General features: G+C 56.1%; 41 protein-coding genes, 1 tRNA gene, 1 pseudogene and 2 riboswitches. Of the genes and pseudogenes, 17 read left to right on the forward strand and 26 right to left on the reverse strand.

The genetic code is table 11. The features are described from left to right. Nucleotides 1-154: pseudogene (locus AQ1_RS15310) on the forward strand (adenine phosphoribosyltransferase); the annotation flags it as partial. 32 nt (nucleotides 155-186) lie between these two features. Here AQ1_RS15310 and AQ1_RS09100 read toward each other — a convergent pair. The 6 genes from AQ1_RS09100 to AQ1_RS09125 form a co-directional block, all read right to left on the reverse strand. Further along, nucleotides 187-939 (reverse strand): EAL domain-containing protein, encoded by a 753-nt coding sequence (locus AQ1_RS09100; protein ID WP_042086494.1) that lies wholly within the window; start codon nucleotides 937-939, stop codon nucleotides 187-189. A 147-nt stretch (nucleotides 940-1,086) separates the two neighbouring features. Then, nucleotides 1,087-2,661, reverse strand: coding sequence for an aminomethyl-transferring glycine dehydrogenase subunit GcvPB (gene gcvPB, locus AQ1_RS09105; protein ID WP_042086496.1), 1,575 nt, complete (start codon nucleotides 2,659-2,661; stop codon nucleotides 1,087-1,089). Nucleotides 2,662-2,663: 2 nt separating this feature from the next. Then, nucleotides 2,664-4,046 (reverse strand): aminomethyl-transferring glycine dehydrogenase subunit GcvPA, encoded by a 1,383-nt coding sequence (gene gcvPA / locus AQ1_RS09110; RefSeq protein ID WP_042086498.1) that lies wholly within the window; start codon nucleotides 4,044-4,046, stop codon nucleotides 2,664-2,666. 58 nt (nucleotides 4,047-4,104) lie between these two features. Beyond that, on the reverse strand, nucleotides 4,105-4,482 hold the full coding sequence (gene gcvH, locus AQ1_RS09115) for a glycine cleavage system protein GcvH (RefSeq protein ID WP_081837226.1): 378 nt from the start codon (nucleotides 4,480-4,482) through the stop codon (nucleotides 4,105-4,107). Between the two features lie 56 nt (nucleotides 4,483-4,538). Continuing rightward, nucleotides 4,539-5,711 (reverse strand): glycine cleavage system aminomethyltransferase GcvT, encoded by a 1,173-nt coding sequence (gcvT, locus tag AQ1_RS09120; protein ID WP_081837230.1) that lies wholly within the window; start codon nucleotides 5,709-5,711, stop codon nucleotides 4,539-4,541. A gap of 61 nt (nucleotides 5,712-5,772) precedes the next feature. Next, nucleotides 5,773-5,892: riboswitch (glycine riboswitch) on the reverse strand. Continuing rightward, a riboswitch (glycine riboswitch) is annotated at nucleotides 5,893-5,998 on the reverse strand. It abuts the riboswitch before it with no gap. Nucleotides 5,999-6,086: 88 nt separating this feature from the next. Beyond that, nucleotides 6,087-6,620 carry a hypothetical protein gene (locus AQ1_RS09125; RefSeq protein ID WP_150006976.1) on the reverse strand — a complete coding sequence of 178 codons (534 nt, stop codon included), beginning with the start codon at nucleotides 6,618-6,620 and terminating at the stop codon, nucleotides 6,087-6,089. Between the two features lie 363 nt (nucleotides 6,621-6,983). On the opposite strand from AQ1_RS09125, the gene ispH reads away from it, so the two are divergent. From ispH to AQ1_RS09145, 4 genes are all read left to right on the forward strand, one after another. Continuing rightward, nucleotides 6,984-7,934, forward strand: coding sequence for a 4-hydroxy-3-methylbut-2-enyl diphosphate reductase (gene ispH / locus AQ1_RS09130; RefSeq protein WP_042086503.1), 951 nt, complete (start codon nucleotides 6,984-6,986; stop codon nucleotides 7,932-7,934). 78 nt (nucleotides 7,935-8,012) lie between these two features. After that, nucleotides 8,013-8,480: a ribonuclease HI gene (rnhA, locus tag AQ1_RS09135; RefSeq protein ID WP_042086505.1), complete on the forward strand. Its 468-nt coding sequence runs from the start codon at nucleotides 8,013-8,015 to the stop codon at nucleotides 8,478-8,480. Further along, the gene (locus AQ1_RS09140; RefSeq protein WP_042086507.1) at nucleotides 8,473-8,934 is read left to right on the forward strand and encodes a PaaI family thioesterase; all 462 of its coding nucleotides are present in this window, start codon (nucleotides 8,473-8,475) and stop codon (nucleotides 8,932-8,934) included. Before rnhA ends, AQ1_RS09140 begins: the two co-directional genes overlap by 8 nt. Then, nucleotides 8,934-9,416: a PaaI family thioesterase gene (locus tag AQ1_RS09145; RefSeq protein WP_042086509.1), complete on the forward strand. Its 483-nt coding sequence runs from the start codon at nucleotides 8,934-8,936 to the stop codon at nucleotides 9,414-9,416. The genes AQ1_RS09140 and AQ1_RS09145 overlap by 1 nt, the downstream gene beginning before the upstream one ends. Before the next feature lie 12 nt (nucleotides 9,417-9,428). Here the strand turns inward: AQ1_RS09145 and AQ1_RS09150 are convergent, their stop codons facing one another. Both AQ1_RS09150 and upp read right to left on the reverse strand, forming a co-directional pair. Beyond that, on the reverse strand, nucleotides 9,429-10,808 hold the full coding sequence (locus AQ1_RS09150) for a sodium-dependent transporter (RefSeq protein ID WP_042086511.1): 1,380 nt from the start codon (nucleotides 10,806-10,808) through the stop codon (nucleotides 9,429-9,431). A gap of 90 nt (nucleotides 10,809-10,898) precedes the next feature. Continuing rightward, on the reverse strand, nucleotides 10,899-11,543 hold the full coding sequence (upp, locus tag AQ1_RS09155) for a uracil phosphoribosyltransferase (RefSeq protein ID WP_042086513.1): 645 nt from the start codon (nucleotides 11,541-11,543) through the stop codon (nucleotides 10,899-10,901). A 180-nt stretch (nucleotides 11,544-11,723) separates the two neighbouring features. Between upp and AQ1_RS09160 the strand changes: the two genes are divergently transcribed. After that, the gene (locus AQ1_RS09160) at nucleotides 11,724-12,002 is read left to right on the forward strand and encodes a DUF6356 family protein (protein WP_042086515.1); all 279 of its coding nucleotides are present in this window, start codon (nucleotides 11,724-11,726) and stop codon (nucleotides 12,000-12,002) included. On the opposite strand, the gene AQ1_RS09165 is transcribed toward AQ1_RS09160, so the two are convergent. The 3 genes from AQ1_RS09165 to AQ1_RS09175 all read right to left on the reverse strand — a co-directional run bounded on the left by AQ1_RS09165 (nucleotide 11,999) and on the right by AQ1_RS09175 (nucleotide 15,671). Continuing rightward, complete coding sequence (locus AQ1_RS09165; RefSeq protein ID WP_042086517.1) at nucleotides 11,999-13,165, reverse strand: zinc-binding metallopeptidase family protein; 1,167 nt, start codon at nucleotides 13,163-13,165, stop codon at nucleotides 11,999-12,001. The genes AQ1_RS09160 and AQ1_RS09165 overlap by 4 nt on opposite strands. Nucleotides 13,166-13,261: 96 nt before the next feature. Further along, on the reverse strand, nucleotides 13,262-14,209 hold the full coding sequence (locus AQ1_RS09170) for an alpha-E domain-containing protein (protein WP_150006977.1): 948 nt from the start codon (nucleotides 14,207-14,209) through the stop codon (nucleotides 13,262-13,264). Beyond that, nucleotides 14,202-15,671, reverse strand: a complete 1,470-nt coding sequence (locus tag AQ1_RS09175) for a circularly permuted type 2 ATP-grasp protein (RefSeq protein WP_042086521.1) — start codon at nucleotides 15,669-15,671, stop codon at nucleotides 14,202-14,204. The genes AQ1_RS09170 and AQ1_RS09175 overlap by 8 nt, the downstream gene beginning before the upstream one ends. Before the next feature lie 165 nt (nucleotides 15,672-15,836). Between AQ1_RS09175 and AQ1_RS09180 the strand changes: the two genes are divergently transcribed. Continuing rightward, entirely contained in the window at nucleotides 15,837-17,090 is a 1,254-nt protein-coding gene (locus tag AQ1_RS09180) for a cation:proton antiporter (protein WP_042086523.1), read from the forward strand. A gap of 39 nt (nucleotides 17,091-17,129) precedes the next feature. Here the strand turns inward: AQ1_RS09180 and AQ1_RS09185 are convergent. Further along, nucleotides 17,130-17,204: transfer RNA gene (locus tag AQ1_RS09185), tRNA-Val, on the reverse strand. Between the two features lie 144 nt (nucleotides 17,205-17,348). Between AQ1_RS09185 and AQ1_RS09190 the strand changes: the two genes are divergently transcribed. Beyond that, on the forward strand, nucleotides 17,349-17,549 hold the full coding sequence (locus AQ1_RS09190; RefSeq protein WP_150006981.1) for a hypothetical protein: 201 nt from the start codon (nucleotides 17,349-17,351) through the stop codon (nucleotides 17,547-17,549). Between the two features lie 299 nt (nucleotides 17,550-17,848). On the opposite strand, the gene AQ1_RS09195 is transcribed toward AQ1_RS09190, so the two are convergent. The 11 genes from AQ1_RS09195 to mnmC2 form a co-directional block, all read right to left on the reverse strand. After that, a complete protein-coding gene (locus tag AQ1_RS09195; protein ID WP_161760528.1) occupies nucleotides 17,849-18,832 on the reverse strand; it encodes an alpha/beta fold hydrolase in 984 nt (327 codons plus the stop codon). Between the two features lie 148 nt (nucleotides 18,833-18,980). Then, nucleotides 18,981-19,994 (reverse strand): ferrochelatase, encoded by a 1,014-nt coding sequence (hemH, locus tag AQ1_RS09200; protein WP_390624386.1) that lies wholly within the window; start codon nucleotides 19,992-19,994, stop codon nucleotides 18,981-18,983. A 97-nt stretch (nucleotides 19,995-20,091) separates the two neighbouring features. Continuing rightward, nucleotides 20,092-20,703 carry a 2OG-Fe(II) oxygenase gene (locus AQ1_RS09205; protein WP_081837228.1) on the reverse strand — a complete coding sequence of 204 codons (612 nt, stop codon included), beginning with the start codon at nucleotides 20,701-20,703 and terminating at the stop codon, nucleotides 20,092-20,094. A gap of 448 nt (nucleotides 20,704-21,151) precedes the next feature. Further along, the gene (locus AQ1_RS09215) at nucleotides 21,152-21,697 is read right to left on the reverse strand and encodes a transcriptional regulator (RefSeq protein ID WP_042086531.1); all 546 of its coding nucleotides are present in this window, start codon (nucleotides 21,695-21,697) and stop codon (nucleotides 21,152-21,154) included. A 30-nt stretch (nucleotides 21,698-21,727) separates the two neighbouring features. After that, the gene (locus tag AQ1_RS09220; RefSeq protein ID WP_313980349.1) at nucleotides 21,728-21,955 is read right to left on the reverse strand and encodes a DUF4258 domain-containing protein; all 228 of its coding nucleotides are present in this window, start codon (nucleotides 21,953-21,955) and stop codon (nucleotides 21,728-21,730) included. A gap of 277 nt (nucleotides 21,956-22,232) precedes the next feature. Continuing rightward, entirely contained in the window at nucleotides 22,233-23,024 is a 792-nt protein-coding gene (locus AQ1_RS09225; protein ID WP_052371158.1) for an alpha/beta hydrolase, read from the reverse strand. 102 nt (nucleotides 23,025-23,126) lie between these two features. After that, the gene (locus AQ1_RS09230; RefSeq protein WP_042086535.1) at nucleotides 23,127-24,200 is read right to left on the reverse strand and encodes a succinylglutamate desuccinylase/aspartoacylase family protein; all 1,074 of its coding nucleotides are present in this window, start codon (nucleotides 24,198-24,200) and stop codon (nucleotides 23,127-23,129) included. Nucleotides 24,201-24,239: 39 nt separating this feature from the next. Beyond that, nucleotides 24,240-25,145, reverse strand: a complete 906-nt coding sequence (gene rimK, locus AQ1_RS09235) for a 30S ribosomal protein S6--L-glutamate ligase (RefSeq protein ID WP_042086538.1) — start codon at nucleotides 25,143-25,145, stop codon at nucleotides 24,240-24,242. 194 nt (nucleotides 25,146-25,339) lie between these two features. Then, on the reverse strand, nucleotides 25,340-29,917 hold the full coding sequence (locus tag AQ1_RS09240; protein ID WP_042086539.1) for a translocation/assembly module TamB domain-containing protein: 4,578 nt from the start codon (nucleotides 29,915-29,917) through the stop codon (nucleotides 25,340-25,342). Beyond that, nucleotides 29,914-31,779: an autotransporter assembly complex protein TamA gene (locus AQ1_RS09245; protein WP_052371159.1), complete on the reverse strand. Its 1,866-nt coding sequence runs from the start codon at nucleotides 31,777-31,779 to the stop codon at nucleotides 29,914-29,916. Before AQ1_RS09245 ends, AQ1_RS09240 begins: the two co-directional genes overlap by 4 nt. Continuing rightward, nucleotides 31,776-33,704, reverse strand: coding sequence for a tRNA (5-methylaminomethyl-2-thiouridine)(34)-methyltransferase MnmC2 (gene mnmC2 / locus AQ1_RS09250; protein WP_161760530.1), 1,929 nt, complete (start codon nucleotides 33,702-33,704; stop codon nucleotides 31,776-31,778). The genes AQ1_RS09245 and mnmC2 overlap by 4 nt, the downstream gene beginning before the upstream one ends. Nucleotides 33,705-33,947: 243 nt before the next feature. Between mnmC2 and AQ1_RS14565 the strand changes: the two genes are divergently transcribed. Next, a complete protein-coding gene (locus AQ1_RS14565) occupies nucleotides 33,948-34,418 on the forward strand; it encodes a PAS domain-containing protein (protein WP_052371160.1) in 471 nt (156 codons plus the stop codon). Here the strand turns inward: AQ1_RS14565 and AQ1_RS14570 are convergent. Further along, nucleotides 34,415-36,019 carry a PAS domain-containing hybrid sensor histidine kinase/response regulator gene (locus AQ1_RS14570; RefSeq protein ID WP_052371161.1) on the reverse strand — a complete coding sequence of 535 codons (1,605 nt, stop codon included), beginning with the start codon at nucleotides 36,017-36,019 and terminating at the stop codon, nucleotides 34,415-34,417. The genes AQ1_RS14565 and AQ1_RS14570 overlap by 4 nt on opposite strands. 324 nt (nucleotides 36,020-36,343) lie before the next feature. On the opposite strand from AQ1_RS14570, the gene AQ1_RS09265 reads away from it, so the two are divergent. From AQ1_RS09265 to AQ1_RS09275, 3 genes are all read left to right on the forward strand, one after another. Further along, the gene (locus AQ1_RS09265) at nucleotides 36,344-37,570 is read left to right on the forward strand and encodes a polyhydroxyalkanoate depolymerase (protein ID WP_042086542.1); all 1,227 of its coding nucleotides are present in this window, start codon (nucleotides 36,344-36,346) and stop codon (nucleotides 37,568-37,570) included. Nucleotides 37,571-37,697: 127 nt separating this feature from the next. Next, nucleotides 37,698-38,549, forward strand: a complete 852-nt coding sequence (locus tag AQ1_RS09270; RefSeq protein ID WP_313980283.1) for a M23 family metallopeptidase — start codon at nucleotides 37,698-37,700, stop codon at nucleotides 38,547-38,549. Then, nucleotides 38,546-39,229: a TorF family putative porin gene (locus tag AQ1_RS09275; protein ID WP_042086544.1), complete on the forward strand. Its 684-nt coding sequence runs from the start codon at nucleotides 38,546-38,548 to the stop codon at nucleotides 39,227-39,229. Before AQ1_RS09270 ends, AQ1_RS09275 begins: the two co-directional genes overlap by 4 nt. A 13-nt stretch (nucleotides 39,230-39,242) precedes the next feature. Here AQ1_RS09275 and AQ1_RS09280 read toward each other — a convergent pair whose 3' ends face one another. Then, nucleotides 39,243-40,073 carry a 3'(2'),5'-bisphosphate nucleotidase CysQ gene (locus AQ1_RS09280; protein ID WP_042086546.1) on the reverse strand — a complete coding sequence of 277 codons (831 nt, stop codon included), beginning with the start codon at nucleotides 40,071-40,073 and terminating at the stop codon, nucleotides 39,243-39,245. Then, a complete protein-coding gene (locus AQ1_RS09285) occupies nucleotides 40,070-41,440 on the reverse strand; it encodes a TldD/PmbA family protein (protein ID WP_042086567.1) in 1,371 nt (456 codons plus the stop codon). Before AQ1_RS09285 ends, AQ1_RS09280 begins: the two co-directional genes overlap by 4 nt. Nucleotides 41,441-41,941: 501 nt before the next feature. On the opposite strand from AQ1_RS09285, the gene AQ1_RS09290 reads away from it, so the two are divergent. The 5 genes from AQ1_RS09290 to AQ1_RS09310 all read left to right on the forward strand — a co-directional run bounded on the left by AQ1_RS09290 (nucleotide 41,942) and on the right by AQ1_RS09310 (nucleotide 47,109). After that, entirely contained in the window at nucleotides 41,942-43,540 is a 1,599-nt protein-coding gene (locus tag AQ1_RS09290; protein WP_042086568.1) for a peptide MFS transporter, read from the forward strand. Between the two features lie 34 nt (nucleotides 43,541-43,574). Then, nucleotides 43,575-45,047, forward strand: a complete 1,473-nt coding sequence (locus tag AQ1_RS09295) for an amidohydrolase (protein WP_052371162.1) — start codon at nucleotides 43,575-43,577, stop codon at nucleotides 45,045-45,047. Further along, nucleotides 45,044-46,333 carry an amidohydrolase family protein gene (locus tag AQ1_RS09300; protein ID WP_052371163.1) on the forward strand — a complete coding sequence of 430 codons (1,290 nt, stop codon included), beginning with the start codon at nucleotides 45,044-45,046 and terminating at the stop codon, nucleotides 46,331-46,333. Before AQ1_RS09295 ends, AQ1_RS09300 begins: the two co-directional genes overlap by 4 nt. A 93-nt stretch (nucleotides 46,334-46,426) precedes the next feature. Next, nucleotides 46,427-46,708, forward strand: coding sequence for a hypothetical protein (locus AQ1_RS15315; protein WP_161760532.1), 282 nt, complete (start codon nucleotides 46,427-46,429; stop codon nucleotides 46,706-46,708). Then, on the forward strand, nucleotides 46,705-47,109 hold the full coding sequence (locus AQ1_RS09310; protein WP_052371164.1) for a DUF2335 domain-containing protein: 405 nt from the start codon (nucleotides 46,705-46,707) through the stop codon (nucleotides 47,107-47,109). The genes AQ1_RS15315 and AQ1_RS09310 overlap by 4 nt, the downstream gene beginning before the upstream one ends. Nucleotides 47,110-47,121: the final 12 nt, after the last annotated feature.

Below are 47,121 nucleotides of genomic sequence, written 5' to 3' on the forward strand. Positions count from 1 at the left end.
CCCCGCCGAAGCGGCGGTGAAGCTTATCCGGCAGGCAGGCGGTACGGTTGTGGCGGCGTGTTTCGTTATCGATCTGCCTGATCTGGGCGGGGCGCAAAAAATCCGCGATATGGGGATCGAGGTGATCAGCCTGTGTCATTTCGATGGGGATTGAAGGCGGCGCCAGATCAATCCAGATCGCCCAGCTTAGCTTAGATTGACGGGAGACAGCGCCCCCGTGCGGGGTTTGGCAAAATAATAGCCTTGAAACAGGGTCACGCCCAGATCTTTCAATAACTGGAATTCCTGCTGGCTTTCAACACCTTCGGCGATCACCATGATATCAAGGCTGAGGGCGGTGCGAACAATGCCGGTGACAATGGCCTGACGGGCGATATTTTTATCGATATCGCGCACCAGATGCATATCGATCTTGATCAGATCGGGCTGGAAATCGGCCAAAAGGCTGAGCCCGGCAAAGCCCGCCCCAAAATCATCGATGGCGGTGATCAGCCCCCATTTTTTATATTCGGCAATGATGCTTTTAACATGCTCGATATCATCGATCTTTTCCCCCTCGGTCAGTTCGAACATGATATTTTTAAGGGGAAAGCCGGTTTTTTTGGCAGCCTGCAGAGTGGCGCGCAAACAGGCTTCGGGCTCATAAACCGCATTGGGCATGAAATTGATCGATAAAATAGGGCGTTGATCAACAGGGAAAAGCTTTGCAGCCATTTGAATGGCGCGAATCCGGCATTCCTGATCGAAGCGATAGCGATTTTCATGATTGACCTGCGCCAGAATGGCCCCGGCCCCTTCGCCATTGGTTCCCCGCACCAAAGCTTCATGGCCCCAGATCCTGCCCTTTTGGCTATCGATGATGGGCTGAAAAGCCATGGTGAAGGAAAATGGCAGGGTCTGCCCATCCCGGCAGGCCCCACATTGTGTTTGCCGTATCATCGATTTGTCCCATCCAGATTTTTTAAATCCTAGAGGGGGAAGCTTTAAGGACCCCTTAATGGATCAGGGGTCGGGGCCATAAAAAACACAAATATAATGTCTTTTATGCGCTTTTTACGACAGCTCGATCTTTTGTCTTCGCCCTGATCATTCCGCCGCTTGTGAGGGGGTGGGGGCCGTCCATTTCAACAAGGGCTGGCGGGCTGCAAGGGTTTCATCCAGCCGTCTTAAAGGCGCAAAATGGGGGGCTGCGGTAAAGCGTTCTGTCTTCCCTGTTTCGGCCGCTTCTTTGGCCGCTGCTGCCAATCCGCGCATTGAGGCGATGAATTCATCCAGAGTGGCTTTCGATTCGCTTTCGGTTGGCTCGATCAGCATGGCCCCATGCACCACCAGGGGAAAATACATGGTCATCGGATGATAGCCTTCATCGATCATGGCCTTGGCGAAATCAAGGGTGCTGATGCCGGTATCCTTCAGGAAGCGATCATCAAACAGCGCTTCATGCATACAGGGCCCGGTAAAGGATGCGGTTATATGGGTGCTTAATTCCGCCAGCAGATAATTGGCATTGAGCACGGCATCTTCGGCCAATTGGCGCAGGCCATCATGGCCGTGGCTGAGCATATAGGCCAAAGCCCGCACATACATGCCCATCTGCCCGTGAAAGGCCACGAGGCGGCCAAAGCTTTGATCATCCGCGCCCTGATGATGTTCATGTAAGGCAAGGCCATCGTCGGTTTCAACCACATAGGGCAAAGGCGCATAAGGGGCCAAAGCCTCAGAAAAAACCACCGGCCCCGAACCCGGCCCGCCGCCGCCATGGGGCGTGGAAAAGGTTTTGTGCAGATTGATGTGCATGGCATCGATGCCCAGATCACCGGGCCGCACCCGGCCCACGATGGCATTGAAATTCGCCCCATCGCAGTAGAAAAAGCCGCCGGCTTCATGCACGGCCTCGGCGATTTTGATGATATCGCGTTCAAACAGGCCACAGGTATTGGGGTTGGTCAGCATGATCCCGGCCACATCCGGCCCCAGCGCTTTTTTAAGGGCCTCCAGATCCACCCGGCCATCTGGCCCTGCGGGAATGGCTTTTACCTGATAGCCACAGAAAACCGCCGTGGCCGGATTGGTGCCATGGGCACTTTCGGGCACCAGAATGATCTTGCGGGCATCGCCCCGGGCTTCAAGGGCGGCGCGGATGGCCATGATGCCGCATAATTCCCCATGGGCACCGGCCTTGGGATTAAGGGCAACCGCCGGCATTCCGGTCAGGGTCATCAGCCAATGGCTCAGATCGCGCATCACCGCCAAAGCGCCCTGCACCGTGCTTTGGGGTTGCAGGGGGTGAATATCCGCCAATCCGGGCAGCCGCGCCACTTTTTCATTCAGCCTTGGATTATGCTTCATGGTGCACGAGCCAAGGGGGAAAAAGCCGCTGTCGATGCCGTAATTCTTCTGGCTCAGCCGGGTGAAATGCCGCACGGTTTGCGGCTCTGATAAGCCGGGCAGGCCAATCGACCCATTGCGTTCAAGGCCACCAAGGGCGGTTTGGAAATCGCCCGCATCCTCGATATCCACCCCACTATGGCGGGCATCGCCGATTTCAAAAATCAGCGGTTCTTCATGCCGCAGGCCGCGATGGCCGCTGAAGCTTTCAAAAGGGGCCGGGAGGGTGCCCTCGCCGCTATGGCTGGGGCGTCCTGTGCGGTTCATGGGCATGATCAACGCTCCTTGATGCCGGGGGTGGCCAGATAATCACGAAGCGCCCCGGCGAGCAGGGCGATATCGGCTTCGCTTACGGTTTCGGTGATGGCCAGAATGAGGATATTGGCAAGCTCCGGCCTTTGGGGATAAAGGCGCGAGGCGGGCACACCGGCAAGAATTTTTTGCCCCGCCAAAGCTTCGACCAGCGCATCGGCGCGGCCGGGCAGGCGCACGCAAAGCTCATTGAAATAGCTTTGGTTCAGAACCTCGACCCCATCAATCCCGGCGAGCGCCGCCCTCAATTGGGTGGCTTTTTTGTGATTGATCATGGCCAATTGCCGCAATCCCTTTTCGCCCAGCAAGGTCATATGAACGGTAAAGGCCAGGGCGCAGAGGCCGGAATTGGTGCAGATGTTGGATGTCGCCTTTTCCCGGCGGATATGCTGCTCGCGGGTAGAGAGTGTGAGCACGAAGCCGCGCTTGCCATCGGCATCCCGGGTTTGCCCGGCCAGCCGCCCGGGCATCTGGCGCACATATTTTTCCCGGGTGGCAAAAAGCCCCAGATACGGGCCCCCAAAATTCAGCCCGTTGCCGATCGATTGGCCTTCCGCTACCACGATATCGGCCCCCATTTCACCGGGGGATTTCACCGCCCCCAATGAAACCACTTCGGTGACGACAGCGACCAGAAGCGCGCCTTTGGCATGGGCGGCTTCGGCCAAAGGGCCCAGATCATGCAGATGGCCAAACAGATCGGGGGTTTGCACCACCACGCAGGCGGTCTCCTCATCGATGCTATCGATCAGATTTTGCAGATCGCGGGCCGGATCATCGGCCAAAGGCTGCAAGCGGATCACCTGTTCATCGCCATATTGGGTGATGGTTTCCACCACATCGCCATAATGGGCATGAAGCCCGCCCGCCAGAATGGCCTTTTTGCGGCCCCGGGTGATGCGCCGGGCCATCAGGATGGCTTCGCCACAGGCAGTGGAGCCATCATAAAGCGAGGCATTGGCCACATCGCAGCCCAAAAGATTGGCAATCTGGGTTTGAAATTCAAACAGATATTGCAAAGTACCCTGAGCGATTTCGGGCTGATAGGGGGTATAGGCGGTGAGAAATTCACCCCGCTGAATGATATAATCAACGCTTGCCGGAATATGATGACGATAGGCCCCACAGCCAACGAAAAAAGCATGCTCGGCAGCCGGAATATTGCGCCGGGCATAATCGCGAAACAGGCGGTCCACCTCTAATTCGCTTTTATGGCTCGGCAGATCAAGGGGGCTGCTGAGCCGGGCGGCCTTGGGAACATCGGCAAACAGATCATCGATCGAAGCCACGCCGATGGCCTTGAGCATCGCCTGGCGGTCTCGATCATTATGCGGAAGATAACGCATGGGGCGGGGGTCCTTTGATGCAGCGCGGATTAGGCTTGGGCCTTGGGATCGGTTGAGATCAGCCAAGCTCGGCGAGATAGGCCTCATAGGCTTCATCATCGAGCAGTTCATCAAGTTCGGTCAGGTCATTGAGGGTGATCTCGAAAAACCAGCCATCATCCATCGGCTGGCTGTTTGCCAGAGCAGGATCATCCACCAAAGCCTGATTGAGCGCGCTCACCTCACCTGAAACCGGGGCATAAAGCTCGCTGGCGGCTTTCACCGATTCGACCACGGCGGCTTCATCACCTTTCATCAAGGTGGCCCCCATTTCGGGCAATTCCACAAACACCACATCCCCCAATTGCGCCTGGGCATAATCGGTGATGCCAATCACCCCCTTGCCATCTTCGACGCGGATCCATTCATGGTCTTTGGAAAAACGGATCATGCTCATGATCAAAAATCCTTTGCAAAATGCGGGTTTTGGCCCGGCTGATGGAAAAAGAGCGTTCAGCCCTGTTTTGGTTTTGATGATTTTCGCACATAATTCTGGGTCACGAAGGGCAGGGCCTTGACATGGGCCTTGCGCAGCTTGCCCCGCACCATCAGCGCGATGTCTGTGCCCGGAGTGGCGGCCTTCGCATCGATCAGGCCCATGGCCACCGGCGCATTCACCGTCGGGCCAAAACCGCCCGATGTGATGATGCCAAGTTTTTGAGTGCCATCCGGGCTGTAAATCGCGGTTCCATCGCGGGCAATGGTGCGATCATCGGGGCTGATGCCCACCCGCTTTCGGGCGGGACCTTCGGCAATCTGGCCTAAAATACGCCCGGCCCCGGGGAAATCGGCGCGGTCGCGGCGGGCTTTGGGGATGGCCCATAAAAGATCGGCCTCGACCGGGGTGATCTCAGGGCTGAGATCCTGACCATAAAGGCATAAACCGGCCTCAAGGCGCAGGCTGTCGCGGGCTCCAAGGCCGATGGGGGCAACCCGCTCATCGGCCAGAAGACGACGGGCGAAGCTTTCGGCATGGGCTGCGGGGAGCGAGATTTCAAAGCCATCCTCGCCGGTATAGCCCGAACGGCTGATGATCAGATCAAGGCCATCAAGGCTGGTCCACAAGGCTTCCATGAACAAAAGATCACGACAGGCGGGGATGATCGCTGCCAGCACATCTGAGGCGTCTGGCCCCTGCAAAGCCAGCAGGGCGCGATCATCGCACAGCGAAAGCCGGGCCCGGCCTGCCAATCTGGAGCGGATATGGGCGAAATCCCCTAAACGGGGCCCGGCATTGACGACGATGAACAGGCCGTTTTCGCGATCAGCCCGGCGGGTGATCATCAGATCATCAAGGATGCCGCCCGTATCATCGAGCAGCAGGCTGTAGCGCATCTGGCCGGGTTTCAATGTGGCAATGGCCCCGGGCACCAGCTCTTCAAAAAGGCGGGCGATATCGTCTTCGGGATTGATGGGGTCGAGCATGGCCTGACCCATATGCGAAACATCGAACAATCCGGCTTTCTGGCGGCAGTGCAGATGTTCGCCCTTGATCCCCATGGGAAATTGCACCGGCATTTCATAGCCGGCAAAGGCAACCATCTGCCCGCCCATTTCGCGATGCAGGGCATTGAGGGGTGTTTCGAGGAGCTTGGGGGCTGTCGTTGTCCCGCAATCGGTCATCATCAGGCTCCGCTTTGGCACCTTGAAGGCGCATGAAGGCTTCAGCCGCTCGGTGCGGCATCACAAAGCCCCCTCTGTCACGGAACCTGAGAGATTTCGCCAGACGCTTTTGGCCCGATGGCCGCAGCGCCTGCCTTATCCCCGTCGGTGAGGTGGACCCTGCCCACCTGCTTTCCAGAGTCGTCTGCCGCTAACGGTCCTTTAGCCTGAGAGTTTCCGGGGCGGTTGCTCCTTCGGCGGCTTTTCATACGGTTTCAACCGCATCAAAAGCTCTCTCCCGCAAGCGGTCAGCGGCCTTTTAAAGCCGCCCGACATAATCAGTGCAGTCGCTTCTCCTCTACAGGCCGATCTCCATCCCTGTCAACGCGGCAAAAGCGATCAGCGCAGCAAATTATAGCGCACATCTTCGGGATCGAGCTGAAAGCCGATCAGGATTTCATAATTATAGCGCCGTGCCCGCTCGATATCGGGCAGTTCCTGACGCAATCGCTCGGTCACCACGACGCGCTGCTGATCGGCGCTTTCAAAGCTGAGGCGCGTTTCATAAATATCCTTGGCAACGATGATCGAATTATCGCGCACCACAGCCACAAACCATTGCAAGGAAATCTCGCCCGTTGCCGGCAAGGCCGGACCGCGCACGGCGGCCAGATCAAAATGCACATCGCTGATGACATCATCATCCTGGTCGCATTTGAGTTGAAGATTGGTGATGCTGGCTTCATAGGCGATATCGGCGGCGTTTTTCTCGTCTCCCATGAAGCGCACAAACGACCCCGTGCCCCCCACGACAGCCAAAGCCGGACAACGCTGGATCGTGACCTCCAACGGATTTTGATTGGCTCCGCAGGCTGCCAAAGCCATCAGCGCGCCGGTAAGGATGAAGCGCAAGAACAAAGACATATGAGACATGCGATCTCTTCAGGTTTGGGTGTGGATCGACAAGGGTTTAAAAGCTTTCCATCAATAGGGGCTTCCCAAGCTTGAGGCAATGCCCGCTCTTATGGACCGATCAAATCTTATGATTCCATCAAATTTTGTACTGATAAAAGCCTGTGCAGGAGCAGATGACATCACATTTCCCTGATAGAGGGTCATGACGCAGATTTTTTTGAACTGTAGGCGCGCATCGTCTCTTGCGTTATAGTGCTATGGCGTTCAAATGAAAGCCTATGTGTCATTCCAAATGGATTTTGATGCTGATCAAGTGTTGCTGGCCTTTATGTCGCATCTTTGTCAGAATCAGGATCGCCGAACGATGAGGACAATGATCTGATGAGCAAACCCACCTTGCAGATACTTCTGGCGGCCCCCCGCGGATTTTGTGCCGGGGTGGATCGGGCCATCAAGATCGTTGAACTGGCTTTGGAACGCTTTGGCGCGCCGGTTTATGTTCGCCATGAAATCGTTCATAATCGTCATGTGGTTGAGGATCTGGAAAGCAAAGGCGCTGTTTTCGTTGAGGAATTGAGCGAAGTTCCCGATGATGTGCCGGTGGTGTTTTCCGCTCATGGGGTGCCCAAAAGTATCCCGGCGGAAGCCGACCGTCGCAAGCTGCTTTATGTGGATGCCACATGCCCCCTTGTTTCCAAGGTCCATCGCGAGGTGGAGCATCATGATCGCACCGGCCATCATATTCTGATGATCGGTCATGCCGGGCATCCCGAGGTGATTGGCACCATGGGGCAGGTGGCTCCGGGATCGATTACCCTGATCGAATCGGAAGAAGATGCCGAAAATGTGGAGGTGCAGGACCCCGATAATCTGGCCTTCGTGACCCAAACCACTTTATCGGTGGATGATACGGCGGGGATCGTTGAGGCGCTGATCCGGCGTTTCCCCAATATCGTTGGGCCGCGCAAGGAAGATATCTGCTATGCCACCACAAATCGTCAGGAATCGGTGAAGGCCATGGCCGCGCGCTGTGATCGCCTGCTGGTGATCGGAGCCCCCAATTCATCCAATTCCCGCCGTTTGGTCGAGGTGGCACAGAAAGAAGGCGTGTCCTCGCGGCTGTTGCAAAAGGCGGACGATCTGGATTGGGATTGGCTTTCGGGGGCTGCGGTGATTGGCGTGACCGCCGGGGCTTCGGCCCCTGAAATTCTGGTCCAGGAACTGATTTCCGCCTTGTCGGATCGCTATGATGTGACCCTGGAAGAGGTGGAAACCGCGCGGGAGAATGTCACCTTCAAAATCCCTGCCATATTGCGTGAAAGTGCCGCTTGATCAGATCAGGGCGGATCATCGCTGTTCATTGCTCAGTTCATCAAGCGATAGCCTGACGGGCGTGATGGGAAAAAGTGCGTGACCACAAAACGCCGGGTTGAGATTTATACCGATGGGGCCTGTTCGGGTAATCCCGGCCCCGGCGGCTGGGGGGTTTTGATGCGCTGGAACGGCCATCAGAAAACCCTGATCGGCGGGGCCCCTGATACCACCAATAACCGCATGGAACTCACCGCAGCGATCGAGGCTTTAAACGCCCTCAAACGCCCCTGCCATGTGGATCTTTATACCGATAGCACCTATGTGCGATCCGGCATCACCCAATGGATTGCCGGTTGGAAAGCCCGTGGCTGGCGCACGGCGGCGAAAAAGCCGGTGGCCAATGTTGATCTGTGGCAGGCGCTGGATGCGGCGATTGCCGGCCATGAGATCACATGGCATTGGGTGAAGGGCCATTCCGGCCATGATGGCAATGAAGCGGCTGATCGCCTGGCCAATGAAGGCATGGCGCCCTATAAATCGGCAAAAGGAGAGGCGAATGGCTGAAGCTGGACCATCGCCTGAGATCGACAAGACGGCCCTGATCGATCAGATGATCAAGATGGTGCCGCAGATGGCGGCTTTGGGGATCCATTTGATCGCCGCCGATGGGGGGCGGGCCCGGATGCAGCTTCCCTGGTCGGATGATCTGGTGGCTTATGCCGATACCGGGGTGATGGCGGGGGGTGCGATTTTCACCTTGCTCGATTCGGTTTTGGGGATGGCGGTTTTCTCGGCGCTGGATCGCTTATTGCCGGTGGCCACCTTGGATTTACGGATCGATTATCTGAAACCGGCCACCCCGGGCCTGGCGGTTTTGGCTTCATCCCATTGCACCCGGCTGACCCGGCAGGTGGCCTTTGTGCGCGGCGTGGCTTTTCATGAAGATGAAAGCGATGCCATTGCTCATGCCACCGCCAGCTTCATCATCGATCGTGGCCATCAAAAAGGGGGGCGGTGATGGGATTTGATATCATCAGGGCCCTGATGCACGATCCCCATGCCGTGGTGGCGCTGGATGCCATTCCCTATGCCCGGTTTTTGGGCCTCAGCCTTGAGCGATCAGGTGATGATGTGCGCCTGCATCTGGCCTTTTCTGCCAAGCATATCGGGGCGCCGGGGCGCTATCATGGCGGGGTTTTGGGCGCGGCTTTGGAATTTGCGGCGATGGCGGAATTGATGTGGCAATCCCGGGGCAGCGGCGCTGAACTGACAAGCCTGCCCAAGCCGGTGACGCTGACCGTTGATTTTCTGCGCCCTGCAGGGCCGCAGGATCTTTATGCGGCGGCCAGCATCATCAAGCAGGGATCGCGGATCGCTTCGGTGCGATCACTGGCCTGGCAAGAGGACCGGGAAAAGCCGGTGGCCGAAGCGCAGATGCATTTTCTGCTGCCCCAGTCACCGGCTGCCCCGGAAAATCTACAAGAAAGCCTGCAGGGCTGAAGGCTTTTCCCTTTATCCCTCGCCGAAAAGCAGGCCGCGAAAGGCAAATCCCAAAAAGATCAGCGCCAAAGCCAGCGGGCACACATAGCGCAGCATAAACAGCCAGATTTTGAACCCCCCATCACTCATGCTGTCAAGCTCATCGCGGATGCTGATCTTGCGCATCCGCCAGCCCACAAACAGGGCGATCAAAAGCCCACCCATGGGCATGATGATATTATTGGTGAGGAAATCCAGATTATCGAGGATGGTGCCGCGCCAGAAGGTCAGATCAGACCATAAATTAAGGGATAAAACCGAACCGATCCCCAATATAAAAATGGCAATCCCGGTGCCGACAGCGGAAATTTTACGATGGATGCCGCGATGTTCCTCAAGCCAGGCCACAAAGGGTTCGAGGAGGGAAATGGCCGAGGTCAGGGCGGCGATGCCCAAAAGCAGGAAAAAGGCCCCGCCCACAAAGATGCCGCCGGGCATCTGGGCAAATGCAACCGGCAAAGTGATGAACACAAGCCCCGCCCCCGCGCCGGGTTCCAGCCCATATTGAAAAACGATGGGGAAAATGGCCAACCCCGCTAAAAGCGCCACCGCCGTATCGGCCCCGGCGATGATGAAGGCGGATTTGGGCAAAGACACATCCTTGGGCACATAAGCGCCATAGGCCATGATCGCCCCCAAAGCGAGGGAGAGAGAGAAGAAAGCCTGACCCAAGGCCTGGATCACTGTTTCAAAGGTGACTTTGGAAAAATCGGGCTGAAACAAAAAGCGGATGGCAGAGGCAGCATCTCCCACGCTGAGGGCATAGATCACCAAAAGCAGCAACAGACCAAACAAGGCGGGCATCAGCCATGTGACGGCTTTTTCAAGCCCCCCATGAATGCCCCGGGCCACAACCGTGATGGTGATCGCCATGAACAGGGCATGCCACAACAGAACGAGCCAGAAATTTCCCGTTACGGCACCGAAATAATCCCCGGATGTATATTGATTGAGAATGGTCAATGAGCCGGTGAAGCTGGCCACCATATAAGAGAGCGTGAGCCCGGCAATGACCGAATAAAAGCTTAAAACCAGAAGGGCACCAACCACCCCGCTCCATCCGGCGACCGCCCAAAGCGGGGAGCGGCCTTCGTCCCGGGCGACCTTTTTCACCGCATTGGGGGGCGAGAGATGACCGCGTCGGCCCAATGTCAATTCAGCGATCATCACCGGCACCCCGATGCCAAACACAAAGGCCAGATAGATCAGAACGAACGCCCCCCCGCCGCCCTGACCCGCCTCATAAGGAAATTTCCAGATATTCCCAAGGCCCACGGCGCTGCCGACCGCAGCAAAAATAAAGGCGAGGCGCGACGACCAGTTTTCATGCGCGAGTGGTTCGGATCGTGCCATAATCTTGTCCTTCCCCTGATATGCGGCCCGATGAGGCCTTTCTATTTTATGCCGAATGGATATGTCATCCTGATCGCTTTGGCAAAAGCCTTATTTTGTGCCGAACAATCGATCCCCCACATCACCCAAACCGGGGGTGATATAGCCATGTTCATTCAGGCCATCATCAAGGGCAGCGGAAAAAATCGGGACATCGGGATGGGCGGCCCGCAGGGTTTCAACACCCTTTGGGGCGGCAACCAAACACAGAAAGCGGATTTTATCGGCCCCCGCTTCCTTCACAAGGGAGACCGCCGCCGCTGCCGAATTGCCTGTGGCCAGCATGGGATCGACGATCAGAACATGGCGTTCGTCAAGGCTATGGGGCATTTTAAAATAATATTGCACAGGCTTCAGGGTCTCATGATCCCGATAAAGCCCCACATGCCCCACCCGGGCTGAAGGCACCAGATCGAGCAGGCCCTGCAACAGGCCATCGCCTGCCCGCATGATCGAAACAAAGCAGGGCTTTTTACCGGAAAGCTGTTTTTGCACCGATTTTTCCAGCGGTGTTTCGATCTCGATATCCTGAAGGGGCAGATCGCGGGTGACTTCATAGGCCAAAAGCAGGCTGATTTCGCGTAAAAGCTGCCGAAATTGCGCGGAAGGGGTGTCTTTTTGGCGCATCAGGGTGAGTTTGTGCCGGATCAGCGGATGATCAACGATAGTGAGATCATGTCCTGTAGCCTTGGTCATTTTTATTCTCCTTTGTCCCATCGTTTCTTAGCACTCTGCTTGCAGGTTTTGGAAGCAACATGATGGGGATGACTAGGGCCGATCACTTGCGATTGACTTGTCAGGCGTGAAAAAATTGCATAGATTAGTTTTTCTAATGAACTGTAACAGATTTTCTATCTATAAAAATGGTGTGTCGCTATGATCCAAAAATGGTTTCTGGACCATCCGCAATCGGTGGGTGAGGGGTATTTCGCGCATATGGGAACGGCCATGCGCTTTTCCGGCCTCTTGTTTCTGGGGGCGGTGGTCTGTTTTTTTCATGCGCTTTTGCCCGCCATGTTCACCAAAACCGGCAGCACGATCATCAGCCGCCTTCATGAAAAAATGGTGCGCAATCGTCGCCGGGTGCCGGGTGCTGCATCTTCGGCAGGATCGCGATCCTATAAAGGCGAAGATAGCTTTGATTATGTGATTTAAAGCCCTTTTCCGGGGGTGGCGCTTTGCGCGCCCATCCGGCCAAAAGCTGTGGAATCGAACCGATCCGCATCATTCAGACCATTGAGCAGATCATGGATGAAGCCCAGCTTTTCGATCACCTTTTGCGACAGGACGAAGGGATAGAGATCGGGCTGCCCCATAGAGCGATTGAGGCTGTTGACCGCATGGGTCAAGGGTAGCCATGTTCCGATGATGGCTTGGAAATCGGGTTCGCCATAGGGGTCGAAATCCGCTGATGTCATGGTTTTGGCAATTGTTGATGTGCGCGGGGAGACCCGCATGCCAAAATGATGTGCGGTTTCCAAAGTATCGACCATATGCATATAATGCGCCCAGCATTCCGCCCAATCTTCCCAGGGATGGGCCGCCGCATAGGCGCTGACATAGCTTTCTTCCCAATCAGGTTTTGTATATTGATTATAATGGGCTTCGAGCGCCTTTTGATAATTGGCCCGCTCATCCCCAAAAAGCCCGCGAAACGGATCGATTCGCTGGCCATCCCGGATCAGCCGTTCCCAATAATAATGGCCGATTTCATGGCGGAAATGCCCTAAAAGCGTGCGATAGGGCTCGGAAAACTGCCGCCTGCGTTCTTCGCGCACCACATCATCGGCTTCGGCGATATTGATGGTGATCACCCCTCTGGCATGGCCGGTCAGGATCACCGAAGAATGTTCGGTGACATAATCCGCGATATTGGGATCGGCCAGAAAATCGAAGGCCAGCCCGTATGCGGGATGATCAAATTTGCTGATGATGGGGAGGCGCAGGCGCAAAAGCCCATAAATCAGCCGATGCTTGGCGGCTTCCACTTTTTCCCATAGCAAAACCGATGCCGGATCGCCCAGATCGGGCACCGTGCGATTGAACCGGCAGGCGGTGCAATAATCATCGGATTTTTCCGCCGGGATCAACCAGTTGCAGGCATCATAGATGGTATTGGCACAAAGCTTGAAATGATCATCAGGGTCTCTCACAGATCGCCAAAGCTGCGCCCATCCCTGTTTTTCGCCGCTGATGGGTTCGATTGCGGTCAGCCGCATCTGATCATCACGAAAACCGATGCGAGACCCGCAGCGTTCGCAATGCACATTTTCAAAATAGATCAGATTTTTGCATTTATCGCATTCAAATAGCCGCATGGCCTGATTTCCAAAACTCAACACGCTGGCGGATGGCTGTAAAGCGCATGTCTCCGCCAACAGGGAACACAGACTAACCGGAATGGCCCCGATGCTCTAGGGGGCAAAAAATTCTTCTTCCAAAAGCGACGTGATATCGATCAGATGCTTTTGCAGATCATCAAGATAATCATGCATCCCCGATGCGATCACATCCTTGATCGCGCTTTGGCGCACATGGGATTGAAAGGCTTTCATGGCATCAAGGGCGGTGCGTTTCTGATCGCTGCCAAAGCTTTCATGCAGATCTTTTAAAGCAAGGCAGGCCTCAGAGATCGAGGCCGAAACCGAGCGCGGAAAGCGTTCATCAAACAGCAGAAATCCGGCGGCACTTTCGGCGCTGAAGCCTTTGCTATGAACCCGGCGATAGGCATGAAAGCCCGCAGCCGAACGCAAAAGCGCATTCCATTGCGACATATCGGATGCCGAACCCATATCGGCATCCCCCATCTGCAAAGCTTCATATTTGGCATCGAGAAGGCGGGAGGTTTGATCGGCCCGCTCTAGGTTCATACCGATTTTGGAAAAATACCAGCTATCGTCTTTATACAGGGTTTCGGCGGTAATACCGCTGAAGGTCTGGCAGGCTTCCTTGATGCGGGCACACACCAGATTGAGCCGTTCCTCGCTGATATCCCGCCGTTTCATCCCCCGCATGGAATTATAGAATGTATTGAGATGGAACCACATTTCGGTGGAAATCTGAGGGCGCAGGGCCCGCGCATTTTGCCGGGCCATTTTCAGATTGGCATAGATCGATGTGGGATTGTCGCCATCGAGAATATAAAAATAGAGAACATTTTCCGCCGTGGGCTTTAAATCCTGCGCCAGAAAACGCTCGTCATCGGCGTAGATTTTCAAAACGGACAGCCAATTATGGGTGCCATCTTTTTGATGCCCAAAGCTTTCCTGAACATCCAAAATCCGCGCAATATTGTTCATGCGCTCGACCTGACGAGACATCCAGAAAATTTCTTCAGCGTGTCTGGCGAGAAGTTTATGCAAGAACCCATGTATCCTTTGAACCGCCGCCCTGGCTTGAATTGACGATGAGCGAGCCTTTTTTCAGCGCCACCCGTGTCAGCCCACCCGGCAAAACCCAGGTGGATCGCCCGCTGACCACAAAGGGCCGCAAATCGACATGGCGCGGCTCCACACCCCGGCTGCACAAGGTAGGGGCCACCGAAAGGGAGATCATGGGCTGGCTGATGAAATTATCCGGTGCCGCCTTTAATTTCCGCCTGAGATCGGCCAGCACCTTTTTGCTTGAACGCGGGCCGATGACCACCCCATAGCCGCCCGATTCGCCTACGGGCTTCACCACCAGATTTTCCAGATTCTGAAGGGTATAGGCAAGGCCCTCGGGCTCGCGGCAGATATGGGTTTCCACATTGGGCAGGATGGCATCCTCCCCCAGATAATAGCGGATGATGCGCGGCATATAGGCATAGATGGCCTTGTCATCGGCAATGCCGGTGCCAATCGCATTGGTGAGGGTGACATTGCCGGCCCGATAGGCACGCATCAGGCCGGGCACCCCCAAAAGGCTTTTGGGGTTGAAGGCTTCTGGGTCGATGAACTGATCATCGATCCGCCGATAGATAATATCCACCGGTTCAAGGCCGAGGATGGTTTTCATGTAAACGCGATCATTATCCACCAGCAGATCGCGGCCTTCCACCAAGGGAACGCCCATTTCCCGGGCCAGAAACACATGCTCGAAATAGGCGGAATTAAAGGTGCCGGGCGAGAGCAGCACCACCTGCGGATTTTCAAGGCTTGGGTTCATCGCCAATTGCCGCAGGCTTTCCACCAGCCTTTGGCCATAATCGGATACCGTTCTGATGCTGGTGGCGCGCGCCAGATCGGGAAAGGTGCGTAAGGTGAGATGGCGGTTTTCCACCACATAGGAAACCCCCGAAGGCGTGCGGGCATTATCTTCTAAAACCAGAAATTCGCCATCCGCGCCGCGCACCAGATCCACCCCACAAATGCTGGCATAGCTTTTATGGGGCAGGGTAAGCCCCTCCATCTGCGGGCTGTAATTCTTGTTGGTCAAAACCAGATCTTTGGGCACCACCTTGTCTTTGAGAATTTTGGCATCATGATAGATATCATCCAAAAACAGATTGATCGCGGTTACCCTTTGGATCGATCCTCGTTCGATATGGGCCCATTGCTTTTGGGTGATCACCCGGGGCAGGGCATCGAAGGGCAGCACCCGATCGATCTGATCGCGCTGGGAATATACGGTGAAGGTGATGCCCAGATTATAAAGTTCGCGGGTCACGGCGGCGGTGCGCTTGCGCAGATCGCCCACAGTCAGGGCATTGATTTTTTCGATGACCGGGGCCAAAGCGCGCAATTGCTCCTGATTTTTGCCGCCTTCAAGGCCGCCGAGCAATTCGCAATAATATCCGCCCGGATCATAGTCTTTCAAAAGTCCACTCAGTAAAGTGGAATTCATAAATAGCATCCAAATGAAAAGGTTATTTTTTGCATAGTGTCATATAATTGCCTTTTTAAACCAGAAATGCACCCATTTTATTGCCATTTTAGCAGGAAGCTGTTTGATTTGTGATCTGGGGTCCTGACCCTAAGGCCTTCATCTTGGAAAAAAGACAGGATTTTTATGTCTGCCAATGAATTGGCCATTGTTGCGGCCGCTGTATTGCTGTTCGGGCTTTTTGGTAAACGCCTTGGGGGCGGCTTGCTCACCATTCCCCTTGTTTTCAGTCTTTTCGGTTTTGCGCTGGGGGATGCTGGTCTTGATCTTGTGACCTTTGAGGCGATGGACGGCACGATTTTGATGATCGCTGAATTGACCCTCACCCTCATCTTGTTCAGCGATGCAGCGCGGTTGGATGTCAAAACGCTGCTGAAGGAACGTCAGTTGGCGATAAGGATGCTGCTGATCGGGATGCCGGTGGCCCTTGTTCTGGGGGCCGGGCTGGCATATTGGCTGTTTCCCGGGATCGGTCTTTTGCCGGCGTTTCTTCTGGCGGCCATGCTGGTGCCCACCGATGCCGCCCTTGGCCAGCCCATTTTAAACCATCCCGATATCCCCCTCAAAACCCGTCAGGTGATGATTGCTGAAAGCGGATTGAATGATGGTCTGGCGCTGCCTGCGGTGGTGATGCTGGCGATTTTCGCCTCGGTGGCTCATGCCGGTGGGGCGGGGAGCGCGGAGGGGAGTGCATCAATGCACGGGGTGGATGGGTCAGCCCTGTCGATGGCCGTCTTTGCCGGCAAGCAGATCATTTTGGGGCCGCTTTTTGGGGGGCTTGTGGCCCTTATCGGGGGGCGGTGGCTTGATCGGGCCATCAGCGGCAAAAAGATCGATGATAAAATCGAAGGGATCATTTTGCTGGCTTTGGCGATCTTATCTTATGCGCTGGCCGAATCCTTGGGCGGCAATGGCTTTTTGGCGGCGTTTGCGGCCGGGATCACCCTTGGCTGCACGGTGCGCCATCGCTGTGGCTCTTTGATCGATTTCATGGAGGAAGAAGGCCAGATCCTGACCATGTTTGCTTTTTTGCTGTTTGGCGCGATGCTTTTGCCCGAAGGGCTGGCGGTGGCGGGTCCGGCAACGGTTCTTTATGCGCTGGGCAGTCTTTTCGTGGTGCGGATTTTGGCCATCCTTGTGGCCCTGATCGGCAGCAAGGCCCCATGGAAGGAACGGCTTTTGATGGGATGGTTCGGGCCGCGCGGGCTGGCATCCCTGCTTTTTGCGCTGATGATTCTTGAGATTTATCCGATCCCCCAAGCCCAGGAGATTCGCGCCTGTGTCATGCTGACTGTGGGCTTTTCGGTGATTTTGCATGGGCTGAGCGCCATGCCTTTGGCAAAGCTTTATGGGCGTTCGATCAAATCGAAACCCCGCTGAACAGGCGCCTCGCTGAACAGGCGCCTCGCTGAACAGGCATGGTGGGCGCGGCAGGATTTGAACCTGCGACCCCTGCGGTGTGAACACAGTGCTCTACCCCTGAGCTACGCGCCCTCGCCTGCGAGAGGGGCCTTATAATACCGCTTTAAAGTCCTGCGCAAGATTTTTCCTGCGCAAAGGGGGCGCAAATGTTCAAAGCCTGAAATCAATCCTTGATCGCGGCGCGGTTTGTGGCACTTTTTCCCCATGGATATGACCATGACACTCATTTTGATGGGGGCCGCCCTTGGTCTTTTGGGCTTGGCAACTTTGGGCGGGCGGCGGGCCTATGTGCCGGGGAAGCCCCCTTTGATCCCTTATGGGGCCCTGCAATTTTTGGCGATTCTGCTGATTTTGCTGTTTGCCGGTCATCTGATCACCCTCATCACCGGCCAGCCCTTTCGCGGGCGGCTAGGATAAATCCCAATTTTTTGAACGGCTTGGCCATCCTGCATAAAAAAATGCAGGGGGACGAAAAATAACACTTGCTTTTGGATTTAGTGTACTACATAACTAATACACCGAAACAACAACACACAAACAAACACTATCAAGCCATTTGGCGACAGCACAAAGGAACAAAGCCATGTCATTCACCGCAAACACGATCCGCAACACCACCTCAGCCGCCCGTATCAGCATCCGTCGCAATCGCCGCCGCCAGCGTTATCAGCGGGCGGCCTGAGGGGCGACCTTAGGCCCCCAAGCTTTGCAAGGAATCAGAAATTGGCCGCAGGTGTGATTGAATTTTTGGCTGCGTTTCGGGGGGGGGCACTTTTCCAAGCATCTTCGGGCTGAAGCGAAGCCAGAAACATCCGCACATCGAGCACCGTTCTTTGGGGATCTTCCTCCATCGGGATATGCCCCAGATGATCATAAACCACCAGAGTAGCATTGGGCATGGCCCGCTCCAGGGCCCGCCCCACAGATAGGGGGATCATCCTATCTTCTCGCCCCCATTGAATAAGGGTGGGCGCCGTGATCCTTGAGGGATCGACCCGTTCATTGATATGGCTGAAATAATCGAGCAGCGCCTTGCGCGATCCATCCATCAACAGCAGGTGCCATGACCGATCGACCATGGCATTGGTGACCAGATCATCATTGGCCATCGCCGTTTCCAGCCCTTGTTTGATTATTGATCGGGGCGTGATCGTTTCCATGATCCAGGAGATGCCGGGCAATCTCGCCAGCTTGAAGCCAAGGGGAAGGGTAGGTTCAGGGCTGTTTTCGGGGACGAAACCGGCGCTATCCACCAGCACCAATCCGGCGATTTTCTGAGGGTGCGCAAGGGCATAGGCCATGCTGATCTTGCCACCCATGGAATTGCCGCCGATCACCAGACGCTCGATTCCCAATTGGCTGATCAGGCTATGAACGGCGCGCACCATGCCTTCGGTGCTATAATCATTTTCAGCGGTTTTCCCGGTCAGCCCATGGGCCGGCAGATCCATGCTGATGACACGATAGCTATGGGAAAGCGCCTCAACCCAAGGCTCCCAAGTATGAAGAGATGATCCCGTGCCATGAAGCAAGAGCAAAGCCGGGGCGAGGGATGGCCCCTGATCCCGATAATGAAGGCTGGTGCCGCTGGGTAAGCTGAGGAATTTTGATGGCTTGGGGGCATAATAATTGGCCAGCAGATCCCGATCCAGATCAGGCGTTCCAAATGTGAGCACGGCAATGGCGATCAACGCAGCCATTGCCCCGATCGTCCACAGAAATGCCTTAAAAATAAACCACATGACGATTTTGCTGCCCAGAGAATTTGACCCAAGGCTCAACAATCAGAAGGGTGCCATGGGAGCCTCAATGAAAAATCCTTCAATTATTTGTATAAAATAGAATCATTTAAAGCCAGCCCTTTAATTCCTTATCCAGTAATTTGGCCAGCAAGGCGATATGATCGGGATGATCATTGAGGCAATCAATCCGCGCAAAAGCCTCGCCTCCAGCATCTAAAAACAGCTTTTTCCCCTCGAGTCCGATTTCTTCCAAAGTTTCAACGCAATCCGATGCAAAGCCCGGTGAAATCACCATCACTTTCTTTTTTCCCATGCCGGGCAGGGCTTCAAGGGTCTGATCGGTATAGGGTTGCAACCATTCTTTGGGCCCGAATCGGGATTGAAAGGTGACCATGAAGCGGTTTTCATCATAACCCAAAGCCTCGCGCAGCAGGCGTCCGGTTTTCTGGCAATGGCAATGATAGGGATCGCCCGCTTCGAAATAGCTTTTCGGAATACCGTGAAACGAGGCGAGAAGCATGTCCGGCTCCCATCCGGTTTCGGCAATTTTGCGCTCCACTGATGCGACAAGGGCTTTGATATAATCGCCATCATCATGATAAGGGGCCATGGTGCGCACCGCAGGCTGCCAACGCAAAGTCATCAGATGGCGAAAAAGCTGATCATAAACGCTGGCGGTGGTGGATGCGGAATATTGGGGATAAAGGGCCATCACGGCGATGCGATCACAGCCCTTTTGTTTAAGGGCATCGATCTTCTTGGCAATGGATGGCTGGCCATAACGCATGGCCCAATCAACCACGATACGATCATCATGGCTCAGCGCCCGGCCCAGCCCTTCGCCCTGCGCGCGCGTGAGGGTGCGCAAGGGGCTTTCGTCGCGGGCTTCATTCCAGATGGCAGCATAGGCCTTGCCCGATTTTTGCGGACGAAAAGGCAGGATGAACAGATTGAGAATGACCTTCCAGGCCAAAGGGTTCAATTCGATGACCCTGCGGTCGGATAAAAATTCCTTCAGATAGCGCCGCATGGATTGATAATCCGTGCCATCGGGGGTGCCCAGATTGACGATCAAAACCCCGATGCGGCCATGCGCGATGGCCGGATGGTCGGTCGGCATAGGGGCCGTGCTATCGGCTTGTGCGCTTTTGGATCGGGCTGTTTGGTCATGGTCTGTCATCGTTAAGCCTTTTATGCGCGCCCCATGGCCCGGTTGATCAGCGAAAAGCCGGGCCATGCAGCCAAGCCACCAAAGCGGTGCGCCGCCCTTTTGTGACCGGGCTAATGCGATGCAAAACAAAGCTGGGAAACACGATGGCCGTGCCTTCCGTTCGCGGTGCTGTTATTACACTGCCTTCGCCATTGAGTTCAAGGCAGCCGCCTTCATAATCATCGGGCGGGGTGATCTGCACGGAGATCGAGAGCTTGCGGCTCAGGGTGCCCGGTGCCCGCCCGCGATCGGCATGCCAATCATAGGTGCTGCGTTCATGGCCATCATAGCGGATGAGCTGCGCCCCTTCATTGAAGCCTTCGACCTGAAAGCCAAAAGCGCTGCCATTGATATCCGACAGGATCCGGGCCATTCGTTCAAAGATCCAGGATGTTTCGGGCTGATCATCGAGCCATAAAATCTCGCAGGCGCGAATGCTCTCCACAGTTTTCCCCCCGCTCAGCCGGCCCGCCTTGGGGGTGCCGTCCTCCATCAGGCCACGAAGGGCCGCACATTCGGCCGTGGTGAAGGCATCGGGCCGGGCGATGAAAAACGCGCCCGATCCTGAAAAGGGCGGCTCGCCTATGAGAGCGCTGTGCGCAGGGACAGGAGACATCATGATGCTTTCAAAAGCCGCACAGCAAAAGGCGGGACAAAAAAGCAGATAGCGGCTTTTAAGTAAAAATCAAATCAATGATGATCAAAAAGAATCGCCAGCGGGGCTTTGTCAGGCAGGGCCATGAAGTTGTGCATGAATTGCATGGCTCAAGCCCATGATATGCAAAAATACCGTCTACAAAATCCGTGGAAAAAGCCCAGATTCAAAGGGTCCGAAGATGGTCTTCGGGCACCCTGTCCAAAGGACAATGCCATGACGATGAAAACCGGCAAACCCGCACAGTCGCAAAGCAAACCGGGCGCCCCCAAGCCCGCCTCGGCAAAGCCGGGTGGTAAGAAATAAGGGGATAGTCCCTCCTTATGAAGAGCCGCCGGGAAACTGGCGGCTTTTTCATGTCTGGCGCACGCCCAAATCCTTCATTCCCAGGCCCAATTTTCAGGCCGACTTTTCAGGCGGCGTGCGGCACTTCGGCCCAGTTTTCCTCGCTATGGCGGCTTGCCCTATCGAGAAAGCAGCGAAGGCTGAAATCGAAATTCAGGGCTTTCAGATCGGCGGGGGTGGCCTTCAAACCGATCTGCATGATGCATTTCCGGTCGATGGGAATGGCTGGGGCCTGATCCTTCAGAATTTCCACGATAAAAAGCCGGATCAACCGCTCCTGGGCTTCCCCGATTGTCTGTCTAGCTGTTTCCCAGCGGCTCAGGGTCGCGACTTCAATATTGATTTCGTGCGCGAAATCCTTGGCCGTAATCCCCAGCACCCGGCGCAAGAAGCGCAGATCTTCGCCACATAATTTTTCTGCCCGATGGCAACGGCGCAGGGCGATGCTGGCCATCAGGCTATCGAAGGCCGGGATTTCAGTGGAGACAATCTCCCCACTCTCCTCATCAATTTCGGCGATGACCGCATTTTGCAGCGTGATGCGATAGGGAATGCCGCTATCATCAAGATCATGCTGATCCAGAATGGTTTCCTTAACTGTGGCGTTCATCATGTCTCTCCACATTCTTTTTAACGCGCGCGATCAGCCTTTCCAGGCCGTAATCAGCGTCACGCGGATATAGTCACTCATGGGGCTGATGATGATAGCGATCTTGTGTTCATCATCCGTAGTGCCGCACATTCTATAGCGTTCGCCCTTGTCATCGGCCTCGTGCTTGATCACATGCCCCGTACGCAAAATTGATCTTATATCAAATTCCGAGATGGATCGTTCTTTCATGCGCTGGCGTGCATGGGCGGAGATCTTCAGGCGAAAGTCTTTGTGGCCAGAGCGATTTCGAGCGGAGTGTGATCACGACGCGGCCAGGAAATCGCGGTCAAACATATATTTAGAGCATATGGTCCGATCCACTTTAATCGGACCATATGCTCTAGAAAATTCGTTTATTTTCTGGCTTATATCCGCGAAATTCGAGATATCCTCATCAGGCAAAGACCAACTCCTGACCATAGGGCGATGCAAAAGACGTACTCAGTACATAATACGAAATTGATATTATGTCAATTTTGAAAAGGAAGCGATTGCCTCAAAGATCGGTTTCGAGGAAATGCTCGATGCGGCGGGCGATCAGCGGGGTTGCGGTTTCGCCGATCAGCCAATGGCCCAGCTTGGGAAATTCCGCATAGCGGGCGCGGCCTTCAAATTTGCGCACCGCAGATCGCGCCCATTCTTTTGGTGTGATGCGATCTTCGGCCCCCACGGCCACCAGAACGGGCATGCGAATGCGATCGCGATTGACAGAAGCCGCCTGTTCTCCATCGAAAAACCACAAGGCCAGTTCGAAAAGCGCGCGGCCCGATTCCCACACATAATCTTCATAAACCCTGCGGGCTTCGGCTTCGGGCACAGGGCCGTTGAACACGCTCCACCGGGCGGTTTCCCAATCGGGCTTATGGGGCTTGTTCCAAAAGCCGGGGCGCAGGGTGGTTTTATAAAAGCTTTTGAGCGGCCCCATCAAAAAGGGGTTCATCCCCGCAGAAGGTGCCGGCGCCAGACAGATCAGCCGCGAGCCAAGACCCCGTGCGGCGATTTTTTGCGCCAAAAGCCCCCCCATGGAATGGCCGATGAGGATGGCATCATGATCGAAGGCTTTGATCTCGGCTTCCAGGGCATCGGCATAATCATTGAGCGAGGCGCTGCCCAATCGGCTGGGGGGCGGGCTGGCCGCCGGCACATCATGAAAGGGCAAGGTGGGGGTCAGCACCCGATGACCCAAAGCTTCAAAATGGGCGCGCAAATGGGCCCAGCAATTGCCACGGCTCCACATGCCATGGATCATCACCATGGGCGTTTTCTGGCTGGGCGTTTTTTGGGTCATTGCGGTTTTCCCCCGTTTGATCAGGACGCAGCGGAGTCGATCAGATTCTGCCATTCTTTCGACCAGCATAAACCGTGACGTGGGGGGTTTCCAGTTGCAGATTCAGATCTCGACGATATCGGGATAATCGCCCTGACCCAAACCTTCGATATGGGTGGAATGAAAGCTTTCAATGGCGCTTTCCACCTTCATCGAATCATTGAAACGGGCGATGTGAAAGAGCGCATCCCCCTCATTTACCACCGGCAGATTGGTGCGGCCGATGACGATCCCGGTCACCGGGGATAAAATGCGGGTATGATTTTGCCCCACGGCATCGGAGACCCAGCCCAGCGTTTCGCCCTTGGTGATCCGCGCGCCCTGCCGGACCTCGACCCGCAAAAGCCCATTGGATGATGAACGCACCCATTGCGAGTCACTGGCTTTGATCACCTGATGATCAAGCACCGGCTTGCCCCGGATCATCCCCAGAAAGCGCATCACATTCAGCACGCCGCGCACGCCTGCGCGCACCGGCAAAGGCTCGAAACGCAGGGCCTCGCCCGCCTCATAAAGCAGGGTTTTGATTTGTTTGTCTGCCGCATATTGGCGCAGCGATCCATCGCGCATATTGGCATTGATGATCACCGGCGTGCCAAAGGCGCGGGCAAGTTGTTCGGTATCGGGATCATCGAGATTGGCGCGGATATGGGGATGATTGGTGCGGTGATTGGCTCCGGTATGCAAATCGATGCCATGGGTGGAGCGATCAACGATTTCGCTGGCAAAAACATGGGCAAGCCGGGCCGCCAGAGAGCCATGCTGCGAGCCGGGGAAAGAGCGATTGAGATCGCGCCGGTCGGGCAGATAGCGCGTGTGCGTGGTAAAGCCATAGACATTGACGATGGGCACCGCGATCAGCGTGCCCCGCAGGCGGCCAAGGGCAGCATGGGCCATCACCTGCCGGATGATTTCGATGCCATTGATTTCATCCCCATGCACCGCCGCCGATAAAAACAGGGTGGGGCCAGGATGCCGGGAATGCAGCACATGCACCGGCATGGAAATCGGCATATAGCTTGATTGGCTGGGCAAAGGCACATTGATATGGATGCGCTCACCGGGGTCCACTTCATGGCCTGCGATGAAAAAAGGCGGGCGCCTGATACTGGCCTTATCGATTTTTGATCCTGTCATGCCTTTTTTTCATGCCTTTTATTCTGTTGTTGTGGCCGTTCAGCCATGGCCTTTGGTGCGGGTTCGGTGGGGGCGGGCATTCTTTTCCAGAAATTCGATGATCTTGCCAGCGATATCAAGGCCGGTGGCGGTCTCGATCCCTTCCAGCCCCGGCGAGGAATTGACCTCCATCACCAAAGGGCCGCGATGGGATCGCAGCATATCCACCCCGCATACATTGAGCCCCATGACCTTCGCCGCCTTCACTGCTGTGGCCCGCTCGGCAGGGGTGATCTTCACCTTATGGGCCGAGCCGCCGCGATGCAGATTGGAGCGAAAATCGCCTTCCGGGCCTTTGCGGCGCATGGCCGCCACCACCTTTTCCCCCACAACAAGGCAGCGGATATCCTCATTCCCCGCTTCGGCGATGAATTCCTGTACCAATATATGGGCTTCAAGGCCCGCAAAGGCATTGATCATGCTTTTAACGGCGGGCATGGTATCGCCCAGAACCACCCCCACACCCTGAGTGCCTTCAACCAGCTTGATGACCAGAGGCGGGCCGCCCATCATATCGATCAGATCTTCGGTTTGCCTTGTGCCATTGGCAACGCCGGTGACCGGTAATTTCACACCGCGCCTTGATAAAAGCTGCATCGACCGCAATTTGTCGCGGGAACGGGAAATCGCCACGGATTCATTGAGGGGATAAACCCCCATCACCTCGAACTGCCGTAAAACGGCGGTGCCGAAAAAGGTGATCGATGCCCCGATGCGCGGGATCACCACATCATAATGGGGCATTTCGGCCCCTTTATAGCGCATTTCCGGGCGCACTTCGCCCATCTTCAGATAGACCTTCATGGTATCCACCCAATCGATCTCATGGCCGCGTAAAACAGCCGCCTCCATCAGGCGCTTATGGGAATAAAGATCGGGATTCCGGGCGAGAAGCGCGATACGCATAAGAAACTCCACAAAGGGATTAAGAACAAGATGCAGACGAAGACGACAAGGGGCTTAGGGCCTTTGGCCTTTGGGCCATTCACGCAGTGATTGATCGCTGATCGAGCCGATGATAGCAAAAAGAATGCACTAAAGCGCCCTTTGTCAGAAACAAACCTTCATGGCAATGCGGAAAAAAGCCAATGGCCATCTTCTCAATAAGACCATGACCAGCGCAGGGAGACTGAATTGTCTTTGCTGCTGCTCATTTCACTGCGAACCCCCAGATTCCGGGTCAGCGCCCATTCGATGGTTCCGGTGGTGATGCCGGTGCCGGTTTCGGTGCTGATTTCCAGATAAATATCATCGGTGAGATATTTGCCCCCGGTGAGCCGGGTGCCCGCCGTATCTTCGCCCCCCATATCGATATTGAGACGATCCAGACCAAGGGTGGACCGCGCCGCCCCGATGACATCGAGCCCGCCCCCGCCCGAAAGACTGGCGAGTGCCGAGGCCAGTTGCATGGCTTCCAATGGGGTGAGATCTGAGACCTGCTCGCCAAAAAGCAGGCGGGCAAGAATTTCATCTTCGGGCAGGGAGGGGGTGGATTGCAGGCTGATCACGGGCGCGGATAAAGGCCCGGAAAGCTGCAAAACAATGGCGAGGCCATCGATCTGATCCCGCGCGGTGATATCCAGCAGGGGATCGGGATTGGCATTGCCTGTCAATAAAATCTGGCCATTGTCTAAAATCAGCCGCCGACCGGCAAAATCGAACGCGCCCTTCACAAGGCGGGCGCTGCCGGTGATCAAGGGTGTGTCGGCGCTGCCATCAATATCCAGATCAAGGGCCCATTCGGAATCAAGCCCCCGCCCCCGGATGAAAATGCGCCGGGGCGCTGCGATCTTCAGATCAAGGGCAAGGGGCCGCTCATCAGGGGGTGCGAGACCCTGATCGCCAGTATCATCATCGCCCCCATCCATCCGAGCCACCCGGCTGTCGATTTCTGTCACCTCGATGCTGGTCACATCATCGGGCAGGGATTTGGCAATATCGATATCGGCGCGTGTGGGCTCGATGCGGCCTGAAAGGCGATGGATCGCGGGGCTTTTTTCAAATTTCAACTGCGCTGAGGTGATCGCCCGTGCTTCCACCCGGCGCACCACTGTGACCCCATCAAGGGAAAGGTCGAGATCGGCCAGCAGCTCGCCTTCAGGCGATAATCCGGCTGAGCCCGCGCCGCTGATCCGGCCGCCATTGCCATCCTGGGCCGCAAGGCTTTCAATGGTCAGCTTCAAACCATCGAGGCGCGCATCCAAAGCAAGATCGGTGGCGAGAAAACCGCTGGGCAAATGCTCATAACGGCCATTTTTCAGGCTGATCATGCCTTTGGGTTCGGGGCTTTCGATGGTCCCCGCAATTTTGATGGTGGCATCCAGATCGCCCGAAGCTTCCTGTTGCGGCAGATCAAGGATCATGAACAGCGGGGCCAGCGCCCCTTGCCAGATCATCTCGCCTTCAAGGGGGGCATCATCGGGCAGATCAAAGGCTGGTTGGACGAGATTAAGGCGCAAGGGCAGGGTCAGACGGGCGCGGGCCTTGAGGGAGGGTGGGGTATCAGGAGGGGTGGTATCGGCGGTATCGCGGGCGGAGCCTTCGGCCATCATCATTAAAAGATCATCCTTGAGATCGGCTTTGATGCTGATCTGAAGGGGCGGTACCTGGGTGAAGCCGCCGATCGCCGGGGCGAGATCATGCACGAAAAGGCGCATCGTGCCCCGGCTTTGATCCTTTTCCTGCAAAAGCGACAATTGGCCATCAAGGGTGCCGGTGGGCAGGATCTGTGGGGACATCACATTCAGGATCGACAAGGGCATATCCGTCAGATCGAGCCTGAGATCGACCTCATCCCCGCCTTTTGTTAGGGCGCCGCTGATCGCCCCTTCGGAAAATTCGATGCGAAAGGGATCAAGGGTCAGATGATCTTTTGTCATTTGCATCGATAGCGGCTTTTCAGTGTTCAGCTTTTCCCCAAACAGCAAACCGGCAAGGGTAAGGCTGGCCTTTTGACTTTGCGCATCTTGCGACCAGATAAGCGATCCCCCCAGATCGAGAGGGCCGCGCCAATGGCCATCGGCCTTGCCATCGAGCTGCAAGCGGCTGCGGTCGCCCGTGGCGCTGATCTGAAGGCGGTTCAATTGGGTGAAGCCCAATAAAAAATCGCTTAATAAAAGCGTGCCATCGATGCGCGGCAGGCCATCGGTGAGAAACGCCTCGGCTTTGAGATCAAGGCGCTGCAAGCTGAGCCGCTTTGATTGGATGGGCAGAACCAATGATTGCCCAGCTGCCTCAACACTAAGGGCCTGCTTTTCATTATGGGCGAAAAGCGCGGCCTTAAGGCTCAGATCGCCTTCAAGACCATAGCGCTGGCTTTCGGGTAAATCCGATAAATCCCCCGATTGGCCGTTGAATTCGCCCCGCAGCAAAGCATCCGTGCCATAGATCAGGCTGCCTTCGATTTTTGCCGCCCCCAATGCGACAAAGGCCAGCGGCAGGCTGATCGCGCCATCGGCTTTCCTGTGCCCCCGGGCTTCGATGCGCAAGGGGCCAAGGCTGCTTTCGGCGCTGAGCCTGATCTCGCCCATTGGCCCGGTTTCATTTGCCGCATCAGGATCAGACAGGCTGGCCAGCCCATCCAATTCCAGATCGTGCATAACCAGCCCCCCCAGATCAAGCTGATCGAGGTGGCTGTGCAGGGCCAATTGGGGCGCAGAAAACGGCCCGCCCAGCGTTCCATCCAATAAAAGCCAGCCTTCCATCTCTGCGGTGCCGGGCATGTCCGGGACATCAAGCCAGCCAAAGCGCGCAAGATCGGGCAGGCGGATCTGATAATCCAGATCAAGCCGTTCATCGGCCAGATCGGCTGCGCCCTTGATATCGAGCCTGATCCCCGCCGCATCGAGCCGGGCGTTTTTGATGGTGATCTGCTGATCCGGCTCCAGATCGATCTGCGCCGCGATGCTTGGGTCCGCCCCTAAAAGCGCGGTAAGGGTGGCATCTGTGGATGCGAGATCAAGCCCCCGACCATCGAGGGTGAGGCCGATGGGGGCATCGGCATTGGGGCGTTTGACCTTTAAGCGGCTTTCCAACCCGCCTTGGAAAGGCAAAGGAAGGGGGAGGCTGGCCAGATCGGCGATTTCGGCCAATCCTTCAAGATCAAGGGTCGCAAGATCGGTGCTTGCGGTGCCTGAAGCCGAGAGCCGCGCGCCTCCAGTGCTGAGCGATGAAGTGCTGAGCGATGCGGTGCCAAGGGTGATCTGGCGGCTTTTTTCATTGGCCACAGCATCGAGATTGAAATCCACCAACAGCGGCTGATCCTGGGTTTGTGCCAGATTTGTGATGATCAGATCATGGATTTGACCGCTGAGCTTCAGGCTCAGTTCAGAGCCTTCGATCCCCAGATGATAGCGGCCATCAAGCTTTTGGGCCAAAATCTGAGGATCACGGGTCGGCGCATCAGGGCTTGTGCCCTCATTCGACGCGGGCGCATCGAGGTTGAAACCCCCATCGAGCACAAGGCCCTGTGTTGTTGGCTGCACCTGGCCATTAATGGCCATGCCGGAAAAAGCCAGTGGCCATCCATCGGGCAAAAGGGCGGCACTTTGGGGCGCATCGAGGCGATAGGCGAGGGCTGAGAGCATCGGGCCGTTTTTGGCCAAAGCCGTTTCCAAAGCCACGGTGCCTGCGGCCAGATCAAGCAAAAGCTCAAGGGGAATGTAATCGGCCTGATCCTGCCCGGCGGTCATCACAAAAGCCACAGATGCCCCCAAAAGCGCAGCATAAGGGGGATCGATCAGCCCCGCAGGATTGGCATGGCCCTTGATCACAAAGGCTGTTTCATGGCCGGTGATACGGGCTGCGAGGTTTTCCGTCGCCCCTATTCTGGCCGAAAGCGTACCCTGCCATGCGTTCAATCGGCCCGCCCCTTCCAGATGGATATTCAGGGCTTCATTGGGGGGCATGGCCAAAAGGGCGGTGATCAGGCCATTTTGGGGGCCATGCAGATCAAGGCGCAGATCAAGCTTTTGCGGGCTTTGCTCATAATCCAGATCAAGGCTGAGGCGATCCGGTTCCCAATCAGTTTCCGGGACCGGGCCGGGGGCGTTTTGTTCGATCGCCAAACTGGCCATGGCCTTTTGATCGGCCAGGCGGATGTGATCGAGCCGGGCCGACATAATGACACCGCTATCGCTCGTGTGTTGAGCGATACTGGGATCAAGGGTTATATTTTTGATCGTGATCCGGCCGATTTCGATGCCGAGCGGCAGGTCGGGAAGCCGGGGCATGGCCAGATCGGGCAAGCGCAGATCCTGCAGGCTGAAGGCTTGATCTTCGGGTTTTTCGGGGCCGAAAACCGGCAGCCGATCCAACCGGGCATGGGCAATTTCAAGGGATGGGATCGAGAGATTTTTGCTCAGTATATCCAGAGGCTGCCATGCAATGGTCAGCCCATCCAGCACCAGATAAACCCCGCGATCATCGCGGAGCTGCAGGCGATCCATTTCAAATTGTGAGAAAAGATCGCCTGAAAGCCTGCCTAATTCCACATATTTCGTGCCCACTGCATCATTGATGCGCGCCAGAATCCAGCTTTTGCCCCCATCGCTATTGAGCCAGAAAAGACCACCGATGGTCGTCAGCAACAGCAGCAGGATGAGCGCTCCGCATCCCATGAACAGGGCGCGCAAGGGGCGCTTATGGCGAGGTTTTGCGGGCGCATTGCGGGTGGTCAAAAGCTTTGCCCCAGGCTGATGTAAAGTTGAATCCGGTTATCGCCGGGGCGGCGATTGATCGGGGTGGCAAGATCGATCCGCACCGGCGCAAAAGAGGTATGATAGCGAAAGCCGATCCCCGCCCCCCAGCGCAAATCTTCAAATTGCGGCGTGGTGCTGGTGGTGACCTCTCCCACATCCACAAAGGGCACGATGCCGATGTTTTTGCTGATCTTCACCCGCGCTTCCACCGAGGCTTCAAATTTCGATCGTCCGCCCAAGGGGTCTCCTTCGACATTGAGGGGGCCAACATCTTGAAAGCCGAAGCCGCGCACTGATCCCCCACCGCCCGCGAAAAAGCGGCGATTGGCGGGCAGGCGGTCTGTTTCTGCCCCGACAATCGATCCCAAAGCCAACCGCCCGGCCAGAATATAGTTTTTTTGCTGATCAAGGGCGAGATAGCTGCTGACATCGAACTCCATTTTATAAAAACTGAACAGGCCATCCTGTTCGGCCAGATGGGGGGCGATGGCCAGACGGGCATGAACGCCTTGGGTTGCATCCAGGATCGAATCTCTTTGATCAAAGCTTGCCGTGAGGGGGAGGGAGGTGAGAAGAAAGGTGCGACGGCTGTCGATTTCTTCCACATCGGTAAAGCCGATCTCGGTCCCCACACCCAATCGCCAATAGCGGCCAATGGCCCGATCCAGCCCGAGGCGGGCATTGAGTTCAAGGCTGTCAAAAGCATCGGTATCTTCGCGAATGGCCCCCAATCGGGCCGTTAGATATTGATCATGGCGCAGAAAATGCGGCTTTTGGAAATCGGCGATCAGGGATTGTTCAATTTCGGCGATCCGGGCGTTCAGTGTCAGGCGTTCCTGAGACCCAAAAAGATTGCGATGTTCCCATGATAGATCACCGCCAAAGCCTTCGGTGGTGGTAAAGCCGGCACCAATGGCAAGGGTGCGGTGGTTGGTTTCCACCAGATTGATTTCCAAAGGCGGGCTGATCGGCCCTTCTTGTTGGCGTAAATCCTTCGCAGGGTCCTTGAAATTGATCCGAACACTGCCAAAAAGGCGGCTTGAGACCAGCGCTTGTCGAAAGCGATTGATGCTGGCCTGATCATAGGGTTCGCCCGGCTTCCAGGGCACCAAACGATCCAGATATTCTTCATCAACGCTTGTCAAACCCTCATAAAGAACGGAACCGTAATGAACTTCTGGCCCCGATTCAAAGCGATAGGTAATGGCTGCGCTGGTGCTGGCATGATCGATGACCACCCGCCTTGTGGCTTTTTGGGCAAGGGGATGGCCGTTCATCGGCAGGGCCTTGGCGATATGATCTTCCCCATTGACGATGGCCGCCGCCCGGGCCGGATCGCCCGGCTTTAAGCTCATTTCGGCAAAAAGCTTTTGTTTCAGGCTTTCATCGGGGGTGGCCCCAATGAAATTGAGGCTGATATCGGATATTTTATAAAGGGGGCCGGGAAAGATGATGATGGCGATTTTTACGGGCGATTGGCTGCTATCGATCTGATCGGCGAGAGTGGCATTATAATAGCCCCAGGATCGAAGCGCCTTTTGAAAGCTTTTCATATCCCGCTCGATGCGGGTGCGCAGGGCCCCATAGGATCGCGGTGGCGCGCCCTTCTCCCGGTTCAGAACGGACAGCCCGGTCAGCTGATTTTTGAGGCCAGTCTCTACACCCTCAATTGATAATTGATAGCTGATAGCCGGGCTTTCCTTCAGAGCTTCTTGTGCCCAAAGCGGCCCGGCAAAAGCCAAAATGGCCATGAGGGCGGCCAAAGCCATCAGCTGTGCCCGCAGAAGGGATTGGCCAAAGATCGATGCGATCAACTGCTTGCAGATCAGGAAGGGGATCACGCATCTCCGCGGATGATGGAGCGAATCAAGAAACGCGCCGGATGATAATGCTGTCTTTGGTCGATTTCGAGGGGGGATGGCGCACCCGCAATTTGTGCGGCGATCCCAAATGCTGCCAAAGGCGCGGTTTGAAAGCCTCGCGCCCCCAGCCCCGTGAACAGATAAAGCCCCTGATGATACGCGCACAAGGGCAGATCCCGGCGGTTTTTATCAATTCGTGCCCCCGCATAGGCATCTTTGAACCATTCCCCATCAAAAAGCGGCCCGGCAAGCGGGGCATGATCGGGTGTGATCACCCGTTGACCGGTCCAGATTTCACACGGCGCCTCAGCCCCCGCATCAAGGCCGAGGGCTTTTCTGGCGTCATCGGAAAAGGCCGAGGGATGACCGCACAGCCGCCGCTCGCCTGCGGCAGTTTTTACGCTGCGGCTGAGATATCCTTCATGATAAAGGCTCTTTTTGGGCAAAGGATGGGGGGGCAAAAGGCTGATCTGGCCGTTTTGCCTGCTGATGGGCAGCGCGGCGGCCAAGGATGGGGGCAAAAGCGCCGCTGAACCCGGTCCGGCGGCGATGACCACTGTGGCCGCTTCGCACAGGGCTTTGCCACCCTGATCACAAATCTGCCAGCCCGCTTGGCCTGTTCCTGATGGCCCCGATAAAGGCCGCAGATGATCTGCATGGGCTGAGATCAGCCGATCCGCTTTTGCCCCCCGATCATAGAGAACAGCAGGATTGATGCAGCCTGCCTTTGGCCAGTAAAGGGCATCTTGATCGCATGGAAAGCCGCTGATCGTGCTGGCCTCATCGGCGCTCATCAATCTCAGATATTCATCGGGCCAGTTCAATATCCGGGTCACATCCCGGGCCGGTTTGCCGCCTTTTTTGCCATTTGGCAATTGAAGCACACCGCGCGGATGCTCCCAAACACCGAGGCGATCATAAGAGCGCCAGGCAAAAAGCATGGAGGCAAGAGACAATCGCGCCCATGCCGATGATCCCAGATCGAGCCGAGGGGCCAGCAGGGCCACGGGCAAAGGCGGGGCATGGGCTGCGGGCGGTGCAGCGATCTGGATTGTGGCCAGCCCATGATCGTGGCAGGCCGCCAGCATCATATGGGCGGCAATGCCATTGCCGATCACCGCCACAGGGCCTTTTGATGGCGGCGGCAGGCGATACCATGGGGATGATTGGTCCGGGCCGCTTTCAGCCTTTTCAAAGCGCCCTTGAAGCCGTTCGCGCTTGCCATTGAAGCCGGGTTGCTTTTCCATGCTGAACCCAACGGCCTCAAGGCCCCGCTTCACATGGCCGGCGGACGTAAAGGTGGCAAGGCGGGTATCGGGGTGGCTCAGGCGGGCGATCTGCTGATAAAGTTCGGGGCTCCACATGGCGGGATTTCGGGCCGGGGCAAAGCCATCCAGAAACCAGGCATCGATCCGCGCTTCAAGGCGCGATAGCATCAAAGCCGCATCCCCCAAACATAAGCTGAGATGCACCCGGCCATTATCAAAGATCAGGCGATGAAAGCCCCCTGTGGCTGGCGGCCATTGGACGAGCAAAAGATCCGCCAAAGGCTTCAGATCGGTGAAGGGGCTGAGGGCGCGGGTGAGATCGGCTTTTTTAAGAGGAAAAGCTTCCACCGAGACGAAATGCAGGCGGGCGCTGGCCCGGGCTTTTGCCCATTCCTGCCAGGTTTTGAGGAAATTGAGCCCGGTTCCAAAGCCGGTTTCGCCGATGCTGATAAAATCGCCCTGATGCCATAATTCATCGAGCCGGCAAGGGGCGATAAACACGGCTTGGGATTCCGCCGGGCCGTGAGTCGTATCATAATATTTATCTTCATAATGGATCGAGAGCGGCGCATCCCCCTCCCATTTCAAGGGTGGGTGCAAAGGGTGGGGCGGGATATTTTGATCGTTTCTGGTCATCTTCAAGCTTTCCACATCTAGCCTTAGCCATAAACCTCTAGCCCGCAGATTGACAGGGATTCTCGCCGCATCTGAGGGTTGAAAAAGGGGGTGATCATAAGATCGAAGCTGGCGGGCGACGCGCATTTTCATCGTCCTTTGATGGCGTTAGAATATTTGTTCTCATTGGCCGTGATTTGCAATTTCCCGCTGAATAAGGGACACTTATCATCGTTTATTTAGACGGTGCCTTGGGAGGTGCTGATGCTGCTGGATTTTAGTGGGTCTGATGCGATCAGCGATGTCAAAGCGGATGATCTTCCCGAGGGTTCTGTCCGCACCTTATTATCCTTATGGGAAAGCCGCCGGGCGGGTAGATTGATGCCCGAACGCAAGGATTTCAATCCCTCTGAAATGGTTGGTCTGCTGCCCGATCTGTGCCTGATGGATATCGAGGCAGGAAGCGGGCGCTTTCGTGTGCGCCTGTTTGGCACAAGGCTGGCCGCGATGTCGGGGCTTGATCTGACCGGGCATTATATCGATGAAGTGAAGGGCGGGCGCGGGGTGATCGAACGCTGTAATGTCCTGATCCGGTGCAAGGCCCCCATCTATCGGCGGAATATTCCTCTTAAATGGTCGCCGCGCAAATATCGCAGCTATGATGTGCTGGCCTTACCCTTGTCATCAAACGGGGTGGATGTGACGATGATCCTGTTCTTGCTGGAATTCACCTAATTTTCGATCCTATCCATGGTTTCCGGGCCATCGGCATCGGGCAGGTCAACCCTGACGATGGTGCCCTTGCCCGGTGCACTTTCGATCCTGAGCCTGCCCTGATGGGCCGCCACGAAGGCGGCCACAAGGGGGAGGCCAAGGCCGGTGCCCTGATGGCGGCGGGTCATCGCCCCATCAACCTGCCCAAAGGGGGTAAGGGCCTGGGCGATATCCTCTTTGCTCATGCCGATCCCGGTATCGGTGATGCTGACATGGCAGCCGCCATCGCTTTTGGCTTTGATTTCAAGATGGATCGATCCACCCTTACTGGTGAATTTGATGGCGTTGGACAGCAGATTGAGCAGGATCTGTTTGAACAGGCGGCGATCCAAAGTCATCGAGAAATTATCCGGTGTAATCAGGATGTGGATGCTGACATCCGCCTGATCCGCCCGTTCCTGCACCAGCCGCAGGCATTGGCTCACAACATTGGGGATATCCACCTTGGATGGGTATATCTCCAGCCGTCCCGCCTCGACCTTCGACAGATCGAGGATATCATTGATGATCTCAAGGAGGTGGGTGCCCGATCGATGCACATCGGCAGCATATTCACTATAGCGGCGATCCCCTAATGGCCCCAGCACTTCATCCTTGATGATTTCCGAAAAGCCCAGAATGGCATTGAGGGGGGTGCGCAATTCATGGCTCATATTGGCAAGAAATTCGGATTTCGTGCGATTGGCCAGTTCGGCGGCATCCCGGCTTTTGCGCAATTCCGTTTCATATTTTTTTTCATCGGTGATATCGCGGCCAATCAGTAAAACCAGCTTTTCTCCATCGACAATCATCAGTTCTGCGGAAAATTTCACGGGAAAGGTCGAGCCATCCCGGCGTCTCACATTGGCTTCCATATGCCGGATGCAGCCATCGCTTTTGAGGATGGAGGCGATTTTGATCGGGATCGTGGGATCTTCCCAGATTTCCAGATCAAAGATGCTTTGCCCCATGATGGCCCGTCGGCTGAGGCCGATGGCATTGGCCAGATTATCATTCACATCCACAAAAACACCTGTGCGCATGAAAGAGAGCGACATCATATCGGGCGTTGCATGAAACACCCGCTTGAACAGCTCATCGGATCGTTCCTGGGCGCGCTCTGTTCGTTTTAATTGGGTGATGTCGGTCAAAGAGGCCAAAATCGCCGGTCCATCGGGCCAATCCACCAAAGTCGCCCGGCAATTCACCCAAAATTCTGCGGCATCAGGCCGGGACAGGCGAAAACGATCATATTCATCAACCGCTTCGCCCCGCATCCGGCGCTTCACATTATCGGCAACCCGTTCCCGATCATGGCGGTGAATCCATTCCAAAATCGGCTTTTGCAGCAAGGGCAGATCCTCGCGCACCCCCAGCATATCTTTCATCGCCTGATTGATATATAGGGGCACAGCCCCACGATGCACCACAAAGCCCTGGGTGGCCATTTCCATCATCTGCGAGACGGATGATGCCGGCAGCACATCGATTCTAGGCGCTGAACGCTCTGTGTCCTTGCTGGCTAAGCTAATGACATCGCGTGCATTTTTATCGTCAATGCGCTGGTCCTGTTCGTCCATCATGCGCTTTCTTGTTCATCTCGGCACTGATCGGTCAGGCGGATTGCGGCTTAAATGCCATAAATATACAGTATTTTTTATGATCCGTATCAACTCTTGATACAAGAATAAAAATAACGGGTAACTATCTCAGGTTTAGCCGCCTGCCCCCCCAAGGCCGATTAAGCTTTGCGCAAGGAAGCGCTGCTAGAATTTTGTGGCCTGCGATGAAACATGATGAAAAAATGAGTCTGTCCTTACAGCTAAGCTTGCCCTATTATTGCACTGCAATAGATTCTGCCCCTAAGATTGAGGGTCGATTAACGCTTTTACAGATTGGTTTGCGGAATGCTTTATTCATTATACGAACTTCAGCACACGGCCGTGGCTCCCGCGCGTTATCTGGCGGATCAAGGGCAAATCCTTTTTCGTAACCCATTAAATCCCATGAGCTTTACCCCCATGGGCCGGATGACATCGGCGGCTCTTGATCTGTTTGAACACAGCACAAGGCGCTATGGAAAGCCGCGTTTCGATCTGGATTGGACCCATATCGATGGCCGCGATGTGCGGGTGACCGAAGAGATCATGTATCGCAAGGGCTTTGGGCAAATTAAGCGTTTCGTGCGGGATATCAGGCGGCCAAATGATCCAAAGGTTTTGCTGGTGGCACCCATGTCAGGGCATTTTGCAACCCTTTTGCGCGGCACGGTCGAGGCACTTTTGCCCGATCATGATGTGTATATCACCGATTGGCGCGATGCCCGCGATATCCCTTTGTTCGAGGGGCGTTTTGATCTGTGTGATTACATCGATTATGTGATCGGCTGGCTCGAAGATATCGGCCCCAAATGCCATGTGATTGCGGTGTGTCAGCCTGCGGTGCCGGTTTATGCCGCCGTGGCCCGGATGGAGGCTGAAAAAAACCGTGCTGCCCCGGCTTCGATCACCTTGATGGGGGGGCCGATTGATACCCGTGCCAATCCCACTGCGGTGAATGAATTGGCAACCACCCGGCCTTTGAGCTGGTTTGAACGCAATGTCATCACCCATGTGCCGCCACCCAATGCGGGCATGTGGCGCAAGGTTTATCCCGGATTTTTGCAATTGGCCGGGTTCATGAGCATGAATTTGGGCGATCATATGATGAAGCATCATGAATTCTTCAATCATCTGGTGGAAGGCGATGGCGAAAGCGCGGATGCGACCCGGTTTTTCTATGAGGAATATCGCTCGGTCATGGATATGACAGCAGAATTTTATCTGCAAACCATCGAAACCGTTTTCCAGACCCATGCCCTGCCGAAAGGCGAGATGATGCATCATGAGCACCGGGTCGATCCCAAGGCGATCACCCGCACCGCCATCCTGTGTGTGGAGGGCGAGCGCGATGATATTTCCGGCATCGGCCAAACCAGATCGGCGCTCGATCTGGCCAGTAATCTCGATCCGGCCAAAAAGCGCTATTTCATGGCCCCCAAAGTTGGCCATTATGGCATTTTCAATGGCCGCCGTTGGCGCGAGGTCATCGCGCCTGAAGTCAAGGCCTTCATTCGCCAGCATGATGGGAATTAGGGTCCGGCCCACCCGGACGGTAAGGGCCTGACTATTTGCTGCATTCGACCATCCCTTGATCTTGGCTTCATCTCGCCGCATTCTCGTGCTGTGATCTGATTTCTGATGCGCATAAGGGAGGCGATGAGTGCGGGCTTTTCTGATGATTTTGGGCGCCATTCTGATGGTGGCCGCCCCCTATGCCAAGGCTTCTGATCCGTTTGCGTCCTTGCCTGATCTGCTGAATGGTCATTTGGCGCAAGGGGGCATGGTGATCGGCAAAACCACCCCCGGATCGGCGGTTTTCCTCAATGATCAGCTTGTAAGGGTGGCGGCTGATGGGCGCTTTGTCATCGGCTTTGGGCGCGATGCCCCGCTTTCGCACATCTTGCGGATAAAAAGCCCGGATGGCCGGGTGGCGCAGCATGATCTGACACTGGAAGATCGCGATTTCAAGGTGGAACGGGTGGATGGCCTGCCGCCTGATACTGTAACCCCGCCCCCGGAATATTATGAGCGTCGCCGCCATGAAACCGGGCAGGTGCGCACGGCCCGGGCGGAAATGAGCGATCTGATGGCTTGGAGTGACGGCTTCATTCTGCCCGCCAAGGGAAGGATTTCAGGTGTTTATGGGTCGCAAAGAATCCTGAACGGCGAGCCGCGCTCGCCCCATTATGGTTTGGATGTGGCGGCGGCACCGGGCACTGCGGTGGTGGCCCCGGCAGCCGGGATCGTGCGACTGGCCGCGCCCGATTTTTTGCTGGAAGGCGGTATTTTGATCATCGATCACGGTTTTGGGGTCAGTTCAACCCTGATGCATCTCAAATCTGTTGATGTGGCGGTGGGCGATCATGTGGAACAGGGCGAGCCGGTCGCTACTTTAGGAGCCACCGGGCGGGCCAGCGGGCCGCATGTGGATTGGCGGATCAATTGGCTGGATACCCGCATTGATCCCCAATTGGTGCTTCAGATGCCCCAACAAGAGGGCGCGGCCCCATGAGGGGTGCGGGGCTGAAGCTGCTCGCCTGTTTTGGGCTGATTGGTCTTTTGGCCCCCATGGCCAAAGCGCAGGATGTGAAAATGTCCATGGATGCGGCGGTGATGAGCGATCTGGTGGATCGCGGGCTTTCCTTATCCGATGAAGATCCATCGGCCAGCTTCGGGATTTTTGCCGATCTTGGCAGGCATCTTTATAGCGGGCTTACGGTGGCCAGCATTGATGATTTCATGGGCAATGATGCGCGCATCAGTGGGATCGTCGGGCTGAGCCTGCCGCTTGATGCTTATCAGCTTGATCTTTCGGTGCTGGCGGATGGATTTGTGGGCGGCGATGGCTTTGTCACCCCTGAGATACGCGCGCGCCTTTCCCGCGATCTGGGGCTTTTTGTGGCGGCGGCGGGCGTTTCCTATGCCCCTGATGGCCGCTGGAGCTTACGCAATCAGGATGTTTTATACAGCTATCTGGAAACCGAAGTGCCGATCCCCCGTTTGTCCTGGCTTACGGCAGTGGCGCATGTGGGGTATGAGCTATTTGATGGGGCGGCCAATAAAACCGATTGGGGGATGGGCTTGGCGGCGGGCTATCAGGCTTTTGAATTCAGCCTGAATTATGAAGACAGCGATCGCAATGATCCGCGCGGCGATGCCCGGTTGGTGGCGGCCTTGCGCGTTTTCTTTTAGAATATGCGGCTCATCAATGGCCTTTGGTAAGGCCCGCAGCCTTGATCCCGGCTAAGGCCGGATCGATGCGTTGGCGGATGGCATCCAGCAAATGGGGGGTGGTGGCAATGATCGCAGATTGCCGGGCGCTGGGCTGATTATAATTGAGGGGCGCCCCTGTTTCATCGAGGCAAATGCCCCCGGCTTCGTGCAAAATCAGATCCGCCGCCGCCAGATCCCAATCGCATTTGGGGCGCAGGCTGATCATGGCTTCGGCCCGCCCTGCGCCAATGGATGACAGCCGTAAAGCCAAAGCGGGCAAGGAGAGATAGCGCATCTGCGGCCATTGAAGGGGCCAGTGCCGAGCATCGTGCATCAGCTCTTTTTCGGCAAATATCTTGCAGCCCTCAAGGCTTTTGCGCTTGCTCACCTTCAGGCTTTTGCCATTCAGGCTGGCCCCGCAGCCTGTTTGGGCGAGATACATTTCATCAGAAGCAGGGCGATAAACGGCCCCCAGAACCGGTCGGCCATTTTGGACCAAAGCCACTGAAACTGCAAAGGATGGATCACCCCGCAAAAACGCGCGGGTGCCATCGATGGGATCAACGACCCATGTCGCGGCTTTCGAGAGGCGTTCGGGATCATCCCTGCTTTCTTCCGATAGCCAGCCGGTTTCATGATCTATCTGCAGGCGTTCATGGAGCAGATCATTGACCGCGAGATCGGCTTCGCTCACCGGATCATTGGGATTTTTCTCCCAAGCTCTGACCGGAGTTCCGAAATAGCCAAGGGCCAGGGCTCCGGCGTCTCTGACGATCTGCTCCAATTCATCGAGTGTGTGGCTGAGAGGGGCGGGCTGGTTCATGTTCCGGCGACAGTCATCCTGTCGATCAAAAGGGTTGGGGCATTGGTGGAAAAGCGAAAGACCAGATCATTGGCCGGGGTGAGCGTGGCAAACATCTCCTTCAGATTGCCGGCAATGGTCATTTCGCTGACCGCATGGCTGATCTGGCCGTCTTCGATCAAAAAGCCAGCCGCCCCCCGGCTATAATCGCCGGTCACCGGGTTCACCCCCATGCCGATCAGTTCGGTCACATAAAAACCCCGGCTCACGGAGCCGATGAGATCGGCGGGCGTGGATGTCCCCGGCTCCATATATAAATTGCTTGTGGAGGGGCCGGGGGCCGATGAAATCCCCCGCGTGGCGCTGGCGGTGGAGGCAAGATCAAGTTTGCGGGCGGTGGCGCAATCAAGCACCCAGCTTTGCAGGATGCCATCCTCGATCAGGGTGAGCGGTCTGGTTTCCAATCCTTCGCCATCAAAGGGCCGGGAGCCAAGGCCCCGTACCCGCCGGGGATCATCGAGGATGCGGATTCCCGGCGCAAACACCGACTCGTGCATTTTTTTGAGCAAAAAGCTGGTGCCCCGGGCAATGGCTGCGCCATTCACCGCTTGGGCAAAATGGCCGAGCAGACTGTTTGAAACCCGGGGATCGAAAATGACCGGCAGGCTGCCGGTGGGCAGGCGGCGCGCCCCCAGCCGGCGCACTGTGCGGTTGCCCGCTTCGCGCCCCACGCTTTCCGCCGTGGCCAGATCGGCAAAATGCCGGGCCGTGCTGAAATCATAATCGCGTTCCATGGCGGTGCCTTCGCCCGCCAGAACCGAGGCCGAAACGGAAAAGCTGGTGCCATCATAGCCACCCAGAAAACCGCTGCTGGTGGCAAGATCAACCCGCATGCTGGATGCCCCGGCCCCCGCGCCCCCGCTATTGGTAACGCCGGGCACCGCGCGGGCGGCGTCTTCGGCTTCTTGCGCCAAAGCGGTGAGCGCCGCTTCGTCGATCTCATTGTGATCGTGAAGCTCAAGACCCTCGGCCGTTCTGACCCGGGCCAGCAAAGCCGGGTCCGCCAAGCCGATCCATGGGTCTTCGGGGGCCACCCGGGCCATGGCGATGGCGCGCTCCACCAAAGCCGCGCGGCCATCGGGATTGGGATCAGAGGTGGAGACCGTGGCGCTGCGCTGGCCGATCATCACCCGCAGACCAAAAGCCGTGCTTTCGGATCGCTCGGCATCTTCCAGAATGCCCAGGCGATAGCTGATCCCGATGCTGCGATCCGCTATGGCCAGGGCATCGGCGCTGTCGGCTCCGGCTTTTTTCGCGCGCTCGATCAGATCGGCAAGGATATCGGCGGCGCTGTCGCTTTGGGCTGGTCTGGTGTCGGATAGGGGCATAGGGCCTCGCTGATTGTGCGTGAACATGCCTAGATATATGAGCCCATGGCCATCACAAGACAAGACATGACTGGCCCCGGAGATGGGATCGCGATCATCCCAAAGGCGCGCATCAAAAGAAAGGCCCCCGCAGAGGGTGCTGCGGAGGCCTGACAGAAGATCATGAAGCCCAAGGCAAGTGGGTCGGAACAGGGGGAACGTCGTGCGCTTCATGATCACAAGGCGCGAGTAAAAACCCGACCTTGCACCAAACACTATAGTCAAAAAGTCATAATTTGTCATCCCAAACTATGATGATACGCTATCACTTCGTTGTGAAATATCATGTAATATTCGCGTAAAAATAAAAATGTCAGCCAGGTCGCCACTCGGGGGCTGTGCAAAGCCGGTTTTCTGTGGTTCTTTTTAAGATCAGGTTCGATTGTACCTATGATCGGACTTGGAAAGAAAAAAACATGGCCGACGAACAAGGCCGCATCGTGGGAATCTGGAGAGGGATATATGGCTGACAACAGCATCGGTTCCGCAGCCTCGGGAGGCAGGGGCGAATTATTCGGGCATCCAAAAGGGTTATATGTTCTGTTCATGGCAGAGATGTGGGAGCGCTTTTCCTATTATGGGATGCGGGCGCTGCTGATTTTCTACCTGACCCAGCATTGGCTTTTTTCCGATGGCTCGGCCTCTTTGATTTATGGCACCTATACCTCGCTGGTTTATATCACGCCGGTGCTGGGCGGCTATCTGGCGGATAAATATCTGGGCCAGCGCAAAGCGGTTTTATTTGGCGCCATCATGCTCACCTGCGGCCATGGCCTGATGGCTTTTGAAGGTACGGGCGGGCAGGATGATCCCGCCCTCAATATTTTCTGGCTGGCGCTTTCTTTCATCATCGTTGGTTCGGGCTTTTTGAAAGCCAATATTTCGGTGATCGTCGGTCAACTTTATTCCCTCACCGATGCGCGCCGCGATGGGGCCTATACGATCTTTTATATGGGGATCAATGTGGGGGCGGCCATCGGCACCATCGTTGCCGGATATCTGGGCCAAACCTATGGCTGGAAATATGGCTTTGGCGCTGCGGGCATCGGGATGCTGCTCGGTCTTCTGGTTTTTGTGTGGAAAACGTCTTTGCTGCTGGGCCGGGGTGAATCCCCCGATCCGGCGCGGCTGAAGCGCAAGATCGCCGGTTTGCTCAATCTGGAATGGACGCTTTATCTGCTGTCTTTGCTTTCGGTTGGCGGCATCTGGATGCTGGTTCAGATGCAAGGGGCGGTGGGCAGCCTGCTTTTGGGCTCTGGCATCATTTTGCTGGGCTATGTGATTTATGAGGCGATGACCAAGCTCAGCCCCCATGAGCGCGACCGGATTTTCGCTGTGGTCTTTCTGATCGCCTTGCAGCCGCTTTTCTGGGGTCTGTTCGAGCAGGCGGGGTCGTCGCTCAATCTGTTCACGGATCGTTATGTGGATCGCATGGGCGTTCCGGCATCGGTGTTTCAATCGCTGAACCCGATTTATATCGTGTTGCTGGGGCCGGTTTTTGCGGGGCTATGGGTATTTTTGGCCAAGCGCGGGCTGGAACCGTCCACCCCGGCCAAATTCGGCCTTGGGATCGTGCAATTGGGGCTGGGGTTTCTGGTGCTGGTTGTGGGGGCCCATCTGGTGGGCGTCAATGCGGCGACCCCGGTCGTGTTTATTTTTCTGATTTATCTGCTGCACACCACGGGTGAGCTGTGCTTATCGCCGGTGGGGCTTTCGGCCATGAACCGGCTGGCGCCCAAGCATATGGCCAGCCTGATCATGGGGGCGTGGTTTTTTGCCACCGCCGGGGGCAATTTCGTTGCCGGGTTGATCGCCAGCGCCACGGGTAGTGGTGGCCATGCCGGGGGAACGGATATGGCCAAGGGATATGTTTTGGAAATCTACACCACCATCGGCTTTGTGGCTTTGGGTGTGGGGGTTCTGGTCATGATGATTGCGCCGCTGGTGAAACGGCTGATGCATCTCGATACCCTGAAAGACGATCAGGAACTGGCGGGCTATGAAGAGGTGGGCGAGGCGCAGACCGTGGGTATCCATCCAGAGCGGGAAACAAGATCATAAAATCGGGGCTTCAATCGTCTTTTGAGGAGGCAACATGCTAAAAGATATAACGCTGAAAGATAAAAGGGCGGGACTGGCAATCGCGACAGCCTTGACGCTCACCCTATCGGGTTGCGCGACCGCCCTTGGTAATGGGGGCGTGTCTGGCTCAACCGCAACGACGGAAGCATCGTCAGGCAAGGGATCAGATGCGGCGCGCTCTGCCGCTGATCCCTATCCCTCGACCTATCGCCCGCTGGCAAGCCGACCCACGCTCATTCGCAATGCCGTGGTGCTGGATGGTGCGGGCAATCGCATCAATGATGGATCGGTGCTGCTACAAGACGGCAAAATCAGTGCCATTGGCAAGGATATCAAGGCCCCGGCGGATGCGGTGATCATCGATGCCGCAGGCAAATGGGTCACACCGGGGATTATCGATGTGCACAGCCATTTGGGGGTTTATCCATCCCCCGGGGTGCGGGCCCATTCCGATGGCAATGAAGCCACCGCCCCGGTCACCGCCAATGTGTGGGCCGAACATTCGGTCTGGCCGCAGGATCCCGGTTTCGTGCGGGCCTTGGCCGGTGGGATTACCGCTTTGCAGGCCTTGCCCGGTTCGGCCAATTTGTTTGGCGGGCGGGGGGTGACCTTGAAAAACGTACCGGCGCGCACGGTTCAGGGAATGAAATTTCCCGATGCGCTTTATGGTTTGAAAATGGCCTGCGGGGAAAATCCCAAGCGGGTTTATGGTAGCAAGGGGCGTTCGCCTGCAACCCGGATGGGCAATTTTGCGGGCTATCGCGAAAGCTGGATCAAAGCCACCGATTATAAGGTGAAATGGGATGAGTATGAGGCCAAGGTCGCGCGCGGAGACAAGGCCAAAGCACCCACACGCGATCTTGAGATGGACACCCTGAAAGGCGTTCTGGACGGCGATATCATCGTTCATATGCATTGCTATCGCGCTGATGAAATGGCTCAGGTGATCGATATGTCGAAGGAATTCGGCTATCAGGTGGGCACCTTCCATCATGCGGTCGAAGCTTATAAAGTGGCCGATCTGCTGGCTGAAAATGGCACCTGTGCGGCCATGTGGGCGGATTGGTGGGGCTTTAAGATGGAAGCCTATGATGGCATCCGCGAAAATATCCCCTTCGTGCATCAGGCCGGGGCCTGCGCCATCGTTCATTCCGATTCCGAAGTGGGTATCCAAAGGCTTAATCAGGAAGCCGCCAAAGCCATGGCCGATGCCAATAAGGCAGGGCTGAAGATCAGCAAGGAAATCGCCTGGACATGGCTGAGCCTTAATCCGGCGCGATCCTTAGGGATCGATAATCAGACCGGCAGCCTTGAACCCGGCAAGAATGCCGATGTGGTTTTATGGACGGATGATCCCTTCTCCAGCTATGCGAAAGCGGAAAAGGTTTATGTGGATGGGGCTTTGGTCTGGGATTTGAATGATCGCACCGTGCAGCCGGTGATGGATTTTGAATTGGGTCAACCCGGTGCGGGAGATGCGAAATGAAAGCTTTGGCAACATCTTTGGCAACATCCCTGATGGCCGGTCTGTCGCTTTTTGCCGGGCAGGCCGATGCCCAATCCATTGCCATTACCGGTGGCACCATCCACAGCATGGGCCCGGCGGGCCTGATCGAGGATGGCACCCTTTTAATGAAGGATGGGGTAATCGAGGCGGTGGGCGATAGTGCTTTGGCCGTGCCCGATGGCTATCGGGTGATCAAGGCCGAGGGCCGCCCGGTGACCCCGGGCATTTTTGCCGCCTTCACCCAGATCGGTCTGGTCGAGGTGGGCGCGGTTGAAGATACCCGCGATGGCAGTGTGCGCGGCGATGTGCCCTTTCATGCGGCTTTTGATGTGAGCTATGCCATCAATCCTGCTTCCAGCCTTGTTCCCGTCACCCGGATCGAGGGGATCACCCGCGCCGCTGTTACGGCTTCGGGCGGGGATCATGTGCTGGCAGGCCAGGGCGCGCTCATCCATCTGGGTGAAGGCATGGATCTGGTGACCCGGCCCCGTGCTTTCATGACCGCCTATCTGGGGGCCGATGGGGGCGATGAAGCCGGAAATTCCCGCGCGGGGGCAGTGATCTGGCTGGTCAATGCCCTGAAAGATGCCAATCGCTATGCCAAGGCCCCCAATCCGTCTGAATGGGCGGGGGTGGTCAGCGCCCTTGATGCTGAAGCCCTGGCCCCGGTGGTGCGCGGCGATCAAAAGCTTTTGATCCATGCCAGCCGGGCCAGTGATCTTTTGCAGGTGATCCGCCTGAAAAAGGAAATGCCGAAGCTTGATCTGGCGATTGTTGGCGCGGCTGAAGGCTGGATGCTGGCCGATGAACTGGCGGCGGCAAAAATCCCGGTGATCATGCAGCCCTTCGATAATCTGCCGTCGGATTTCTCGCATCTGGCCGCGACCCAGAAAAATGCCGCCCGGCTGTCGCAAGCGGGCGTGCTGGTGGCCATCGGCGATACGGGGGCGGATTCCCATAATGCCCGGCTTGTTTTGCAATATGCCGGGAATGCGGTGGCGAATGGCATGGATTGGGCTTATGCGCTGGCCTCCATTACCATCAATCCGGCGCGGCTTTATGGGGTGGAAAAGGAGCTTGGATCGCTGGAACCGGGCAAGCGCGCCGATGTGGTTATCTGGGATGGCGATCCTTTGGAAGTGATGTCGAGCCCCGATGCGGTTTTCATCGATGGCGATGAAATCGAATTGGTCTCCCGGCAAACGCGCCTGCGGGATCGCTATATGAATTTGGGCGGCGATCAGCCCTTTGCCTATCGCGATTGAGGCTTAAGCGAATTTTAAAGGAGCCAAAGACTGTGTTTTTGGCTTCTTTTTTCGCCCTCTGTTTTTTGGCCTCAGGAAAGCTTCGGCTTTTAGATGCGCCATTTTCGCTGGACGGACTATCAGGATCGTATTATTTTGATAGCTATGAATAAGATCGCATTCAAATCTGACCATGGTGATTGGGCCGCACGCGGTAAATCGCGAGCCTTTTATTCCGGCTTGCGTTCCGGGCTGGCGGCATTTACCAGTTTTTATGAACCGCGCCCACGCCGAGCCACTGCTGATGAAGCTGATGCCTTGGCTGATGATTTCGATCGGATTGGCAAGGATGGCCAACGCAGCCTGCGGCATGTTCGGAAGAAATATCGTTTGTGAGTGATCAGCAATCTTCAGGTGACAATTCCGAAGAAAAAGGCGTGAAATCCGTTCCTTCGGAGGTGAATGCAGACAATGACGAAAGCGCCGATGGCGGCTATGTCATGCTTGCACGACGCTATAAGGGCCCAATCCCCCCGCCAGATATTTTGGAAGCCTATAATGATCTGGTGCCGGGCGCTGCGGCAGAAATCATCGCGAATTGGGGCAAGGAATCCGATCATCGCCGCGATATGGAGCGCCTTGGCCTGAAGGGTGAACTGGCAGCCGAAAAGCGCGGACAATATCTGGGGGCGTTCGTTGCTCTTTTTATTTTTGCTATGGCTTTTGCCGCAGGCTGGTTCGGGATGATTGAAATAGGGCTAGGGTCAGGATCCATGAAGCACGCCTTCGAGGTTTGAAGCAGAACGGCT

The organism is Iodidimonas nitroreducens, from assembly GCA_000710935.1.
Classification (GTDB): Bacteria; Pseudomonadota; Alphaproteobacteria; order Sphingomonadales; family Rhodothalassiaceae; genus Iodidimonas; species Iodidimonas nitroreducens.

Bases quoted from the DNA above. Each gene is read 5' to 3' on its own strand.
- AQ1_RS09100 (WP_042086494.1), bottom strand. From the start codon at position 939: ATGATACGGCAAACACAATGTGGGGCCTGCCGGGATGGGCAGACCCTG.
- gcvPB (WP_042086496.1), bottom strand. From the start codon at position 2,661: ATGCCCATGAACCGCACAGGACGCCCCAGCCATAGCGGCGAGGGCACC.
- gcvPA (WP_042086498.1), bottom strand. From the start codon at position 4,046: ATGCGTTATCTTCCGCATAATGATCGAGACCGCCAGGCGATGCTCAAG.
- gcvH (WP_081837226.1), bottom strand. From the start codon at position 4,482: ATGAGCATGATCCGTTTTTCCAAAGACCATGAATGGATCCGCGTCGAA.
- gcvT (WP_081837230.1), bottom strand. From the start codon at position 5,711: ATGATGACCGATTGCGGGACAACGACAGCCCCCAAGCTCCTCGAAACA.
- AQ1_RS09125 (WP_150006976.1), bottom strand. From the start codon at position 6,620: ATGTCTCATATGTCTTTGTTCTTGCGCTTCATCCTTACCGGCGCGCTG.
- ispH (WP_042086503.1), top strand. From the start codon at position 6,984: ATGAGCAAACCCACCTTGCAGATACTTCTGGCGGCCCCCCGCGGATTT.
- AQ1_RS09140 (WP_042086507.1), top strand. From the start codon at position 8,473: ATGGCTGAAGCTGGACCATCGCCTGAGATCGACAAGACGGCCCTGATC.
- AQ1_RS09145 (WP_042086509.1), top strand. From the start codon at position 8,934: ATGGGATTTGATATCATCAGGGCCCTGATGCACGATCCCCATGCCGTG.
- AQ1_RS09150 (WP_042086511.1), bottom strand. From the start codon at position 10,808: ATGGCACGATCCGAACCACTCGCGCATGAAAACTGGTCGTCGCGCCTC.
- upp (WP_042086513.1), bottom strand. From the start codon at position 11,543: ATGACCAAGGCTACAGGACATGATCTCACTATCGTTGATCATCCGCTG.
- AQ1_RS09160 (WP_042086515.1), top strand. From the start codon at position 11,724: ATGATCCAAAAATGGTTTCTGGACCATCCGCAATCGGTGGGTGAGGGG.
- AQ1_RS09165 (WP_042086517.1), bottom strand. From the start codon at position 13,165: ATGCGGCTATTTGAATGCGATAAATGCAAAAATCTGATCTATTTTGAA.
- AQ1_RS09175 (WP_042086521.1), bottom strand. From the start codon at position 15,671: ATGAATTCCACTTTACTGAGTGGACTTTTGAAAGACTATGATCCGGGC.
- AQ1_RS09180 (WP_042086523.1), top strand. From the start codon at position 15,837: ATGTCTGCCAATGAATTGGCCATTGTTGCGGCCGCTGTATTGCTGTTC.
- AQ1_RS09190 (WP_150006981.1), top strand. From the start codon at position 17,349: ATGACACTCATTTTGATGGGGGCCGCCCTTGGTCTTTTGGGCTTGGCA.
- AQ1_RS09195 (WP_161760528.1), bottom strand. From the start codon at position 18,832: ATGGCTGCGTTGATCGCCATTGCCGTGCTCACATTTGGAACGCCTGAT.
- hemH (WP_390624386.1), bottom strand. From the start codon at position 19,994: ATGCCGACCGACCATCCGGCCATCGCGCATGGCCGCATCGGGGTTTTG.
- AQ1_RS09205 (WP_081837228.1), bottom strand. From the start codon at position 20,703: ATGATGTCTCCTGTCCCTGCGCACAGCGCTCTCATAGGCGAGCCGCCC.
- AQ1_RS09215 (WP_042086531.1), bottom strand. From the start codon at position 21,697: ATGATGAACGCCACAGTTAAGGAAACCATTCTGGATCAGCATGATCTT.
- AQ1_RS09225 (WP_052371158.1), bottom strand. From the start codon at position 23,024: ATGACCCAAAAAACGCCCAGCCAGAAAACGCCCATGGTGATGATCCAT.
- AQ1_RS09230 (WP_042086535.1), bottom strand. From the start codon at position 24,200: ATGACAGGATCAAAAATCGATAAGGCCAGTATCAGGCGCCCGCCTTTT.
- rimK (WP_042086538.1), bottom strand. From the start codon at position 25,145: ATGCGTATCGCGCTTCTCGCCCGGAATCCCGATCTTTATTCCCATAAG.
- mnmC2 (WP_161760530.1), bottom strand. From the start codon at position 33,704: ATGACCAGAAACGATCAAAATATCCCGCCCCACCCTTTGCACCCACCC.
- AQ1_RS14565 (WP_052371160.1), top strand. From the start codon at position 33,948: ATGCTGCTGGATTTTAGTGGGTCTGATGCGATCAGCGATGTCAAAGCG.
- AQ1_RS14570 (WP_052371161.1), bottom strand. From the start codon at position 36,019: ATGATGGACGAACAGGACCAGCGCATTGACGATAAAAATGCACGCGAT.
- AQ1_RS09265 (WP_042086542.1), top strand. From the start codon at position 36,344: ATGCTTTATTCATTATACGAACTTCAGCACACGGCCGTGGCTCCCGCG.
- AQ1_RS09275 (WP_042086544.1), top strand. From the start codon at position 38,546: ATGAGGGGTGCGGGGCTGAAGCTGCTCGCCTGTTTTGGGCTGATTGGT.
- AQ1_RS09280 (WP_042086546.1), bottom strand. From the start codon at position 40,073: ATGAACCAGCCCGCCCCTCTCAGCCACACACTCGATGAATTGGAGCAG.
- AQ1_RS09285 (WP_042086567.1), bottom strand. From the start codon at position 41,440: ATGCCCCTATCCGACACCAGACCAGCCCAAAGCGACAGCGCCGCCGAT.
- AQ1_RS09290 (WP_042086568.1), top strand. From the start codon at position 41,942: ATGGCTGACAACAGCATCGGTTCCGCAGCCTCGGGAGGCAGGGGCGAA.
- AQ1_RS09295 (WP_052371162.1), top strand. From the start codon at position 43,575: ATGCTAAAAGATATAACGCTGAAAGATAAAAGGGCGGGACTGGCAATC.
- AQ1_RS09300 (WP_052371163.1), top strand. From the start codon at position 45,044: ATGAAAGCTTTGGCAACATCTTTGGCAACATCCCTGATGGCCGGTCTG.
- AQ1_RS15315 (WP_161760532.1), top strand. From the start codon at position 46,427: ATGCGCCATTTTCGCTGGACGGACTATCAGGATCGTATTATTTTGATA.